The 57,671-nt window shown below is 39.3% G+C and carries 48 protein-coding genes and 2 pseudogenes (1 of these 50 running past the window's edge); 29 read left to right on the plus strand and 21 right to left on the minus strand.

The features are described 5' to 3' along the window. Nucleotides 1–48 precede the first annotated feature (48 nt). Nucleotides 49–1,281 (minus strand): amidohydrolase family protein, encoded by a 1,233-nt coding sequence (locus CIK86_RS15265; RefSeq protein ID WP_254910758.1) that lies wholly within the window; start codon nucleotides 1,279–1,281, stop codon nucleotides 49–51. Between the two features lie 186 nt (nucleotides 1,282–1,467). Between CIK86_RS15265 and CIK86_RS15270 the strand changes: the two genes are divergently transcribed. Continuing rightward, nucleotides 1,468–2,547: a ketoacyl-ACP synthase III gene (locus CIK86_RS15270; protein ID WP_011329933.1), complete on the plus strand. Its 1,080-nt coding sequence runs from the start codon at nucleotides 1,468–1,470 to the stop codon at nucleotides 2,545–2,547. An 87-nt stretch (nucleotides 2,548–2,634) separates the two neighbouring features. Continuing rightward, nucleotides 2,635–3,021 carry a VOC family protein gene (locus tag CIK86_RS15275; protein WP_086998013.1) on the plus strand — a complete coding sequence of 129 codons (387 nt, stop codon included), beginning with the start codon at nucleotides 2,635–2,637 and terminating at the stop codon, nucleotides 3,019–3,021. Between the two features lie 24 nt (nucleotides 3,022–3,045). On the opposite strand, the gene CIK86_RS15280 is transcribed toward CIK86_RS15275, so the two are convergent. Together CIK86_RS15280 and CIK86_RS15285 are read right to left on the minus strand one after the other, a co-directional pair. Further along, a complete protein-coding gene (locus CIK86_RS15280; protein ID WP_086998017.1) occupies nucleotides 3,046–4,407 on the minus strand; it encodes a leucyl aminopeptidase family protein in 1,362 nt (453 codons plus the stop codon). Nucleotides 4,408–4,490: 83 nt separating this feature from the next. Continuing rightward, a complete protein-coding gene (locus tag CIK86_RS15285; RefSeq protein ID WP_041454912.1) occupies nucleotides 4,491–4,913 on the minus strand; it encodes a hypothetical protein in 423 nt (140 codons plus the stop codon). 103 nt (nucleotides 4,914–5,016) lie between these two features. On the opposite strand from CIK86_RS15285, the gene CIK86_RS15290 reads away from it, so the two are divergent. From CIK86_RS15290 to CIK86_RS15305, 3 genes and pseudogenes are all read left to right on the plus strand, one after another. Beyond that, on the plus strand, nucleotides 5,017–5,178 hold the full coding sequence (locus CIK86_RS15290) for an oxidoreductase-like domain-containing protein (RefSeq protein ID WP_086998010.1): 162 nt from the start codon (nucleotides 5,017–5,019) through the stop codon (nucleotides 5,176–5,178). Between the two features lie 701 nt (nucleotides 5,179–5,879). After that, nucleotides 5,880–7,121, plus strand: a complete 1,242-nt coding sequence (locus tag CIK86_RS15300) for an RNA-guided endonuclease TnpB family protein (protein WP_096317107.1) — start codon at nucleotides 5,880–5,882, stop codon at nucleotides 7,119–7,121. A 172-nt stretch (nucleotides 7,122–7,293) separates the two neighbouring features. Next, nucleotides 7,294–9,502, plus strand: a pseudogene (locus tag CIK86_RS15305) (TonB-dependent receptor). Here the strand turns inward: CIK86_RS15305 and CIK86_RS15310 are convergent. Beyond that, complete coding sequence (locus CIK86_RS15310; RefSeq protein WP_096317079.1) at nucleotides 9,457–10,425, minus strand: IS30 family transposase; 969 nt, start codon at nucleotides 10,423–10,425, stop codon at nucleotides 9,457–9,459. The pseudogene CIK86_RS15305 and the gene CIK86_RS15310 sit on opposite strands and share 46 nt — an antisense overlap. 216 nt (nucleotides 10,426–10,641) lie before the next feature. Between CIK86_RS15310 and CIK86_RS15315 the strand changes: the two genes are divergently transcribed. Next, nucleotides 10,642–12,084 (plus strand): sulfotransferase, encoded by a 1,443-nt coding sequence (locus CIK86_RS15315; protein WP_086994523.1) that lies wholly within the window; start codon nucleotides 10,642–10,644, stop codon nucleotides 12,082–12,084. On the opposite strand, the gene CIK86_RS15320 is transcribed toward CIK86_RS15315, so the two are convergent. After that, nucleotides 12,053–12,961 (minus strand): alpha/beta fold hydrolase, encoded by a 909-nt coding sequence (locus CIK86_RS15320; RefSeq protein ID WP_011329927.1) that lies wholly within the window; start codon nucleotides 12,959–12,961, stop codon nucleotides 12,053–12,055. The genes CIK86_RS15315 and CIK86_RS15320 overlap by 32 nt on opposite strands. A gap of 130 nt (nucleotides 12,962–13,091) precedes the next feature. Here CIK86_RS15320 and rlmF point away from each other — a divergent pair, with 130 nt between their 5' ends. After that, nucleotides 13,092–14,024 (plus strand): 23S rRNA (adenine(1618)-N(6))-methyltransferase RlmF, encoded by a 933-nt coding sequence (rlmF, locus tag CIK86_RS15325; protein WP_041454980.1) that lies wholly within the window; start codon nucleotides 13,092–13,094, stop codon nucleotides 14,022–14,024. A 22-nt stretch (nucleotides 14,025–14,046) separates the two neighbouring features. Further along, on the plus strand, nucleotides 14,047–15,051 hold the full coding sequence (ltaE, locus tag CIK86_RS15330) for a low-specificity L-threonine aldolase (protein WP_086994525.1): 1,005 nt from the start codon (nucleotides 14,047–14,049) through the stop codon (nucleotides 15,049–15,051). On the opposite strand, the gene CIK86_RS15335 is transcribed toward ltaE, so the two are convergent. From CIK86_RS15335 to CIK86_RS15355, 5 genes and pseudogenes are all read right to left on the minus strand, one after another. Further along, on the minus strand, nucleotides 15,034–15,618 hold the full coding sequence (locus tag CIK86_RS15335) for a thymidine kinase (protein WP_011329924.1): 585 nt from the start codon (nucleotides 15,616–15,618) through the stop codon (nucleotides 15,034–15,036). The genes ltaE and CIK86_RS15335 overlap by 18 nt on opposite strands. Nucleotides 15,619–15,709: 91 nt before the next feature. Next, nucleotides 15,710–16,177 carry a methylated-DNA--[protein]-cysteine S-methyltransferase gene (locus tag CIK86_RS15340; RefSeq protein ID WP_086994528.1) on the minus strand — a complete coding sequence of 156 codons (468 nt, stop codon included), beginning with the start codon at nucleotides 16,175–16,177 and terminating at the stop codon, nucleotides 15,710–15,712. After that, nucleotides 16,177–17,541: an AlkA N-terminal domain-containing protein gene (locus CIK86_RS15345; protein ID WP_086994531.1), complete on the minus strand. Its 1,365-nt coding sequence runs from the start codon at nucleotides 17,539–17,541 to the stop codon at nucleotides 16,177–16,179. The genes CIK86_RS15340 and CIK86_RS15345 overlap by 1 nt, the downstream gene beginning before the upstream one ends. A gap of 151 nt (nucleotides 17,542–17,692) precedes the next feature. Beyond that, nucleotides 17,693–18,175: a GNAT family N-acetyltransferase gene (locus tag CIK86_RS15350; RefSeq protein ID WP_011329920.1), complete on the minus strand. Its 483-nt coding sequence runs from the start codon at nucleotides 18,173–18,175 to the stop codon at nucleotides 17,693–17,695. A 12-nt stretch (nucleotides 18,176–18,187) separates the two neighbouring features. Further along, nucleotides 18,188–22,943, minus strand: a pseudogene (locus CIK86_RS15355) (PAS domain-containing protein). Between the two features lie 254 nt (nucleotides 22,944–23,197). Between CIK86_RS15355 and CIK86_RS15360 the strand changes: the two are divergent. The 5 genes from CIK86_RS15360 (at nucleotide 23,198) to bfr (CIK86_RS15380) (ending at nucleotide 28,647) form a co-directional block, all read left to right on the plus strand. Continuing rightward, nucleotides 23,198–24,061 carry a cation diffusion facilitator family transporter gene (locus CIK86_RS15360; protein WP_086994534.1) on the plus strand — a complete coding sequence of 288 codons (864 nt, stop codon included), beginning with the start codon at nucleotides 23,198–23,200 and terminating at the stop codon, nucleotides 24,059–24,061. 92 nt (nucleotides 24,062–24,153) lie between these two features. Continuing rightward, on the plus strand, nucleotides 24,154–25,224 hold the full coding sequence (locus tag CIK86_RS15365) for a PepSY-associated TM helix domain-containing protein (RefSeq protein ID WP_086994679.1): 1,071 nt from the start codon (nucleotides 24,154–24,156) through the stop codon (nucleotides 25,222–25,224). Nucleotides 25,225–25,308: 84 nt separating this feature from the next. After that, on the plus strand, nucleotides 25,309–27,444 hold the full coding sequence (locus CIK86_RS15370; protein ID WP_086994537.1) for a TonB-dependent receptor: 2,136 nt from the start codon (nucleotides 25,309–25,311) through the stop codon (nucleotides 27,442–27,444). 253 nt (nucleotides 27,445–27,697) lie between these two features. After that, on the plus strand, nucleotides 27,698–28,168 hold the full coding sequence (gene bfr, locus CIK86_RS15375; RefSeq protein ID WP_011329914.1) for a bacterioferritin: 471 nt from the start codon (nucleotides 27,698–27,700) through the stop codon (nucleotides 28,166–28,168). A gap of 14 nt (nucleotides 28,169–28,182) precedes the next feature. Continuing rightward, nucleotides 28,183–28,647 carry a bacterioferritin gene (gene bfr, locus CIK86_RS15380; protein WP_011329913.1) on the plus strand — a complete coding sequence of 155 codons (465 nt, stop codon included), beginning with the start codon at nucleotides 28,183–28,185 and terminating at the stop codon, nucleotides 28,645–28,647. Between the two features lie 80 nt (nucleotides 28,648–28,727). Here the strand turns inward: bfr (CIK86_RS15380) and CIK86_RS15385 are convergent, their stop codons facing one another. Then, the gene (locus CIK86_RS15385; protein ID WP_011329912.1) at nucleotides 28,728–28,922 is read right to left on the minus strand and encodes a (2Fe-2S)-binding protein; all 195 of its coding nucleotides are present in this window, start codon (nucleotides 28,920–28,922) and stop codon (nucleotides 28,728–28,730) included. A gap of 571 nt (nucleotides 28,923–29,493) precedes the next feature. On the opposite strand from CIK86_RS15385, the gene CIK86_RS15395 reads away from it, so the two are divergent. Then, complete coding sequence (locus CIK86_RS15395; RefSeq protein WP_086994541.1) at nucleotides 29,494–30,051, plus strand: TMEM165/GDT1 family protein; 558 nt, start codon at nucleotides 29,494–29,496, stop codon at nucleotides 30,049–30,051. Nucleotides 30,052–30,129: 78 nt separating this feature from the next. On the opposite strand, the gene CIK86_RS15400 is transcribed toward CIK86_RS15395, so the two are convergent. The 6 genes from CIK86_RS15400 to CIK86_RS15425 form a co-directional block, all read right to left on the minus strand. Continuing rightward, a complete protein-coding gene (locus tag CIK86_RS15400; protein WP_086994544.1) occupies nucleotides 30,130–32,307 on the minus strand; it encodes a TonB-dependent siderophore receptor in 2,178 nt (725 codons plus the stop codon). Between the two features lie 90 nt (nucleotides 32,308–32,397). Further along, nucleotides 32,398–32,919 carry a DUF6436 domain-containing protein gene (locus CIK86_RS15405; protein ID WP_011329908.1) on the minus strand — a complete coding sequence of 174 codons (522 nt, stop codon included), beginning with the start codon at nucleotides 32,917–32,919 and terminating at the stop codon, nucleotides 32,398–32,400. Continuing rightward, a complete protein-coding gene (locus CIK86_RS15410; RefSeq protein ID WP_086994547.1) occupies nucleotides 32,903–34,369 on the minus strand; it encodes a methyl-accepting chemotaxis protein in 1,467 nt (488 codons plus the stop codon). The genes CIK86_RS15405 and CIK86_RS15410 overlap by 17 nt, the downstream gene beginning before the upstream one ends. Before the next feature lie 208 nt (nucleotides 34,370–34,577). Next, complete coding sequence (locus CIK86_RS15415) at nucleotides 34,578–35,132, minus strand: isochorismatase family protein (protein ID WP_011329906.1); 555 nt, start codon at nucleotides 35,130–35,132, stop codon at nucleotides 34,578–34,580. A gap of 97 nt (nucleotides 35,133–35,229) precedes the next feature. Beyond that, on the minus strand, nucleotides 35,230–38,013 hold the full coding sequence (locus CIK86_RS15420) for a response regulator (protein WP_086994550.1): 2,784 nt from the start codon (nucleotides 38,011–38,013) through the stop codon (nucleotides 35,230–35,232). A gap of 99 nt (nucleotides 38,014–38,112) precedes the next feature. Continuing rightward, nucleotides 38,113–39,003, minus strand: coding sequence for a cation diffusion facilitator family transporter (locus CIK86_RS15425; RefSeq protein WP_011329904.1), 891 nt, complete (start codon nucleotides 39,001–39,003; stop codon nucleotides 38,113–38,115). Between the two features lie 219 nt (nucleotides 39,004–39,222). Here CIK86_RS15425 and CIK86_RS19505 point away from each other — a divergent pair, with 219 nt between their 5' ends. The 8 genes from CIK86_RS19505 (at nucleotide 39,223) to CIK86_RS15460 (ending at nucleotide 44,982) form a co-directional block, all read left to right on the plus strand. After that, the gene (locus CIK86_RS19505) at nucleotides 39,223–40,104 is read left to right on the plus strand and encodes a GAF domain-containing protein (protein ID WP_343252011.1); all 882 of its coding nucleotides are present in this window, start codon (nucleotides 39,223–39,225) and stop codon (nucleotides 40,102–40,104) included. Nucleotides 40,105–40,172: 68 nt separating this feature from the next. Beyond that, nucleotides 40,173–40,661 carry a diguanylate cyclase gene (locus CIK86_RS19510; RefSeq protein WP_343252017.1) on the plus strand — a complete coding sequence of 163 codons (489 nt, stop codon included), beginning with the start codon at nucleotides 40,173–40,175 and terminating at the stop codon, nucleotides 40,659–40,661. 390 nt (nucleotides 40,662–41,051) lie between these two features. Next, the gene (locus tag CIK86_RS15435; RefSeq protein ID WP_011329902.1) at nucleotides 41,052–42,005 is read left to right on the plus strand and encodes a slipin family protein; all 954 of its coding nucleotides are present in this window, start codon (nucleotides 41,052–41,054) and stop codon (nucleotides 42,003–42,005) included. A 21-nt stretch (nucleotides 42,006–42,026) separates the two neighbouring features. Beyond that, the gene (locus tag CIK86_RS15440; RefSeq protein ID WP_011329901.1) at nucleotides 42,027–42,479 is read left to right on the plus strand and encodes a hypothetical protein; all 453 of its coding nucleotides are present in this window, start codon (nucleotides 42,027–42,029) and stop codon (nucleotides 42,477–42,479) included. Between the two features lie 171 nt (nucleotides 42,480–42,650). Further along, nucleotides 42,651–43,484, plus strand: coding sequence for a patatin family protein (locus tag CIK86_RS15445; protein ID WP_086994554.1), 834 nt, complete (start codon nucleotides 42,651–42,653; stop codon nucleotides 43,482–43,484). A 198-nt stretch (nucleotides 43,485–43,682) separates the two neighbouring features. Further along, nucleotides 43,683–44,453, plus strand: coding sequence for an undecaprenyl-diphosphate phosphatase (locus tag CIK86_RS15450; protein WP_011329899.1), 771 nt, complete (start codon nucleotides 43,683–43,685; stop codon nucleotides 44,451–44,453). A 22-nt stretch (nucleotides 44,454–44,475) separates the two neighbouring features. Next, nucleotides 44,476–44,697 carry a hypothetical protein gene (locus CIK86_RS15455; protein ID WP_011329898.1) on the plus strand — a complete coding sequence of 74 codons (222 nt, stop codon included), beginning with the start codon at nucleotides 44,476–44,478 and terminating at the stop codon, nucleotides 44,695–44,697. A gap of 93 nt (nucleotides 44,698–44,790) precedes the next feature. After that, entirely contained in the window at nucleotides 44,791–44,982 is a 192-nt protein-coding gene (locus CIK86_RS15460; protein ID WP_086994557.1) for a DUF3185 family protein, read from the plus strand. 184 nt (nucleotides 44,983–45,166) lie between these two features. Here CIK86_RS15460 and ahpF read toward each other — a convergent pair whose 3' ends face one another. Then, nucleotides 45,167–46,738, minus strand: coding sequence for an alkyl hydroperoxide reductase subunit F (gene ahpF, locus CIK86_RS15465; RefSeq protein WP_086994560.1), 1,572 nt, complete (start codon nucleotides 46,736–46,738; stop codon nucleotides 45,167–45,169). A gap of 150 nt (nucleotides 46,739–46,888) precedes the next feature. After that, nucleotides 46,889–47,458 carry an alkyl hydroperoxide reductase subunit C gene (gene ahpC / locus CIK86_RS15470; protein ID WP_086994563.1) on the minus strand — a complete coding sequence of 190 codons (570 nt, stop codon included), beginning with the start codon at nucleotides 47,456–47,458 and terminating at the stop codon, nucleotides 46,889–46,891. 256 nt (nucleotides 47,459–47,714) lie between these two features. Between ahpC and CIK86_RS15475 the strand changes: the two genes are divergently transcribed. The 3 genes from CIK86_RS15475 to CIK86_RS15485 all read left to right on the plus strand — a co-directional run bounded on the left by CIK86_RS15475 (nucleotide 47,715) and on the right by CIK86_RS15485 (nucleotide 49,554). Next, entirely contained in the window at nucleotides 47,715–48,134 is a 420-nt protein-coding gene (locus tag CIK86_RS15475; protein WP_011329894.1) for a DUF3429 domain-containing protein, read from the plus strand. Between the two features lie 28 nt (nucleotides 48,135–48,162). Next, nucleotides 48,163–48,567, plus strand: coding sequence for a hypothetical protein (locus tag CIK86_RS15480; protein ID WP_011329893.1), 405 nt, complete (start codon nucleotides 48,163–48,165; stop codon nucleotides 48,565–48,567). Between the two features lie 183 nt (nucleotides 48,568–48,750). Next, nucleotides 48,751–49,554: a class I SAM-dependent methyltransferase gene (locus tag CIK86_RS15485; protein WP_086994567.1), complete on the plus strand. Its 804-nt coding sequence runs from the start codon at nucleotides 48,751–48,753 to the stop codon at nucleotides 49,552–49,554. Between the two features lie 8 nt (nucleotides 49,555–49,562). Here the strand turns inward: CIK86_RS15485 and CIK86_RS15490 are convergent, their stop codons facing one another. Then, nucleotides 49,563–51,164, minus strand: a complete 1,602-nt coding sequence (locus CIK86_RS15490) for a GMC family oxidoreductase N-terminal domain-containing protein (RefSeq protein WP_086994570.1) — start codon at nucleotides 51,162–51,164, stop codon at nucleotides 49,563–49,565. A gap of 104 nt (nucleotides 51,165–51,268) precedes the next feature. Between CIK86_RS15490 and CIK86_RS15495 the strand changes: the two genes are divergently transcribed. From CIK86_RS15495 to CIK86_RS15505, 3 genes are all read left to right on the plus strand, one after another. Further along, nucleotides 51,269–52,270, plus strand: coding sequence for an AraC family transcriptional regulator (locus tag CIK86_RS15495; protein WP_086994573.1), 1,002 nt, complete (start codon nucleotides 51,269–51,271; stop codon nucleotides 52,268–52,270). Between the two features lie 37 nt (nucleotides 52,271–52,307). Next, nucleotides 52,308–53,312, plus strand: coding sequence for a Gfo/Idh/MocA family oxidoreductase (locus CIK86_RS15500; protein ID WP_086994682.1), 1,005 nt, complete (start codon nucleotides 52,308–52,310; stop codon nucleotides 53,310–53,312). Between the two features lie 244 nt (nucleotides 53,313–53,556). Further along, nucleotides 53,557–54,426: a DMT family transporter gene (locus tag CIK86_RS15505; protein WP_086994576.1), complete on the plus strand. Its 870-nt coding sequence runs from the start codon at nucleotides 53,557–53,559 to the stop codon at nucleotides 54,424–54,426. A gap of 76 nt (nucleotides 54,427–54,502) precedes the next feature. Here the strand turns inward: CIK86_RS15505 and CIK86_RS15510 are convergent, their stop codons facing one another. Next, on the minus strand, nucleotides 54,503–55,597 hold the full coding sequence (locus CIK86_RS15510; RefSeq protein ID WP_086994578.1) for an NADH:flavin oxidoreductase/NADH oxidase: 1,095 nt from the start codon (nucleotides 55,595–55,597) through the stop codon (nucleotides 54,503–54,505). A 373-nt stretch (nucleotides 55,598–55,970) separates the two neighbouring features. On the opposite strand from CIK86_RS15510, the gene CIK86_RS15515 reads away from it, so the two are divergent. Next, nucleotides 55,971–57,671, plus strand: the 5' portion of a protein-coding gene (locus tag CIK86_RS15515) for a TonB-dependent receptor (protein WP_086994581.1). The gene runs 717 nt beyond the window's last position; 1,701 of the gene's 2,418 nt are visible here — the first part of the coding sequence; it begins with the start codon at nucleotides 55,971–55,973; its stop codon lies beyond the right edge, outside the window.

Here is a 57,671-nt window from a genome sequence, read left to right on the forward strand (position 1 = left end):
TATGATGTGGCTACCAATGTGGGCTGATTGATATATGTACTACAAAGATCAACAGCCCCTAATAATATCGGCTTGTTTACCCACACTCAAATCGCCTAATTGGGTATCTTGGCCAAGCAGTTTAGCTGCACTCACGGTTGCCGATTTAATTGCCTGTGCTTCACTCATACCATTACTTACCAGTAAGCTAAACTCGTTAGCATTAAGGCCATGGCGCGATACGCCTGAGTCAGTGCCAAAGGCAATATTTACCTCATTTTTTAGCGCTAATTTAAACGATGCCTGCATTTTAGGTGTTACTTCGCGCACTTTATCTGCAATAGCTATTGGCATGTTTGGATTACTAATTGCTTCTTCGCTCACTGTGGCACCAGCCAGCAAAGTAGGTACTAAGTAAGCTCCGGTTTTTTTAAACAGTGCTATAGCCTCTTTATCTAAATACGAGCCATGCTCTATTGAGTTTACACCCGCTTTAAGCGCGGCTTTTATGCCTTGCGTGCCATGTGCATGAGCGGCTACTTTACGCCCTAAATGATGCGCGGTATCTACAATTGCACTAAGCTCTGCGTCGCTTAATTGTTGATTAACGCCTGCGGCGGTATTACTTAATACGCCACCGGTGGCGGTAATTTTTATAACATCGGCACCACTTTTAATCACTTCGCGCGTGGCTCTGCGGCAATCGTCTGCGCCGTTACAAATACCTAATGATGCACCAACACCGTCACTTATATCTTTACGATAGCCATGTAAATCGGCGTGCCCACCAGTGGGCGATACTGTATTGCCTGCGGCAAAAATGCGCGGACCATTAATATCATTACGCTCAATGGCGCGCTTTAGCGGAAAAATAACCTGATAGTTACTGCCTAAGTCTCGCACTGAGGTAAAGCCTGCATTTAAAGTACGCTGTAAATATTTAATTGAACGCAGCGCGTTATCTGCTTCGTATTCGGTAGTCCAGCGATGCCTGCTAACATTGGCATCGCGCTCAAAAGTAACATGCACGTGCATGTCTATTAGCCCAGGCATTACAAAGTGATTTTTAAGGTCTATTACTTGCGCGCCGGGCAAACTCAGTGCATCTTTACTTACATAGCCGCTTTTAATTGCTGAAATTTTATCATCGGCTATTACCAGTGTTTGCTCAGTTTTAACCGTTTGCTCTGTACCTAGCATCACACTGCCCGCATAAATAATTTTATATTGTTGTGCTAATGCCATATTTGTTGTTAACGCTAAAGTGATTGCAGTAAATGTAGTTATTAGTGTAGTTTTCATACTTGCTCCTTTTAAGCTCTACCTTTAACCCAATTAACTATAAATTGCTACATTTACGCTACAAAAACCCTTTTAATAAGCTATCATTTTTTATCTCCTTGGGTATTTACTAGTGTTAAAAGCCATTTTTTGGTATAACTTATTCATTAGTAATACATGTCAGACCACTTTTTAAGAGAACACACTATGCCTTACGCACACATCACTGGTTGGGGTAAATGCATTCCACCAGCAAGCATTAGTAACGACGAAATTAGCAAAATAGTGGATACCACAGACGAGTGGATAACATCACGAACAGGTATTAAATCTCGCAGAGTTAGCCATGTAAGTACTGCAGAGCTTGCTACTGTTGCGGCTAAGCATGCGATTGCTTGTGCCGGTATTGACGCTAAAGATATTGATTTAGTTATTTTAGCCACCTGTACGCCATCAACTATGGTGGCAAATACTGCGTCGTTAGTGCAAAAGAATATTGGCGCTGTGGGCGCTGCCGCTATGGACACTAACGCAGCTTGTTCAGGGTTTTTATATGCTCTACAAGCAGCAACAGCGCAAATACAAGCCGGTATGATTAAAAAGGCTGTGGTTATTGCTGCAGAGCGCATGACTTGGTATGTAAACTGGTCGCGCCGTGACAGTGCGGTATTATTTGGCGATGGCGCGGGTGCCGTAGTACTCGAAGCTGCCGATACACCTGCAGGTTTACTTGCGACTAAAACCGGTTGTGACAGTACAGATCGTGATATTTTACATATCGAAAACTTTGGTAGTGACTTAAATAAATATGAGCCGATTGGCCCATCTAATTTACTATTCGAAGGCCGTGAAATATTTAAGCGCGCTGTAAAAGGCATGAGTGAAGCATGCGACGACGTACTAGCCCAAGCAAATTTAAGCCTAGACGATATAAACGTATTAGTGCCGCATCAAGCTAACTTACGTATTATTCAGGCCATTCAGCACCGTTTAAAAGTGCCCGATGAAAAAGTAATGGTTAATATTGGCCAGTACGGTAATACATCGGCAGCGACAATTGCCATTGCACTTTGCGAGGCGGTGGAGCAAGGTTTAATTAAACCACACTCAAATATTATGTCGGCAGCCTTTGGCGCTGGCCTTACGTGGGCTGCTAGTTATATTAAATGGGGCGAGCGTGTAACACCTATTAGTGTAAGTGATGCACAACTTCCTCCTTGCGATAAAACCGGCTTAGAGTTAGTTGCTCCAGCGGTAAAAGCATGTAAAGAAGCAGAGCCAACCTAAATAGGCAGCTACTTATTGAAACGCACTTAATTGTGCGTTTTTTGTTTTTAGTGTTTGTATTTAATTACACAATTTAGAGAGCGCGTTATGAAACTACTTGGCATTCATCATGCCGCTATTATTTGCAGCGACTACCCTCGCGCTAAGCATTTTTATAACAAAATATTAAAGCTTAAAATTATTAATGAGCACTTTAGGGAAGCACGAAATTCTTATAAGTTAGATTTAGCTTTACCTGATGGCAGTCAAATTGAGTTATTTTCGTTTGCTGGCGCACCAGAGCGCCCAAGTTACCCTGAAGCACAAGGGTTAAGGCATTTGGCATTTAAAGTAAGTGATGTGCACGTGGCTAAAGTGTATTTAGAGTCGCAAGGGGTTAGTGTAGAGGACATAAGAGAAGATGAAATAACCGGCAAAAAGTTTACTTTTTTTGCCGATCCAGATAATTTACCGCTTGAGTTGTATGAGGTTTAACACCTCATACTAAATACTCGATTATTAGTTAAAACGGTTTTGCAGGTAATTAAATACAGCACGAATACCTAACGCTTCTCCGCCTACTGGGCGACCTGGTAGAGCACGTAAGTTCCATGCCATTACATCAAAATGTACCCAAGGCGTAGTTGGCTCAATAAATTCTTTTAAATACAGTGCAGCGGTAATTGCACCGCCAAATGGGGTGCTTGCACAGTTTGCCATATCGGCAACATCACTGTTTAAAAATGACTTATATTGATCAAATAACGGCAGTTGCCATACCGGATCGCTTACACTCAACCCTGCGTCCATAATACTATTAGCAATAGTACGCTCAGTACAGAAAAACCCTGGTAGTTCAGTGCCCAAAGCAACTCGACACGCACCTGTTAAGGTAGCAAAGTCAATGATAAGCTCAGGCTCGTCGTTTTGGGCTTCGCTAAGCGCGTCACATAATACTAAACGTCCTTCGGCATCGGTATTGTCAATTTCAACCATAATGCCTTTACGGGTTTTTACTACATCGCCAGGGCGAAATGCGTTACGCGAAACCGCGTTTTCAACCGCAGGTACTAACACGCGTAATCTAATTGGTAAATTAGCAGCCATTATAAGCTGAGCAAGCGCAATAACATGCGCTGCGCCGCCCATGTCTTTTTTCATGTTACGCATACCGGCACTCGGTTTTAAGTCAAGCCCGCCTGAGTCAAAACATACACCTTTACCAACCAAAGTAATTAATGGTGCGTCTTTTGCGCCCCATTTTAAGTCGAGTAAACGCGGCTTATTTTCACTCGCACGACCAACCATATGAATTGTTGGGTAGTTTTGCTCTAACAGCTCATCTCCAATCCACTGAGTAAAGCCTCCATCAAAGGTGTCGGCTAAATCACTCATGACTTGTGCTAAATGTTGCGGCATCATATCGGCAGCCGGGGTATTAACTAAATCGCGGGCTAAACCAATTGCGTCGGCTTGTTGTTTTATTTGCTCGTAAAGTGTTTTGTCAGCAATACCTAACTGCGCTTTTGCGGTAACTTTTTCTTTGTACTCACTAAATTCATAACCACCCAATACAAAACCTAAAGCAAGCTGCTCTATTAGGTGTTTTTCACCTTGAATTTGATAACAACCTACCGGTAACTTGGTGGCTAAGTCGCCTGCAGCCCAAAAGTCATCACTGCTGCGTATTATGCAATAAACATGGTTAAGCTCACCCGTTTCAGGGTTTGGTACTAATGCTAGCCCATGCTTTTCAAAACCACTATTTGCTAACCAGTTTTGTACAAATGTAGGTTGCTGCGTAAGCCAATCGGTTAATTCGTTTTTAAGGATAAAAGATAAAGGAATTCCAGAAGAAGTATGACGAAGTAATGCACTCATTAAATGACTCACAAAATATAAATGGTCACTAAGCATAACAATAAGGAGACGCAAAAGGTATCGCTAATTTTGCCAATTATAGATTACTTTTTTAATGAGTTTTGTGGGTCTTGTTTTTGATTTTCTTGAGCTATTTCACGATCAAGCTCTTTAACTGAACGATTCATATTGAAGGAGCTAGGCAAAACATCAACGCCAACTAAGCGGCCCAGTTTAACCACTAAGGGAATAGTTAAAGGCGCAAACGGTAATATGGCAAATACCCCTAAACCCAAACCCTTTAAAATATCTACAAATTGCTCGTTTGCACGCTTTAATTCGGCTTTATTTGTTTGCCCTTGTGTGTAGCGTTTATAAATTGAAAGCATTTCTTTTGTTTCTTGTCTTTCTTGCGCAAGCGCAATTTTAAGCGCAACCATAGCACGACGAAAACGCAATTGCTGGCGCTTGGAACTAATTTTAACAACCCGCCATGGTGCGCGGTGTATGACTTTATATAATCGCATTGGCGTATTCTCACACAGGGATTCAAGTTCACAAAGAATAATTTACATGCCAAGGTCAATACTTTATTATTTACAGCCTTTTTAGTATTTAAAAAATCTTAATATGCAATTAAATATACTACCTGCAGTCGCAAAACCAGAAAAACCTAAGCCGGACGAGTGCTGTGGTGGTGGAAGTTGTTGCCCATGCGTATGGGATGAATATAAAAAGCAGCTCGCTATTTGGAAGCGTGAAAATGAGCAACACGCAATAACAATAAAGTAACAAAAACACTTAAACCCTCATTCAAACTCCCCTTAATTTAACCGTTTCCTTAATCAAACTGCGCATTACAAGCAGCACACACTGTATTATTGCAATTTCATACAAAACACCCTCATTGTTAAATAATAGTTAATTATTAATTTCTCTACTTGTTTTTTCTCTATAGTCTATAAGCTGGACTCACAGGAAGTGGGCTTAATTTATCGAATCCTTCCGAGAAAACCCATTGATCGACGCGAAGCGGCGTCGATGGGATGAATCGGAATAACTAGCCCTGATTTTGAATGTATTTTCGAATTGTATCAGCAGAAGCATTTCCAACTGAGCAAACAAAATACCCGTCAGACCAAAAGATTTTCTCAATCCAGAATTGCTTTTTCAACCACTTAAATCTCGACCATAGGCTTTGTGTCGTTGATTGTTTAATTCTACGAACATAACTCGCAACACAAATGGTCGGGGAAATCGTAAGCAATATGTGTATATGATCTTTGTCTACCTCGATCTCTTCAATATTAAATTCTGAGCGCTCTGCAATTTCAGAAATTTTTGTTTTACAAATTCACCTAAGTTACCTTGTAGCAATTGCCTTCTATATTTCACAACTAAGATTAAATGTAACGCTATTAGATATTTGCAGTGTGATTTAGTTTCATATTCTATCTTGACAACCCTTTCATACACAGTAGTCTATACAGTGTATGAAAAAGACGCTTAGATACAATTACAGACTGAATCCTACACCAGAACAAGAAGCTAAACTCATAGAGTTTGGCGCGACTGCGCGTGGTATTTGGAACTTATTACTGTCTGAAAATATGCGTCGATATGAGTTCGATAAAACATTCTTGTTCTACAATGATATGGCCTCGCTTCTTAAGGAAATAAAGCCTTTTGAAGAGTTTACGTGGATTAAGTCTTTTGACTCGGCAGCAGCTCAGCAAGTTGCTCGCGACTTAGAAACAGCGTTAAAGAACGCAATCTCGAAAGGCCGTTTGCAGCGCTTTCCAAAGCATAAAATCTCATACAAAAAGAAAAAACTTCACAACGATTCATTTCGAGCGGTAAACAATTCTAATTGCATCCGTATTGAAGATGGCACTATCAGTATTCCAAAAGTTGGTAAAGTGCCTATCATTTTACATCGCGAACTGGCTAGCAAAATCAAAACGGTAACTGTTCAGTTTCGCCACGGTAAATGGGAATGCAGTATTACTCAAGAAGTGGAGTGCAAAACAGCTAAACAAGTTTTAAAAACAATCACAGGTTTTGACATTAACTCAAAGCAAACGGTAGTTGGCTCGAACGGCTACGTGGCCGACAATCCAAAGTTTTTAAAGCAATCAAAAGCCAAATTAAATCAATTGCAACGTCAGCTTGCCCGCCGAAATAAAGGCTCAAATCGCTGGCACAAAACAAGACAACGCATCAATAAATTACACGGTAAGATCTCAAGGCAAAGGCTCGACTTTGCACACCAAATCTCACGACAGATAACCAATGAAAATGACATTTTAGTGTTTGAAGATTTAAACGTAAAAGCGATGCAAAAATTCAATGGCAGTATGGTAGCTGACAATGTGATGGCTCTGATAACTCAGCTTTCAAAATACAAGGCTGAGCTTGAAGGCAAGCTCTATCATGAAATTGGTCGATTTGAAAAATCGACTGGGATTTGCGCAGAATGCGGCCAGCACCATGTTTTAACATTGAACGATAGACATTTCATTTGTGTGGCTTGCGGAGTGCATCAAAATCGGGACCTTTCAGCGGCTAAAAGCATAGCGAACACAGGTGAGTTAGACTTAATAGCGGCTGGAATCGTCGCAAGGGTTAATCCCACTTCTCAGCGGAAAGCAGCTAATAAAATGAAAGTCTTCGAGCTATCGAAGTTTGCTGTTGGATCTGAGAAAAAAAGAAGCAGCCTAGCATTCATAAGCTAGACTGTAGAAGCCCATTGATCGACACGGAGTGGCGTCGGTGGGTAGTTCACTAAGCTTTAAGGAGTCAGCAAGTATTACCTTACTCCCCATGAAATGTGACTAGTCCGCTACAAAAATAACTCGTGTTACACAAACATGATTAACAAAACTATTCTAACTGGGGATATTTAGAATGAAATTAAAAAGCAATGTGCTAAACTAGGCAGTTAAATTTGCCTTAGCCACCACTACAGCCGGATTATTTATATCTGGCTCTGCTATTGCAGCCGACGCGCAAACAACAACCAAAGTTAATAAACTTTGTATTAAAAGATGCCTCTGAAGGTGGCTCTCTTGAAGTGCGTAAGGGCGAGTATTACGAAGGTGATGGCGACACCACTCAAGTTTCGGGCAATATTGGTCTTCCATTTACCGACAATGGCTTTGCAAATTTAAGCTTTCAATATAAAACCGCAGATGCAACCAGCCGCTCAGTACAACGCTTTGATGCTAAAGCACTTAATGATGCCGGCGTGCCCGACATAGCACCTATTACTCAAGTATGGGGCGCACCTGAGGTTAACGACGACATTTCAATTTTTGGTAATGTAGGTTTAGAGCTAACCAATAACTCAGAGTTTTACATGTTTGGTAACTACTCTGAGCGCGATGTAAGAGGTGGTTTTTATTACCGTAACCCTCACACTCGCCCGGGTGCTTATTCAAACGATGGCGGCGATACTTTACTCGTTGGCGATTTAACCGGTGATATGAGTGGCAACTGCCCAACTATTGCCATTGATGATAACGTGCTTGATAATCCAGATTATATTAATGGGGTGGCAAATAACCCAGATTGTTTTGCATTTAATGAAATGCTGCCGGGTGGTTTTACACCAAACTTTGGCGGTAATATTACCGATGCGTCACTCACTATTGGTACTAAAGGTCAGTTTACTGATGGCTTTTTAAAGGATGTATATTACGACTTAAGCGGCACGGTTGGTTATAATGAATCTCGCTACTTTATTTACGACACGATCAATGCGTCTTTAGGCCCAGAAAGCCCACGTGACTTTAGCCCAGGTAAATACGAACAATTAGAGAAAAACTTTAACTTTGATCTATCCAAAGGTTTTGATTTTGGCCTAGCATACGATGTAAACATAGCATCAGGCCTAGAATGGCATGAAGAAACCTTTACTGTGATCTCTGGCGATGAAGCCTCGTTTATTGCAGGGCCACTTACCGATCAAGGCTTTGGTATTGGTTCAAATGGCTTCCCGGGGTTTAAACCCTCTGATGCCGGTGAATATAGCCGTCGTAACTACGCCGCTTATGTTGATATAGAAGCGCCCTTTACTGAAGAGTTTTTAATGGGTCTAGCCGTTCGTTTTGAAGATTACGATACCTTTGGCACGACAACTAACTACAAATTAATGGCTCAGTATCACTTAACTGAAGATTTAAATATTCGTGGTTCAATCAGCACAGGTTTTAGAGCGCCAACGGTTGGCCAAGCTAATGTGAGTAACGTACAAACAAACCTTAGCAGCGGTGTATTAGTAGATTCAGCATTATTACCACCTACTAACCCAATTGCGATACAACTTGGCGGGCAAGAATTAGAGCCTGAAGAATCACAAAGCTATACTTTTGGCGCTGTGTACACGCTAGGCGATTTATTTTTAACGGTAGATTATTACAATATTAAAGTTGATGAGCGCATTAGTCAATCTGATAAAATTGAACTTAGCCAAGCAGACAAAGACAAACTTACTGCCTCGGGCATTCCTAACGTACAAAACCTAGCACAGGTAAGCTTTTTTACTAATGACTTTGACACCACTACACAAGGTGTTGATTTAGTGGCTAACTACTCAACTGAGTTACTTAATGGCAGCTCAACATTTAGCTTAGCGTACAACTGGAATGAAACCGAAGTTACCCGCTCAACCATTATTACAGGGCCGTTTAAAGTAAGCCGTCTTGAGAATGACTTACCTAATCATCGTGCAACTCTAAGCTGGGCACAACAATGGGAAAGCTTCTCTGCGTTTACCCGCGTAAACTACTTTGGTGAATACCAAGGTGTGCATGTAGATTATGACGAAACAGCTAAAATGGCAGATGCTGCGGTTACCTTAGATGCTGAAATTACTTCTTTTTTAAACGAATCAATGAGCTTTTCTGTAGGTGCACAAAACTTACTTGACCAAGAAGCTGAAAAACTTGATTTTAGTGGCGCTAGCGACTTTATCCCTAATAATAATTGGGGTGGTCAATACTACGAAACATCACCATTTGGTATTAACGGTGGTTATTATTACTCGAATTCAAGTATTAAGTGCAATCATTATGCAGCCACCAGTATTTCTGATTGCCCCGTAAATAATTCATGAGGGGTTTTATACCCTCTTGTTTTTCTTGGCCGATGGTTGAGCTTATCAACTGCCGCCTGTATCTCTGCTTCACTTAGCGCCATAAAGTCAGTTCCCTTGGGGAAGAAGCGTCTAAGTAAGCCGTTGGTATTCTCATTTATGCCCCGCTCCCATGATGAATAGGGATGAGCGAAATACACATCAGCTTCTAATGCTTGTGCAACATGCTCATGGTGAGCAAACTCTTTTCCATTATCTAACGTCACGGTAATAACCCTATCTTTATATGGTGTCATACACTTGATCAGCGCATCGGCTGTTATTTTCGCATGCTTGCTTTCAATTCTGTGAACGACTGTATATAACGTTTTACGTTCAACCATTGTGACAAGCGCATTTTTACGCCCTTTACCTATCACTGTATCGCCCTCCCAATCACCAATCCTAGACTTTGAATCCACAATACTTGGGCGTTCATCAATGCTGACTCGATTAACTATCTGTCCACGTTTATCATAGCTTCCATAGCGTTTTTTATACTTTTTACATGCACGAGTGAGTGTCTTATGTAGCTTGCCACCACGAGCCTTGTCTCTGTAAATATATTGATAAATTGTTTCATGATGTAAAACGACCTGTTTCTCTAAAGCTAAGCGGCCTGCCACTTGCTCAGGGGAAAGTCCGTCATGCAACAATTTATTAATCCAGTGAGTGACGTCCTCTGTTAACTTACTTGCTTTGAAAGATGACTTACGTCTTTGTTCAGCAAAGTTATTGGCTTGGTTAGGCCGATAGCCTTTAAGTCCTTTATTGCGTTTTAGCTCTCTAGAAATAGATGACGGTGAACGAGTTAGTTCTTCAGCTATCTGCTTTTGGTTATTTCCTGCTTTTATTAACGCGTAAATCTGGTATCTTTCTTCTTGTGTCAGCTGTTTATATTTCATTAAAGCAATTTCCTTTGGCGAGAAAATGGCCGAATTATAACAGCTGGCCATCTAATCTGAGAAATTGCACTTATTATCCGAATTTAGGTTACGTTAAAGCAACTTATACTTTTTAATCCTTATTGGTCATAAGGTAAAGGCGAAATGTGAAAGACATTTCGCCTTTTTCGCTGTATAGATAGTCAAGACAGAATCAACAGGAATGTTAAAGTTACAATGCTACTTAAAAAAGCGAATCAGTTACTGGCAGAAAACAAACTTAAAGATGCTGAGTTTTACTACAAAACAATACTTAAAGCCGATGCTGATAACGGCGAAGCCCTGTTTGGTTTAGGCCGAATTGCACTGCGCTTAGAGCGTAATGATGATGCTGTATATTTATTACAAAAAGCCTGTGAACGCCTGCCTTATATGCTTGAACCTCTACACGCACTGGCTGATGCATTTAATAATGTAAATTCACCAAATGATGCGCTAAAAGTGCTTGAGTACGCAAAAAACTTAGCCAGTAATAACCCCGACCCACATTACTATTTAGCCCAGCACTATTTAACGTCTGGTGAGCTAGATAAAGCCCATACTACTTTTTCGCATGCACTGAGCTTAGGCGTTTACCCCGTTACAGCGTATATTTTATTAGAATTGGTACAATTGGGGCGTTTTGACAAAGAACATAACTACCTCAGTAACTTGCATCACTTGCTAACGCAAACTAATAATTTACGCCTTAAAATGGTGTGCTATTACGCTTTGGCAAAAAGTTACGACAAACTAGAGGATACAGAGCAGGCATTTAACTACTTTGTGTTAGCTAACAAATTACAACGAAAACTAAGCGAATTTGATACCCAAGATCTTACTACTTTTTACGACGACATAATAAAGTACAATACAGCTGCTCTTTTAAGTTCAGCAAATAAAAGTGTGAAAGGTGGCATTACTCCTCTATTCATCATTGGCATGCCACGCAGCGGCTCAACTCTACTTGAACAGATGCTGGTAAACCATAGCCAATGTTCAAGCATGGGTGAAAGTATGAGTATAAGTAGTGATGTGATGGTGTTTTTAGAACAAAAAACCGGTTTTGGTTACCCACTGTGTTTAAATCATTTAACACATGAGTTAATTAATAAAGCCCGCGACCTTTATATAACAAAATTAAAAACAGCAAGCCCCTCTCGCCCCTTTGTTATTAATAAACTGCCGAGTAACTATCAGGCTATTGGGCTTATTTATATGCTATTTCCATATGCAAAATTTATTAATTTAACACGCGATTTTAATGCCACTGCATTTTCGGTATTTAGTAATTATTTTGCCGAAAACGAGCCTTACTTTTGCTCGTTAACCGAGTTTAAGCAATATCATAGCTTGTACGAAAAATTAATGGCGCATTGGCAAACATTTCCGGCACTGCAAATATATAACCTAAGTTATGAGCAATTAGTAACGGACCCCAAAGGCCAACTCACTGCACTACTTAGGTTTATAGGTTGCTCGTTTGAAGAAAATTGCTTGGCATTTTATAAACAAAAAATCGCGGTTACCACACTCAGCAAACACGCTATACGTGAACCGGTTAATCTGCACAATGTTGATAAGTGGCAACGCTACAAAACGCCATTACTTAAGCTTTTGGCGCAGTCGCAAACCAATTAAGTACATCTTTAAACTGCTCATTACGCGCATGCGGATGGGTTAACATATTAATATGGTCGTAATCTATTTTATGGCCATAACGACGTCCATAAATTTGCATTTTTTGTACCCCAGGACCCGACTCTTCCATAAACTTTTGAATATCTATTGGTTGTGCGAGGGCTTTATCTTTTGCGCCTGCAATATGCAGCGTTGGCGGCAAGGTTAATTGTGCAACGGCTTTAGCGTAATCAAAGTTATCGTCACTGTCTATCCAAGGTGTTTTTTTAGCCCACTGCATACTTTGCCAATGCGACTTTTGTGTTTCATCGTCACTGCCCCACTTTAAGCGTTTAGCCGGTAAGTACCCATGCTTTTTAGCCATTAACGGCGCCATAAAATACCAAATGAAATTAGCTTGAAGTAACTTTTTAGGGTGATTATTAAATAACGAGCGCTTAGTGCCAAAGTAAGCACAGGCTTTTACGTCGTTAATATAATTTGGGAATCGTGCAAATGCGCTATTCATTAACACTCCACCCCAAGAGTGAGCCAGCCAATAATCTGGTTTTTTCCCCTCTAACTGCTCTATTTTATCTATAAATGCAGGAATATCTTCTAAAATAGCTTCGGTTTGACCATAACGAGCATGCTTGTCTATAACCGGTTTACTTTCACCACGACCACGTAAATCAGCCACATAACACACAAACCCTTGCTCGGCTAAAAAAGGCGCTAAGCCTTTGTTGCTATGGGTATAAAATATTTTACCGTTTTCTACCGCGCCATGCATAAAAAACGCCACTGCGCCATTTGGCTTATCGCTACTAATACGACGTAAATGCAGTGTTTGCTGATCGGCTAATGTTATAAATACTGATTGCTGAGTGATTGCCACAGTGAGTCCTTTTTAATTGCTAACAGCTCATCCTACCAGTAACAACCTCGTAGCCATAGGGAAAATTATCACGTTTTTATCTCGGTATTTGTTACAATTAACTTTTATTCCTGTTGTAAAAATAATCATCATGAAAGCAAGCACCTCACGCGCAAAACTACACCCTCGTAATCAACATTTAAATGGCTACGATCTTGACCTATTAACTGAGCAGCATCCTGCACTTTCTGCTTTTATTATTACAACACCTGCAGGTACAAAAAGTATTGATTTTAGCGATAACAAAGCGGTAAAAACCCTTAATCAAGCCCTTTTAAAAGCCCATTACAATGTAGATTTTTGGGATATTCCACAGCATAACTTATGCCCACCTATTCCGGGACGAGTAGACTATATTCATTATTTGGCCGACTTATTAGCTGACGATAACCAAACGCAAATTCCCACTGGCCGTCAAGTTAAAGTATTAGATATTGGCACCGGCGCTAATTTAGTTTACCCGCTCACAGGTGGGCATGAATATAACTGGCATTTTACTGGCACCGATATTGACCCTGCAGCCATTAAAGTAGCAAAACAAATTGCGCAATTTAATAATTTAAAAATAACCTTAAAACAGCAAAAAAATGCCGCAAATATATTCAAAGGAGTTATAAACAGTAAAGATCTGTACCACTTAACGCTGTGTAACCCGCCGTTTCATGCCAGCAGCGAAGACGCTGTTAAAGGTAGTGAACGTAAATGGAAAAACCTTGGCAAAGCACCTAGCAGCACACTTAACTTTGGTGGTCAAAATAACGAGCTATGGTGCGAAGGCGGTGAAGTGCAATTTATCTCTAATATGATTAAAGAAAGTGCAGCCGTTGCAGAGCAAGTAATGTGGTTTACCTCTTTGGTGTCGAAAAAAGATAATATTGCGGCTTTAGAGCAAGAATTAAAACAACACCCTATAGCCCAATATAAAATAGTTGATATGGCACAAGGGCAAAAAGTTAGTCGTTTTATTGCTTGGAGTTATTTTGATAAAGCCACGCGTGAGCAAATTTGCGAAGAACTCGAATAATAATATAGTAAGGATTAACCCTATGATAGATTTTCGCTCAGATACGGTAACTAAACCCTCTAAAGCTATGCGCGATATAATGTATAACGCCCCTGTAGGCGATGACGTATATGGCGATGATGAAAGTGTTAACCAACTAGAAGCATATGCATGTGAGCGCTTTGAATTTGCGGAGGCACTTTTTTGTAGCTCAGGTACTCAAGCTAACTTATTGGCGTTAATGGCACATTGTGAGCGCGGAGACGAATACATTTGCGGTCAAAGCGCCCATAACTATAAATTTGAAGGCGGCGGCGCAGCCGTTTTAGGCTCAATACAACCCCAGCCAATTGAAAACGAAGCAGACGGTACACTTTGCTTTAATAAAATAGCGGCGGCAATAAAGCCTGATGATAATCATTTTGCCAACACTCGCTTATTAAGCCTTGAAAACACCATAGGCGGTAAAGTACTTGCACTTGACTATCTTGCTGCAGCGCGCAAGTTTGTAAACCAACACAGCTTATCGCTACACCTAGATGGTGCTCGCGCGTTTAATGCAGCAGCCGATCTTAATGTGGATATAACTGCTATTACTCAGCACTTTGATTCTGTTTCGATTTGTTTATCTAAAGGGTTAGGTGCGCCGGTTGGCTCGTTATTGCTCGGTTCAAAAGCGCTGATTAGCAAAGCAAGACGCTGGCGAAAAGTACTTGGCGGCGGTATGCGCCAAGCAGGAATGTTAGCAGCAGCAGGGCAATACGCACTTGAGCATAATGTAAAACGCTTAAGCGATGATCATGCTAATGCGCGCTACCTAGCGCAGCAATTAAGTACACTTAATGGCTTTAACGTTAACATGAAAAACACCACCAACATGGTTTATGCCAGCTGCGAGCCTAATATAAATATACAGCAGCTAGCAGCTAATTTAAAAGCGCAAGGAATACTGTTTAGTCCAAGTAAGCAACTTAGGTTAGTAACTCACTTAGACATAACTAAAGCAGATATAGACACCTTTATAAAGGCATTAGCGGCCCATATTTAACGCGGCTTTATAATGTTTGCGGCACACCGATTCATACCGGTTGTTGCCGCCTATTTCTACTTGGTTACCATCGGCTATTGCATCGCCATTTTCATCGGTACGCAATACGTGGTTGGCTTTGCGGCCACAATGACACACAGTTTTAAGCTCTACTAGCTTATCAGCCCAAGCAAGTAAATACTGCGACCCGGTAAATAGCTCACCTCTAAAGTCGTTACGTAGGCCATAACATAGTACCGGAATACCCAGTTCATCAACCACATCAGTTAACTGCATCACTTGCTCTTTAGATAAAAACTGGCATTCGTCAACTAGTACACAATGGCGTTTTTTATCTTGATTTAATGACTGTATAAGCGCAAACACATCTTTGTTTTCATCAAAAATATGCGCATCGGCTTGCAGCCCAATTCGCGAAGATACCTTGCCTACTCCCGCTCTATCATCAATTGCAGCTGTGAGGATCACCGGCTCCATACCACGCTCTTGGTAATTAAATGCAGATTGTAATAAAGTGGTTGATTTACCCGCATTCATTGCAGAATAATAAAAGTATAATTGCGCCATTGCTGTGCCTTCAGATAAAAAGTGCGCTTATGCTACCTCAAACGAGCGTTAATACCAATTTGGTTTATGCATTTTATGCATTAAGAACTGATCATCCGGTTTCGTGCTGCAATAACCATTGTTTTCTTGCAAGTCCACCCGCATAACCTGTTAATTTTGCGTTTGCGCCAATAATACGGTGGCACGGTACAATAATACTTATTGGGTTTTTGCCATTAGCAGCGCCAACAGCGCGCACCGCTTTGGGGTTGTTTAATACCTTAGCAATATCGCCATACGTTTTAAGCTCCCCATAGGGAACGTTAAGTAATGCCTGCCATACACTTTGTTGAAACACGGTTCCTTGGGTATCTAAAGGTACTGTAAAGGTAGTGCGCTGCTTAGCAAAATACTCATTAAGCTGCGCTGCGGCGCATAAAATAGCGGCATTAGTCACTTCGCTAAGCGCTGTAATGGGGTAATTTTTAGGAGGATAAAAACCCACATAGCTCACGCCGTTTTCGCTGCCTTGAATAATAATATCGTCGATAGGACTCGGTAGTAAGGTTTGAATTATCATTATAATTGCTGCCATAGTTGAAAAGTTAAATATGATCGAAATGGCGCGCAGTTATCGCTGTTAAACACGGCCACAGCGGCTTGCGCTTTTTTAACACCTAAATCACCATCGAGTAAAATATCGGGCTGACTTTGGCCACGTAACTTTGCATAGTTTACCGTCCACGGGCCTATGCCCTTTAAATTTAGCCATAAATCTAAATCGTCACATTGTGGGTTTAACGTGCAAAACTGCGCCAAATTATACAATGCATTTTTACGCGCTTGAGGCATTTTAAAAAACGCAAAATCACTGTTTACCAATTGCTGTGGGGTTGGAAAATAAACAGCCCCGTTGCACTGCTCCCCCAACTCACTAACGAGTTTAGTTACTAAATTATGCGCAGCAGTAACACTTACTTGCTGCCCAAGTACCGCGCGAATGCCCGCTTCAAAACTCGACCAAATTCCTGGTAGGCGCAACCCTTCGCTTACCGTAAATGCATTATTAATATTATCTTGTATATGCATTGTGATTAAATTTATATCGGCGTCTAAATCAAGTACTCGGCGAATATTGGTAATAACTTGCTGTAAGCAATGCGTATTATTAATCGTTATTGCCACTTTAAAGTGATTTTTTTGAGCTATAAACTCGGCATTAAAACTGCCTTTGCAGTGCTCGTCTGAAAATGTACGCCCATAACTTGTCGCTGTTATCCACTCCATAGGCGCAATTAAGCGTTTTGCTAAAAACTGCTGCATAGCAGGCCAATTATATGGCGGCCTAAAGGGAAGAGTTAAATTGAGAGTTGAGTTTACAATAGAGCTAGGTGCTTTATCGCTGCTGCGTAATTTTGAAGGGGTAATATTTAGTTGCTGTAAAAATGCGTCGTTAAAACGTCTAATGCTATTAAATCCCGCTGCAAAAGCAATGTGCGTTAGCGGTAGAGTGGTTTCTTGGATCAGTTTTTTAGCAAAATGACACTGATTGAAAAGACGGTATTGCGTGATCGAAATACCAAAGTGCTGAGTAAATAAACGCCTTAAATAACGGCTACTTATCCCTAACCTTGCCGCGAGTTTTTCGCAATCATAATAAGCACCTTGATCAATTAACTGTTTTGCTCGCAGTGCCGTGGTTTTAACTCCTTGCCAAGCAAAGCTCCCCGGTGCACTATCGGGCCTACACCGCATGCAGGGTCTAAACTCCGCTTTAGCCGCATTATGTGCGTACTGATAATAGGTAACGTTTATTTCATTAGCCGTGGGGGCTGGGCATATTGGCCGACAATATATACCGGTACTTTTAACCGCCACATAAAAAAGCCCATCAAAACGAGGATCGCGACTCTGCCGTGCTTTTTGCCAGTGTTTATCATTCATAAACGCACACACTAATTACTAATAAGAAGCTTAAAGTATACGCCACACTTTACTAGCCAATTTCGGACCTTAACCATATAAGTTAACCAAAGGCAGGAGTTATATGGTTAAGTTACTGTTTATTATGTAACGTGTTAAAAGGCACTCTGCCTTATTTGGCAAAGTCGATTAACTCTTGCCCTGTTAAGCGATAAATAATCCATTCATTTTGCGGCTTAGCGCCCATACTATCGTAAAAGTCTATTGCGGGTTTATTCCAATCTAATACCACCCATTCAAAACGCCCACAATTTTTATTCAGCGCTTGATTTGCTAAGTGCTTCATTATTGCTTTACCTGCCCCTTTACCGCGGCTATCAGGGCTTACATATAAATCCTCTAGGTAGAGGCCGTTTTTACCAAGCCAGGTAGAGTAATTATAAAAATAAACAGCAAAGCCAATCGGCTCGTCGCCATCAAAGCATATAATGCTATGCGCTGTTGCGCCTTCACTAAAAAGGGTATCTAAAATGGCTTGTTCATTAGTTTTAACTGCTTGTGGCTCTTTTTCATAAATAGCGAGCTCATTAATAAAGTGCAAAATGGTTTTTGCATCACTTGCTTGCGCATCACGAATGTCGATTGTGTTTGTCATACTGCTTTAACCTTAAAAATATTGCTCTAATTTATCTTTTAAAATATCAAGTTCAATTGGCTTGCTTAAATAATCATTCATGCCAGCTGCAATACACCGCTCTTTGTCTGAATCCATGGCATTGGCTGTTAATGCTATAATTTTAATTGCTTTATGCTGCTCGCCAGCCTCACCTTTACGTATTGCAATAGTGGCATCATAACCATCCATAACCGGCATTTGGCAATCCATTAGTACAACTTGAAAGTAACCTGCTTCATGTTTTGCAAGTTCCTCTAAAGCACGTTGACCATTTTCGGCTAAGACTGTTTCGCAATTGAGCTTTTTAAGCATTAAAGTAGATACTTGCTGGTTTATTGGATTATCTTCAACTAATAATATCTTAGCAGGCTCAATGGTTTTGGCTTTGCGCAACGATGAAATATACCCAGATGTTACCAATGGCAGTGCTTCGTGCTGCTCGCTATTAGTAATAACCGAAAGCGCAGAAATTAAATCGGCGGTTGTTACCGGCTTTGGAAAATAAGCCTGAAAGCCTGCATCAAAATAGCGCTGAGCCCCCTCTAAGCCTGCAATACTGGTCATCATTACTAATGGCATATGTTTGTAGTCTGCATGCGCTTTTAATACTTTACATAACTCTATGCCATCCATGCCGGGCATTTGCATATCTAATACAGCTATGTCATACATGCCCTGATTGTTTTTAACTCTATTTTCACAAATTAGCAGCGCATGTTCGGCATTATTTGCCAGCTCAACATTAGCCCCCCAGTGCTTGAGCTGCTCTGAAATAACCAAACGATTTGTTTCGTTATCATCAACCACCAATATACTTAACCCATTAATATTAGCCTTTGGCATATAGCGCTCTTGTTGATCGCCCTTTAGCACCTCCATGGTGACGATAAACTCACTCCCTTGGCCAGCATTACTTTTAATTGCAATAGCGCCTCCCATTAGTTCACATAACTGCTTACTAATAGCAAGACCAAGGCCAGTGCCTCCATATTCTCGAGTAGTAGACGCATCTACTTGCATAAAGGGCGCAAATAACTGTTGTTGTTTTTCTTTGCTAATACCAATACCAGAATCTTTTACGCTAACTTGCAGTATTAGCTGGGCTTCAATACGCTCAATAGATGCGCTAACCACCACTTCGCCTTCGTTTGTAAACTTAACGGCATTACTTAATAAATTAGTTAATACTTGGCGTATTCGCCCTGGATCGCCACTTAACTGCGATGGCTCTAAGGCAACCAAATCTAAAATTATTTCTATGCCTTTATTTTGAGCTGTTAATGCTTGCGCTGCGGTTACTTCACCAATTAAATCGCGGGCATTAAAGTTAATACTCTCTAGCTCAATTTTACCTGCTTCTGCTTTTGAAAAATCTAAAATATCGTTTATTACACCCAGTAATGAATGCGCACTGGTTTTAGCAATTGCTACTTTAGTTTCAATTGGCTTGGGCAGTTGCTCTAACTGAATAAGCTCAAGCATGCCTAAAACACCATTCATTGGCGTACGTATTTCATGGCTCATAGTTGCTAAAAACTGACTTTTTGCTACACCGGCTTCTTTTGCCAAAACCAAAGCTATTTTTAATTCCTCAGCGGTTTGTTTACGGCGTTGTGACACTAAGGTACTGCCTACTAAAGTTGCTAAAGAGCGTAAGTAGGTTTCTTCGCTTTGCGTCCATTGGCGAAACTCCCCAACGGTTTCTGCGCATAAAATACCTAAATTTCCGTCACCGGTTGTAATAACTGCATCTAGCATAGATTTTATATTATTAGGTTTTGCATAGTGCTCAATAAAATCAACGGTAGCGGGATGACTATAAACATCGTCAATGGCTATTAAGTTTTGTTTATAAATAGCTTCGTAGTAGGCAGGGTAATCCTCTGCACTGAGCTGTGCATTACAGCAATCAACACCTTGCCCTTGTATATTTAAACTATGGCAAATCATTAAATCGCGTTGTTCGTTAAAAATCCAAATAGAAGCGCGCTGTACATCAAGCACTTCACACATAGACTTAACGGCTAATTTTTTCACCTCTGCCACATCACTGCTTTGCACTTCAGGTGCAACAGTAAGCATGGCTAAGCTTTTGTTGTAACGATTGGCTTTTTCGCTTTCAAGTTCAAGTCGCTTATGTGCATCAATACTTTGAAAAGAGCCAAAAACACGAATACACTGGCCGTTTTCAAACTCACTTTGCCCGATTGACTTAACCCAACGTTCTTGGCCAGTGTAAGTAACAATAATAAGCTCAATATTCCAGCTTTTCCCACTACTTATTGCACTTTCAAAAAGGGCATTAATTTTATCTCTGTGATAGCCTTCTTTATAATGATTTATTGCGGTGGCTATATCTGGAGAGTAACTCTGTGGCACTTCGTGAATTGCGCGTACTTCGTCTGACCAATAAAGCGTTTGCGTTTTTAAGTCTATTTCCCACGCACCTATTTGCCCCTGTTTACTCATAGATTCAAGCAGGCTTTGCTGACGTGTTATTTTTAATTGCGCCTGATAACGCTCTGTTATATCGAGTATAAAACCATCTAAATATAATACGTTTCCGTCAGTGTCATAAATGGCTTGGCCTTTTTCATTTACCCAACGTACTTCATTACCTTGCGTTATGATCCGGTATTCAACAGACCAAGGCGTGTGCTCGTCAATGCACTTAATAATCGTTTTTTCAATATCGTCACGATCGTCCGAATAAATTATTTCTAAATAACTTAACTGCTTATTCTCTAATATTGCCTCAGCGTCATAACCCGTAAGCTCTTTAGTTTGCTTACTCATATAAAGCATAGTCCACACTTTATCGTACTTACAGCGGTAAATAATGCCTGGAATATTGCCTACTAACGAGGCAAATTGGTCACGACTATTTTGTAATTCTAGCTCTGTTGCTTTTTGTTCTGTAATATCCAAATGGGTACCTATCATCCGCTTTGGTGAGCCATCATCATTCCATTCAACCACTTTTGCAGTGTCTAGTATCCATACCCAATGACCTTGTTTATGTTTCATACGTGCTTCATTGACGTAATAGTTTGTTTCACCAGAAAAATGAGCGTTTAATTTTTGCTCCGAAACGATTAAATCGTCTGGGTGGGCATACTTATACCAAGTGCCTATTACTGCTGGGCCTAACTCATCTAAGGTATAGCCAATTATTTCAGCCCAACGGTGATTAAAAGTGACTTTACCTGTGTCAATGTACCAATCCCAAATTCCCACAGCGGTAGTGTCTATTACCAACTGTAGTTGTGCTTTATGCTCTTCTAGCTCTATTTCTTGTAACTTTAATGCGGTTAAATCTGTTCGAATGGCTATATAGCTCTGTGGCTTAGCATTTTCATCTAAAAATGGCGCTATGGTGGTATCTACCCAATATAAATTACCTTGCTTGGCTTTATTACATATTTTCCCATGCCATACTTTTCCCTGTTTTAGGGTTTGGTACATTTCTTTAAAAAACTGTTTTGGGTGAGTGCCCGAATTAAGAATACGGTGATTTTTACCTATTAACTCGTGTTCGTCATAACCACTTATTTCACAAAACTTTTTATTAACAAAAGTGATAGTGCCTTTTAAATCTGTTGCAGCCACAATCGCGTGCTCATCAAGTGCACTTTTTTGCTCTGCTAAGTGCCTTAGCACAACCTGTAGTTCAGCCCCTTGTTTATAAAACTCTGTTAGTTGTTGCTGTTTATTTTCGGCCAATTTACACAGCTTACTCGATAACAAATTAAACTCTTGGCTGTCGGGTAAAATAGGTACTTGGGTGCTTTTCCCCTTGGTAATTTTATCAACAAGGGCTGTTAAGCGCCTTAATGGATGAAATAATACTCGACCAAACCACCAAGAGCACGCTAAAACAGCCAACAACATAAGCAGTGTTGCCAAAGCAAAATACTTAATAGAATAAGTATTTGTTAGCTCCTGAACATTCGGCTTAGACACTAATAGCTGCCAGCTTTGATCACCCAAAAAATTCAGCTGACTAACAAAGCCATACATTACATCATTATTTTCGTTGTTATAGGTAAATGTTTTTTGCATTAATTGTGTTTTATTTAATAATGTTTGCTCTGTTGATGGCTGTTGGTTTAATAAAGGCAAACTATTACTTGGCAATAAACTAAAACTAAGCTCGCTGTTTTTAGCATACATTACATTTAATTTATTCATTAGCCACTGGGGGTTTATATCGGCTAAAAGAATACGGCTTAATTGTTGCTCCGTATTATATATACCAAGCGCAATAATAAAATGTGGTTGTTTTTCAATTAAAAATGATTGAAATGAAGGCGTTGCATGCTCACTCAAGCTAGTATGGATATTAATTAACGATTGAGGAGCTATTTTGCTAATAAAAGAAGATGTAGGTGCAGCAAGCAAAGCTGCGCTATCTATTAGCTCTACATTATTTACAAATTCGTATACGTTAACAAACTCAGTTATTGCACTTTGTTGTTGCACAGAGTTAGTCGTTAACTGGTTTTTAAGTAACTTAAAATCTTTAATATAATCAGCCAGCCAAAAGCGACTAAACTGCTGAGCAATATTTGTTACCTGTTGTAATTCAGTTTGGGCGTGTTGTTCTAATGTATTATTTATTCGCAAAGCTCAGCCAAGAAAACAAACACAAAGGTATTAATGCAATAACTACAAAGGCTATAGTTAGCTTACTTTGTACAGACTGTCCTTTACCTGCTAGCTTTGTGAAGCTCAAACCTTTATTCATACCTGAATTACCTAGTAATTTTACCCATTTTAATACTATGTATTAATGCATTAAAAAGCCTAAGACGCAAGTTTTGCGCTAATAAGCCCATGAATTTTTTATGTGTTTTACAAACAGTACTGCTACCTGGCTTTTAACTAGATATACGCCTAAGTAGACACAATGAGTTAGCTAAGTTTCATCAAGCCCCGTGTAGCTGTTTTAAGCTGCTCGTGATATAACAATCTTAATATAAGTAGTTACTTGGGGATATTATGGGTCATGACCATGCACACAGCCATGTAGACGAAAGCCAAAGTAACAAGCAACTCGCGCTAGCTGTTGCCATTAATGTTCTGCTTACTGTTGCACAAGTTATTGGCGGAATATTTTCTGGCAGTTTGTCACTCATGGCAGATGCACTGCATAACCTTAGTGATGCAGCCGCTATATTTATTGCCCTTGTTGCGCGTAAAATTGGTAACAAACCTGCCGATAACACACATCACTTTGGCTACAAGCGCGCCGAAATTTTAGCTACTTTGTTCAATAGCAGTACATTAATACTGATAGGTGTGTATTTAATTTTTGAAGCTATGAGCAGTTATTTAAACCCGCAGCCAATTGATGGTTGGATCATAGTGTGGGTGGCTGCATTTGCCCTGCTAATAGATTTAATCACTGCACTTTTAACTTACCGAGCTGGCGCAAATAGCAGTATGAATATAAGAGCAGCTTTTATTCATAATGTATCTGATGCGATGGCGTCTGTTGTGGTTATTGTTGCAGGTACTTTAATTATTTTATACCAGTGGTATATAGTTGATTTAATTGCGACAATTTTAATTTCTATTTATGTTATTTACCATGGCGTGTTACTGCTTAAACAAAGCTGTCGCATTTTAATGCAAGCTGCGCCTAATAACTTTGATACCCAAGCTGTTACATGCGCTCTCACCAAAAACTTTAATATAGAGCAGGTAATAGCTATAAAAGTATGGCAATTAGATGATAAAACCAGCCATTGCGAACTGCTGATTAACGCTCATAACTCACTTGATTTAGCAGCCGTTAAACACTTTTTACAGCATAATTTTAATATTGAAAACTGCATAATAGAAAAGCACAATAATTTATAATAAAAATAGCTTTATAAACAAACTTTCAATTGAAAACTGCTCTCATTATCATTTACAATTAGGGTTCTTAGCTCACAATTGAGATGCCGTTTTTGAAACTTTGGTTACGTAAAATTCATTTAACACTTGCCCTACTCAGCGGGTTGTTTTTATTAATAGTGAGCCTCAGCGGAGCGGTGTTAATTTACGCAAAAGATCTACAACACCTTACCCAGCCCGAAAAATGGCTAGTAACGCCTGCAGAAAAACCGCTAAATTTCGACACTTTAATAAATAGTGTGCAAACTCAAACCCAACAAAAAACTGTTTTTTTAATGCCTGAACAAAACCCTACTATGGCATGGCAGTTTAGATTAGCTAATAATCACTACGCGAGCGTAAACCCCTACACCAGCAATGTTATTTATACTTACCAAAGTACAGATACAATTTATGGTTTTACGCTTGCTTTGCATCGCTGGTTATTATTTGAGAGCAGTGACGGTAATAAACCATTTAAAAATTGGATGTCGGTATGTGCATTACTGCTGTTAATAAACGTATTAATAGGCTTTTATTTATGGGTAAAACCTAAAAACCGGATAAAACGTTTAGCTATAAAACCTAAAGCAAAACTAAGAGTGCTGATGTATCAGCTGCATACTGTGTTGGGAGTTTACTTTTTTGTGCCATTAATACTGATTGCCTTTACGGGTATGGCGTTTAATTGGAAAACGCAAACGCAGTCTGTTTTAGAATTGGTAACACAAAATAAAGTAACAAACAGACCTGCGCCTCCCAAAATACCTGTACTTAAAAAAACCGAATTACAATACAATTTAGCAATTAATAATGCTCAAGCCATATTTCCTAAAGGTGAGCCATATAGGGTATACCTACCTAAAAAAGCGGATGACGCGATTGCTTTAAGAATACAAAACCCAGGAGAAAGCCATGCCTATAGCTGGGTATGGGTCAATCCTTATACTGCAAAAGTAGTCAACTCGTTCGATGCAAATAGCACCAATTTCACCACGCAAGCATGGAACTTTAAATATGCCTTTCATATTGGTAATTTTGCTGGGCCAGTTGTACAGTTTTTATGGCTACTAATAACCCTATCACTGAGCTTTTTTATTGTAACGGGTGTTTACTTTTGGTTAAAAAGACGCAATCGAAAATAATTATCATTATCATTATCATTAACACCTGTGTCCGCTATTGTTAATAGTTATCATTACCAAAATTAATTATTTATCTGAGTTACCATGTTAAAAACCTCACTTTGCTTACTTAGCGTCGCTGTTAGTGCTTGCGCAATTGCCGATGAAAATAGTAAAAACAAATATTCTGCTGATCAGTTAGAACACGTTATTGTGTCGGGTAGTCGTATATTTGAAAGTATTGATGAAGTTCCTGCTTCAATTACTGTTATAAATCAGCAGCAAATTCAACAACACTTAAAAGTAAACCCAGAACTAAGCAGCTTACTCGCACAAATGGTACCAGGATTGGCTCCTAGCACCGGCAGCTCCAGTAACTCAGGCCAAACACTGCGTGGTCGCGCACCTTTAGTTATGATTGACGGCGTACCACAATCAACTCCACTGCGTAACGGTTCATTAGGCATAAAAACGCTAGATGCCAGTGCCATTGCACGCATAGAGGTTATTAAAGGAGCAACCTCGATTTATGGTAATGGCGCTGCTGGCGGCATAATTAACTACATAACAAAAAAAGCGAAAAGTGACGGCCAGCCTGAGGGCGAAATTAGTATTTCTAGCCGCTTTAGTGCTGTTAAGCTTGATGAAAGTGCCGGTGCAAGAATATCGGCAGCTATAAATGGTGGCTTAGATAAGTTTAGCTATTTAATAAGCGCCAGTTACGAGCAAAACGGTGTACAACGTGATTCAGAGGGTGATATTTTAGGCTTGCAATATGGTTTGTCAGACTCAGAAACACAAAACTACTTTACTAAACTAAGCTACGATTTTGATGATGATAAGCAACTAGAGTTTAGTTATAACTTTTATAGCTCACAGCAAAAAACTGATTTAGGGGATGTTACTGGCGACGGTAACATAGGTGAAAAAACCTATGCGATTCACGTACCCAAAGAGCTGCAAAAACCAGGTAAACCGCAAGGCCCCGAAGGCAATGTAAATATTACTCTTAAATACCTAGATTACGCCTTATTCGATAACACCCAAATGACCTTAGATCTGTACAAGCAAAATATAGAAAATGTATTTTTCTTTTCAACTAATTTAGCCAATCTTGATGATGGTTATAGCGGTGGTCAATCTGTTATAAAGTCAGATAAACTAGGCGCAAGAGCCACATTTAATAGCCAATTTGACTTTGATAATCTAACAACCACCTTAATATATGGTATTGATGCCCTAAACGATAAAACTTCACAACCTTTAGTTGATGGCCGTATATGGGTTCCTGAAATGGACATGGATAGTGTTGCTGGTTTTTTACAAACAAAGTGGGTAATTAACGACGATATTATTTTAAAAGCCGGTGTAAGAAAAGAAAGCATAGATTTAACGGTAGCCGACTATCAAACATTAAAGCTATGCAGAACCGCTACGCAATGTTCAGTACCACTAAGTGTTCGCGGCGATACCATAAATTACGATGCAACAACTTACAATGCTGGCATTAAATATAATTTAAGCCCTGCCTTTAGCCCATTTTTTAGTTACTCGCAGGGCTCTGATATATCAGACATAGGCATACTATTGCGCGCAGCTACTGTAAACGATATAGCGCTTATTCAAACACAAGCATCAATTATAGATAACTACGAAGTAGGTTTCACCTCACAATTTGATGACCTGCGCTTTGAACTAGCAGCATATAAAAGCACGTCTGAGCTAGGAACCAGCAATAAATTTAACGATGTAACAGGCGTTTATGAGCCAATACGCGCGCCGCAAAAAATATGGGGCTTTGAAGGCTTAGTAAATTATGCCATTACCCCACAACTTAAATTAGTTGCCACATATAGCTACGTTGAAGGTAAAGATACCCAAGCCGATGAATACTTAGGTGCTAAACAAATTAGCCCACCAAAAGCGACAGCCAATTTAGCGTGGCAGGCCAGCGACGACATAGCTCTTACATTTAGCTATTTATACGTTGGCGATAGAAAGCGCTTTGATAAAAACGAACAAGGCCAATACGTTGGCGATCAAGGTCCTGTAAGTAGTTACGATATAGTTAATTTGAGTGGTCAATATCAAATTACTCCACAATGGAGCAGCTATTTTGGGGTCGAAAATTTATTTAACAGCGACTACTACCCTGCTCGTGCGCAATCATATACTTATGGTGGCTACAATATTAAAGGGCTAGGCACTACGGCAACTCTCGGTGCTAAATATCAATTCTAACTGATTTAAGTAACTTTAAAGGCATGTTAAGCATGCCTTTTTAAATTATATTAAAATATGTGTATTAACCCTCATCTCGCTCAATTAATAATACCTACTATAAAAATTAAAAACTGCTTACAAACCAAGTAATAACGCAAACTTAAATAAGAATCAAAACCAATAGTAACATAATGATTTTTATAGAGAAAACTTGCAATAGCTGCAGTTTGCACTACACTGGTCGCAATTGAACTTGTTAAGGTGATCTATCATGAAAGGTAATCAAAAAGTAATCGACGCATTTAATACATTGTTAGCCAACGAATTAGCAGCAATTGACCAGTATTTTATTCATTCGCGCATGTACGATGACTGGGGATTAGCTAAACTTTATGAGCGCCTTAACCACGAAATGGAAGAAGAGAAAGATCATTGTGACTGGTTAATAAAACGCATTCTATTTTTAGAAGGTGTGCCTAACATGACTAAACGTCGTGATTTATTAATTGGCACCGATGTTAAAAGCATGATGCAAAACGACTTAACACTTGAGCTTGAAGTAGTAGCTAGCGTAAAAGACGTAATCGCAATATGCGAAGAACAACAAGACTATCAATCTCGTGCCATTTTAGAAAAACTATTATTTGATACCGAAGAAGATCATGTTTACTGGTTAGAACAGCAACTTGGTTTAATTGATAAGATTGGAACGCAAAATTATCATCAAGCACAAATGGCTTAGTAGGAGTATATAGTATGAAAGGCGATAAAGACGTTATTGCAGCACTAAATAAAGTACTCGCTAACGAGCTTGTTGGTATTAACCAATACTTTTTACACGCACGTATGTTTAAAGATTTTGGCTTTAGTAAATTAGATAAAGCAGACTACAAAGTATCAATTCAAAAAATGAAAAACGCCGATCGTTTAATTGAGCGTATTTTGTTTTTAGAAGGCTTACCAAATTTACAAGATTTAGGCCGTTTACGTATTGGTGAAAACAGCGAAGAAATGATTGCTGCCAATATGAGCTTTGAACTTGATACAATTGATGAGTTACGTAGCGCAGTTAAACTGGCTGAAAGTAAAAAAGATTATATTACTCGTGAAGCCCTTGATCACATTTTAAATGAACAAGAAGAGCAAATTGATTGGTTAGAAACTCAGCAATTACTGATTGAAAATACCGGCTTAGAAAACTACCTACAGTCGCAGCTGTAATAGTAATTAACACGCATAAAAAAAGCAGCTTAAAGCTGCTTTTTTTATATCTAAATTTTGTAATGTAATTTTTAACTAAATTAAGCCACTTGATCCGTTATATCGGCAATTTGAATAAGCTTACGATTAAGGATCTTTTTAGTACAACCACAACACTTACCGCATTGGCTACCCACTTTAAGCTCTTTAGTTAACTCACGCATGGTTGTTGCACCATCGTCAATTGTTTGTTCAATTTTTTTATCGGTCACACCGTGACATAGACAAATATACATGAATACAAACCACTCTCAATTACATTTAGTAGGTGCATACTAATCTAAATGGTAATGGTTATCAAACACTTTTTGCAGTTAATTATGTTATTTTTTGATCTTATTTTAAGCAGTGCTACACAGGTTAAAATAATCAGCGACTGTTTAAAAAAGTATATGTTCCAAAATTGTATGTCCGTTGAGGCCCTGTATTCAATTTTTAAAACAACCACTGAGCACCTGTACGCTTAAGCTATTCGTTTTAATTACTTATAGCGCTTAATCTATGGTTCAAGATTTACTATCTAAAAGGTTTGTGGGATAATGCGCGTCTCTTAGGGGAGTAGCCCGCTTAGTAATATCAATCGTGTTGGAAAAGTGAGTAATTATAGCCTTGTATATCGCTACAATAACCACGCTTTAATATTATTGGTGTCACAAGTAAACTTATCAACATAATTGCACCTCACGTGCGTGGTAAGTTTGTAATGTTGTAGCAAGCATTATCGGCGAGACCTAGGTAGATAACTATCCTCAAGGCGGGAGATAGCTATTTGCCTTGGTTTAGTGCTCCCGCCTGTAAGTAGTTGTAATGGAAATATTTTTAACCTCAACCGTCACTGTTGCCCTTGCGGAAATAGGCGATAAAACTCAGCTTTTATCGTTACTGCTCGCTGCTCGTTTTCATAATAAAATTGCACTCATTTTAGGTGTATTAGTCGCAACTATTATTAATCATGGCTTATCTGCTTGGTTTGGAGATTGGCTTAGTGGTAATTTTGCTATTGAGTACCTACCTTGGGTTGTGAATATTAGTTTTATTGTGGTTGGCCTTTGGCTGCTGATCCCTGATAAAGATGAAGCCGTGAGCCATAAATACGATCGCTATGGCGCATTTTTAGTCGCTTTTGTATTGTTTTTTATTGCTGAAATTGGCGATAAAACACAAATAGCCACTGTGCTACTTGGCGCACAATATCAATCAGTATTGTGGGTTACTATTGGTACAACTGTGGGCATGTTAATTGCCAACGTACCGGTTATTTATGCAGGTAATGCGCTACTAAAACGCATTCCTTTAAATAAAGTACGAATTATTGCAGCCAGTGTTTTTGTGCTGTTAGGGCTATATGGCATAGCAACTATTTAGGCTCAATACTTTTATTATTAAAAGCCCTCTGCTCATTATCCATAAACGAGGGCTTTTAATTTCACATCAGCTTAAGTATTAAAACTGATATTTAGCCGATAAGTAAACACGTCTTGGCTCACCCGGAAAATGCCCAGTGCGATTTATAAAGCCGCTTGATGCGTACTCTTTATCAAACACATTTTTAATTGATACTTGCCACGTCCAGTTTTCTAACTGAGTTTTCCAGGCCATATTGTAAATAGTATAGGGCTTTACATGGGTGCCATCTAAACTTACTTGCTGATCAACATAATCAAGGCCAGCAGCAATAGATGAGTTAATGCTGGGTAGGTCATAGCGAGTCCATACTCCGGCAGTATTTTGGGGGGCATTGGCAAACTTATCAGAACCAGCAGCTTGCGCTGAAAAGCCTTCGCTTTGCTCGTTTATACGGGTATCGTTATACGCGTAACTGGCCGTTACTACCCAGCTATCGGTTATGTCGCCAACCACCTCTAGCTCAAAGCCATCGCTTTGCACTTCACCTAGCGATTCTAGCTGGTCAATACCCGAATCATTTTGTAGTAAGCTTGTTTGCAAAATATTTTTACGCACAATTTGATAGGTCGCGATATTAATCGCCAAGGAGTCATCAAATAATTTAGTGCGCAAGCCTAACTCTGTAATATAGCTATTTTCTGGGGAGAATGGCCCACCTACTAACTCAGATTGGCTTGCCGCATCTTGCGGCAAAAAGCCTGTACCATAAAGCGCATATGGAAAAAACGTATCGTTAATATTATAACTGGTGCCAATACGCACCGTAACATCACTATCTGAAAACTCAGTATTGCTGATCTGATCAGTATCTTCAAAGTGATCGTAGCGTAGCCCCGCTGTTATATTCCACTTTTCGGTAATATCTAGTTGATCTTGCACATAAACCCCGAGCCTTTTAGATTCAGTACTAACAAATCGTGGGGTTATACTTTGTAAGTCGTAATCGGCGCCCGATGTTAAACCATATTGCGGATTTATTAACGATAGTCCAGGTACTGGTCCGCCTTTACTTGCTTGTTTGGCGGTGCGGTATATAGCATCAAATTTAGCAGCATAATAATCTGCGCCTACTAAAAACACATGCTCCATATTCGCAATCGTTGTTTGTGCTATTAAATTAGCAGTTAAACTCAAACCTTGGTTTTCGCGCGCTTGATCTCTAAATTCACGTTCACTCCAATCAACTACACCGTCATTATCGGTATCTAACAAGCCCCGCGGTTCGTGATAGTTTTGCTGTTCGGTATTAGTAAAGTAACGCGCTGTTACATCTGTACTAAATATATCATTTAACTCATTTTTATAGGTTGCCTGATACACATCAGCTGACACTTTTTGATAATCGCTTGCTTCGTTATGGTTCCACTCACGATTAGCAATAAAGTCGCCGTTATCATCTACAGGTACGCCACGTAAACGGGCTCCTGCTAAGTCTTGATCTATATTAGTGTATTGCAGCACTAAATTTGACGCATTATCAAAGTCAAAGCGATAACCTAAATCGATAATGGTGTTGTCTTCGCCGGTGTTATACCTAAACGGATTTTGGCTTTCTTTATACACGCCCACTCTGTAGGCTTGTGTTTGCTCGTTGTTTACACTGCCTGTAGATTCAAAAGCACCACTAAAAAAGTCATCATTGCCAAGCTCTAGTTCTACTGTAGTTTTAGCAATATATTGTGGTTTTTTAGTCATGTAGTTAATAATGCCACCTGGATTACCACTACCATAAACCGCGCCACTTGGGCCTTTAAGCACTGCTACTTGCTCAATATTAAATAACTGCGGTACGGCAAAACCATTAAAAGGGTCACCTTTTACACCATCGTATAAAATTTCGTCTTGACGAAAGCCTCTAAATGTTACGCCCGAATAGCTAAAGCCATTAACGCCTGCAATGTTACTATATAAATCAGTAATTTGACGTGCTGCTTGGTCACTAATTAACGCTTGCGGTAATATTTGAATCGATTGAGGTATTTTTTCTAAGGGGGTATCTGTACGGGTACCAAATGCTGACTCGGTTGGCCTATATAACGAAAAAGCACGGCCTACTACTTCTATTTTTTCAATATTATTCTGAGCCGTTGCGCTATTGAGCGGTATTGTTGAGGGCGGTGCTGTTGTTGATTGTTCAGCTTCTTCGGCGGCAAATACACTGGCAGAATTAAATATAATTGATGAGATTGCGATAGATAAAAGAGTAAATTTCATGAGAGATAACTAACAATAATACAGTGAACGCATGTTAATGCTAACCACTCTCATTTGCAATTGATTATTCTATATAAATAAAAGCTTTGCCTATGTACTCGTAACGCAATAGCAGCCTTTAGTGTCAGCAATTAATAACTGTGAATTAAACCCAGCTGTTAAGTTACTAATAACAGTTTCTACAAAACCGCTTCCTTGCGAGCACGCTAGTCCTTCGGATAGCGGCCCGGCATAAACAAAGTCCCCATTTTTATCAATAATTACAGCAGCAGGGGTTGCTGGAATGGCTTGCTTAAGTTGTTGTGTAAGTTGCAACTCTTGCACGGCAAGTCCTTTACTTTTTGCAAATGCTTGCAACGTCGTAATGTGCGCTTGTGCTTGCTTAGTACAACCGCAATTTTGCTCTGTAATAATAACAAGCGATGCCACGGTATTACTAACCACTAACTGTTGTTTAAATTGCTCAAACCAATTTTGTTGCTTTAGCATTTGCGATTCATCAAACGGCTTTAGTTGCCCAAGCTGAAAGTACACCAGCCCAGTCACAACCAGTATAAACCACGCGGCAACAACCCCTACAATAAAGTAATTCGACTTACTTAAATTTTGCAATACTTTGCTCTAATACATCAATACTTACGTCAATTAACTGTACTTTAGCTGTTAACTGCTTAACTATTTTTGTGTCTTGATATTGGTTTTGGCGCATTTTGTCTGTGCTTAGTGCTATTTGCGCCGTATTACCCGCTTGCTCGGCAACTACTTGAGCCACTGAGCTAGTACTGCTTGATACCGCTTTAATTTGTTCACTCATAGATGAAATGTTTTCTTTCATCGTGGTGCTTATTTTTGTTAAGTCGACTACAAAATCAACACATTGGCTCATAGACTGAGTAGATGTGCGGCTATTGCTAACCAAGTCTTTTAAGGTAGCGGCTATTTTAGCCGTAGTTGCTTGGCTATTAGTAGCAAGTGAGCGCACTTCTGATGCGACAACAGCAAAGCCACGACCATGCTCTCCGGCTCTAGCGGCTTCAATTGCGGCATTTAAAGCCAGTAAGTTAGTTTGATCTGCGATTCCCGATATTTCATTAAGTAAACCCGATATTACATCGCCTGCACCAACAAGATGATTTATTTGCTCTTCAGTATGATTAAGTAGTGTTAATAGCTCTCTACTTTTACTGTCTGTTTGTGACACTTCTTGCAAGGCATTGGTTGCTGCTTGAGTAATATTATCTACTTGGTGCTTTAATACTTCACTTTCTTGCTCAACAAGTTTAAAACCATGAGCAACTTGCGCACCAGAGCTTGCAATATCGTCGGTTTGTTGGATGCGCTGATCTGCACCTTCGGTTAACTCATCGTGCACTTGGATCAGCTCTTGTGAGCTTACCTTTAATGACTCTGATTGAGTTTTTACTTGTTTAATTACATCTGACAAATACTCTAATAAGGTATTAAAGCCGGCTACCGCTTGGCTTTTTTGATCATCAGCACGTAAAGAAAGTTTAATATGATTAGGGTCTTGCATTATTTGCTCTGTCGCTGAGCTTAACGATAGCCCAGCACTACGTTCGCGCTGCAATGTTTTAGCAATATAGCCTGCAACAAACACTTCAACAATGGCATAACCTGCGTGTATTAGCACTGTTGTAAAGGCAAGCCTATCTGGATCAAACACGTAAAAACCTGTGTTTTGAGTTTGTAGGTAATAAAACGATAAGTGATGTACAGCAACAAACACAATAGCAGTTATAAAAACACGCCATTGTACAAACATAATTAACATCGCCATTAAAATAAATATTTCAAAATGCACTTCAATCAAACCATAGGTTTGTTGAATATGTAAAAAAGAAAACATCATAATGGCTGCAGCGACAACGTGGGGCGTTAAAGCACTATTAGGTTGGGTTTTTAATAACCAAATAGGTAATAAACAAAGTGGTAAGCCAACAATAAAGGCCTCGCTCAATGTGCCAAAATATAAACCAACACCTATTGATTCTATAAATAAAAGGCTAAAAATAACCGTAAATAAACGCGCAACACTAGACATAGTAGCCTTAAATTAAGTTTTTTAATAAAATTAAGCGAGGTAATACGTATTAAAGTTTAAAAAAGTTCATCAGTTACCCCTAACAAGCAAAAAAATGCTGAAATATTATACTTAACAAAGCAAACAAGTTAATTACTTTGTTTAAATATATTTACCTAGTTAATTGTTATTTACTCAAGCTAATAAGTTTAAGCTCAAACAAAGCCGGCTATTTAATAATAGGTAATATTTTTTTAAAGTTAGGTGTTGCTGCTTGCTTGGTCCATTGAAAAATAATGCTCTCGGTACTGGAAATGATCGCACCTGCTTGGCGTAGTTGCTCAGTAGCAATTATTTTGTGATTGTCGTTACGTGAACCTATCGCATCAACTGCAATGATCACCTCATAGCCGTACTGCAATAAATCTAAGCATGTTTGCAACACACAAACATGCGCTTCGGTACCAATAACCACGACTTGCGGGCGAGTATACTTAGCGAGTTGCGCTAAAAACCCGGGCTCTGCACAGGCACTAAAGTGGGTTTTATGAAAATAATCTGCTTGTGGCAAAGCATCCTGTAAGGTTTGATTGGTTGCGCCCAAACCTTTTTTATATTGCTCTGTAATAAGGGTCGGTATTTTGTGCACTAAGCTGGCTTGCGATAACTGTAATGAGCACTTCAAAATAGCGCTAAAGTCAGCTATGGCTGGCTCAAGTTTCGTTTGTATATCAATAATTAATAACACACTGCGTAAAGCATCCACATTACTCATTTTGCTCATACTTCCTCCACTGTCCTGTTTAGTGTTAACTGCTTGTAACTAGCTCACTCTAATACGAACACCAAAACAAAGCTACTCTGCTCGCTGTTAGTATTGTTCAACTAGGCTTAAATAAGTTATTAATACACTGATACAACTCATTTTTATTGATGGGTTTGGCTATAAAGTCATTCATACCGGCGTTTAAGCATTTTTCTTTATCTTCGGCAAACGCATTGGCAGTAATAGCTAAAATTAATACGTTTTTACAATCATTTGGCATTTTGCGTATTTTTTGTGTGCATTGATAGCCATCCATATTGGGCATTTGGCAATCCATTAAAATCAAATCTGCGGGGTAGCTTTCTAAGCAATGTAACGCTTCAAGGCCATCGTTTGCCGTTTTTATCTCGCATCCCGTTGCAATCATCATTTTGGTGATTACTATTTGATTAATTGGATTATCCTCTACGATTAAAATACGTTTTGCTGCTAAATCAGGAACAGAACTGTCGGCTATCTCCTTAACTGGAGCCTGGCTTAGAATGAGTGGGATTTTTATTTTAAAACAGCTTCCTACCCCTTCTTCACTGCGCAGGGTAAGCGAGCCGCCCATCAGCTCAATTAATCGTTTACTAATTGTTAGCCCAAGTCCAGTGCCGCCATATTTTCGGGTAGTGGAAACATCAGCTTGTGTAAATTCTATAAATAAATTTTGTTGTTGCAGCGCAGAAATACCAATACCAGTATCGGTAATTTTAATGAACAAACAATTATCCTCTACAAAGCAATCCATAGTAATTAAACCAGTGTCAGTAAATTTACCCGCATTACTGAGTATATTGTTGATAACTTGAGAAAAGCGTAGTGAGTCTAACGCTATAAATGGCGGTAATTCTGGAGCAATAGTTAGCTTAAATGTAACGTTAGCGCTTAATCCCGAGTTATCAAAAACAGTGGCTAATTGGCGTATTAGTTTTTTAATTTCAGTTGGTTGCACATCTAACTTTAACGCATTAGCTTCTATTTTAGAAAAGTCGAGTATCTCATTTAAAATAAGCAGTAAGTTATGGGCACTTTGTTGGATCATTTGCAGCTCATTTTGTTCATCGGCAGCAATTTTAGAATTTTTTATTAGCAACTGAGTCATGCCCAAAATACCATTAAGCGGAGTGCGAATTTCGTGACTCATATTGGCCAAAAATAATGACTTAGTTTTATTTGCTTTATTAGCAACCCCTACAGCTTTAATTAGCTCTTCTGTTTTATCTTTAACTTGTTGCTCAAGCTTTAAATTAAAGTTTTTAAGCTGATTATTCAACGCTTCATTTTTACTGTTTGCGGTGCGTAACTTATTAAAGTTATTAGTCATCTTAAGGGCTAAACTTGCAAACTGTTGTTGTAACTTTTCAACCTCGTACCAGGTATTAGTATGCGAAACTAACCCTACTGTTTGTTCATCGGTTTCGAAGTTATCTATTTGCTCGGTTAACTTTATTATCGGCGTTACTAACCACTTACTTAGCTGCGTAATAAAAACACTGGTTAGTACAATTATAAATAAGATCAACACCAGAGATTGCCCCCACGCTTGGGCTGCAACATTATTGGCATACTTTTTATTCATTAATGTGAAAATACGCCAATGATTTAATGCCGATGTAGTGTCTTTTGAATAATATTGCTGCGCGTTTGTTGCTGTAAATGCGCTTGTTTGTTTAAGGCTTTGCAGCGCAACTACATCTTGTTTGCTAAGGGTTTGCATCTGCTTAAAGTCATTTAAGGTTGAAAATACTACCTGATTGCTTTTATCTAATATAATTAAGTCGGCTTGGCGCTTAAATAAGGTAGGTTGTAAATCACTAAAGTTTTCAAATAACAATGAGCCCTCTACTACCCCCTTAAATTGCTGGTTATTATAAACAGGGGCCGATATTGCCACTATTGATTGCTGTCCAAACCCTCTTCCTTTAAAAACACCAGAAATAAATCCATTTTGAGAATCAATTGCTTGGTAAAAATAATCGCGATCAGCAACATTAGCAACAGCCTTACCTTTTAACTGCTGTGTTTTTGACGTTGTGGGATAAAAGTAATTTACGTTAGCAAGTTCATCGGTACTTATAGCAGTTATAAACCCAGGATATAACTTCCCTAAAAGCTCAATAGCACTTTGTGGGCTATGCCCTACGCTAATATTTTGTGCGGTCAGTATTACTGCTTTGCGATGGTTTTCTAAATATAAATCTAGGCTTTGCGCTATTTGTTGGGACTTTTCGTTTAGTTGTGCGTTTATTTCGTATTCAACCCTAGAGTAATGGTTATTAATAAGCACAATTGAGGTAAGCACTACCACTAAAATAACGAGCAAAGTTACAATATAATTAAGGATTTTATACAAAGAACCATAATGGCGAGACCAAGAATGGCGATTAAAAAAGAAACTAAATAAATCAATTACGCATAAATAAATGGCGGCATTTAAACAATATTTAGCAAACGCAGTAACCAAAGGTAAAAAGCTAATATTAAGAAAGTAATGCCCAAACCCCCACAGTAATGGCATTGCTACTACAAGCCAAAACAGCATTCCTCTAAAAAATAAAGGCCTAGAATAGCGCAGACAAAAAAAGTACACCCATAGTATTTCTAAACCAAAAACGATTGAAGGCCAAGCATGCCCCCAACGATAAAATATGCCTAGGGTGCTTAAAGTAAACACAACTAACGAATAGCGCCAGCCAAATAATAATAAGCTTAAAAGAACAAAAAATTGCCCTAATAAAAACTCAGAACTATTAATAAATAAGATTGGTAGGGTATTTACAAAAGCAGCGGTAATACCAAATAAACACGACACAATAAAGTTAAAGTAGCGATGCTTACTTGCTAGTAAAGGCATAATTAGATTCCAATAAATTGCTGTTGATTCAATTTGTTCCTACAACAGCTATTATTTACATATAGCTTAAACTAAGCCATATGCTGCAATTTGCCAAGTTTAATTAACACTACTGCAACTACTTTCAATTTGTAACACACTATTTGTTACATTAAATTTTGAACGCAACAGGTTTTCGACCTTTAAGCGACATGCTTTATCGTGTTTTTCAATGGTGCAGTGTTTTTTTAGCACTATATGCGCACCCACTATTACCGTTTTATCTTTTCGTACTACAGTTACATTATGCACATTTTTTACATGCTGAATTGTGGTAATTGCTTGCTCAACTTTAGCTACTTTAGGGAGTTTATCTTTATTTATGTACAGCCCTTTAACGCAACTTATAATAACCTTAATACCGGTGAATAAAACGAATGAAGCAATTAACATGCTCGATAAAATATCGATAATATCCCAACCAGTCAGGTAAATTAACACTCCGGCTATAAAAGTAGAAATAGTAGATATAATGTCAAAAAACGAGTGTAAAAACACCGCATATACATTAATACTCGCTTTACGGCCTTTATATAACACCCAAGCAGCGGCACCATGAAACAAAAAACCAAGCGCGGCAATGGCCGACATTAAAAAGCTATTTATTTCAAGTTCGTTGCCTTCATGATGGTGCATAAAACGCTCGCCACCTTCATACAATATAACCAAGCTAATTGCTAAATATAAAAAGCCATTTATAAGGCCTCCTACTAACTCAGCACGCTGATAGCCATCGTTATAGGTTTTAGCAAAGTGAATCGCCAAGCTCGAGGCAATTAAAGCAATAAATAAAGAGCTGTTATGAACAAACAAGTGCCCTGCATCGGCTAATACTGCTAGTGAGTTGGCGTAATATGCGCCTATTAATTGAATAACCATAAAAGAGCAGGTGATCGCCAAAGCAATTAATAAACGGCGACGGGAAGCTTTATGTGTCGTTATTTCGGTCATGAAATACTTAAGTACCTATACTTAAAACAAAGTAAGCTTCGAAAAAGCTCAACGGGGAATACGTAATGATATACAGTATCAATTATAATACGTAAACCTAATAAACGCACTAAAAAATTGGGAAAATAGAAACTTCTGTACTAAAAGTATTTAAAAAGGTATAAAAATAACAATATATTATAAAAATAATAACGTTTAATGTTTAGCTTGGAGAAACAAGTGAGTGATGACTCAATACTAAAATTGTGGCAGGTTTTAAATAAACTCAGTTTAGCTATTTTATTATACGACAATAAAAATAATACTTATTGTGTTAATACTGCGGCGCAAACTTTATTTGATTTAAAGCATTGCGACAATTTAGATAGCACTGCATTTAATGCTGTCACCCTCCTGAGCGTGCATAATAATAAACATATTGCTATTGAGTCATTATTCGATTCAAAAACTAGCGCTAATATACAGCTAAAAAAACAACAACAAAGCATGCCGTTAAATATCGCCCTTACCCAATTATCTGATTCTGTTTCTATGTTGTGTTTAGAGCCTTTAAAAAGAGATGTAATTGAGCTCTATAATTTTGATCGGGTTATTTCTGAAATATCAACAGACTTAATCGACATACAAAATGATGATATAGATTTGCATATTAATTTTGCGTTAAAAGCCATTGGCACTGCATTTGCTGCCGATCGCAGTTATTTATTTGAATTTAATACCGACAACGAAACCATTACTAACACCCACGAATGGGTGAATGAAGGCATTGAACCTTTCAAACAAAGATTACAAAATGTGCCAAAAACCGAGCTACCCTACTTTTTTGAAGTAATGAACGCTACGCATTTGTTTCAGGTAAACGATGTTTTAAAATTACCTCAAGCAGCAAACGCTGAAAAAGTTGAGTTTCAGATACAAAAAATACAATCTGTTTTATGCATAGGGCTCCTTTTTGATAAAGAGCTTATTGGTTTTATAGGCTGTGACTGTGTTAATTTTAAGCGCGCATGGACACACATTGATCTGATCAGAATAAAATTAGTGGGCGAAATAATTGCCAACGCATTAAAAAATATAGATTACAAAAAAAGCTGCAACTAGCCCAGCAACAACTTATTACTGCTAATCAAAAATTAAGTTTATTAGTTAATACTGATGGTTTAACTAATATAGCCAATCGCCGCTGTTTTGATGAAACACTTAAAAGTGAAATACGACGTTGTGCTCGTAATAAGCAATCACTTAGCTTGATTATTTGCGATATAGACTTTTTTAAACGCTATAACGACAATTATGGCCACCAAAAAGGCGATGACGCACTTAAGCTAGTTGCTAAAACACTAAATCAACTTTGCAGGCGCGAGGGCGATTTAGCTGCGCGTTATGGCGGGGAAGAATTTGCAATTATTTTGCCTTTGCTTAAGTCTGCAGAGTGTCATCGATTTGCATTATTATTACAACAAAAAATAGCGCTGCTAAACATAGTACATAGCGACTCTAGTGTTGCAAAAACAATCACACTTAGCGTGGGCTTTTATAGCGCATATCCAACTAAAAACACCCGCCCCGAAACAATTATTAATAATGCTGATGCAGCCTTATATGAAGCTAAAGAAACGGGCCGTAATAAAATTTGTCAGTTTTTTGAAAGTAATTGAATATCACCTTACAAGGATCTGTTGACCCTTGCGGATTAAAATTTGTTCAAACTAGGGGCGATTTAATCACGGCGCGAGGTTTGTAACCTAGTGGGCTAAGTAAAAACCGAGCAACAAAGAGTCAATCGCCCCTAGGCAGAACCCTTCGGGCAGCGCATGTTTGGCATTGATGCTACGTTATCGCCTATTTATGGGGAATAACCACACCACATAGGCTCTGCCTTGCCTAAATACCAAACACACTGCTGCAAATTTAACCTTGAAAGATCAACAGACCCTGACTATTTTATAGTGAAATCATACCAGCAATGTTACTCTAGCAAGGTTGAAATTATAAACAACACTAACAATTCAACTTGTTAACTCTTTATTATTAGAAGGAATATTTACATGGACCCGATTGCACAAGTGCTCAATACAATATTTACCGTTGAAGCATTTTTACTCATTTTTGTTTTAGTACTGCTAAAAAGTAGTGTCAAATTTGTACCACAAAACCGCGCTTGGTTAATAGAACGCTTTGGTAAGTATCAATCAACTAAAGAAGCAGGTTTAAACTTTATCATCCCATTTATTGATCGTATTGCTGCAGATCGCAGTTTAAAAGAACAAGCACAAGACGTGCCTTCACAGTCGGCAATCACTAAAGATAATATTTCGCTTACTGTAGATGGTGTTTTGTATTTCCGTGTGCTTGACCCATATAAAGCAACCTACGGCGTTGATGATTACATATTTGCTGTAACTCAGCTTTCGCAAACAACCATGCGTTCTGAGCTTGGTAAAATGGAATTAGATAAAACTTTTGAAGAGCGTGACGTACTGAACACTAATATTGTAACTTCTATCAACCAAGCGGCAGAGCCTTGGGGCATTCAAGTATTACGTTACGAAATAAAAGATATTGTGCCACCACAATCTGTAATGGAAGCGATGGAAGCACAAATGAAAGCAGAGCGAGTTAAACGCGCACAAATACTTGAATCTGAAGGTGACCGTCAAGCCAATATCAATGTGGCCGAAGGGCGTAAACAAGCACAGGTATTAGGTGCTGAAGGTGAAAAGGCAGAACAAATTTTACGCGCAGAAGGTGAAGCTAAAGCAATTATTGCAGTTGCCGAAGCACAAGCCGAAGCACTGCGTAAAGTGGGTGAAGCTGCCGATACAGAGCAAGGTCAAAAAGCAATCCAACTTGATTTAGCAACTAAAGCAATAGCTGCAAAAGAAGCCATTGCCAGAGAGTCATCAATTGTATTGCTTCCTGATAATGCCACCGATGCAAGCTCAATGGTTGCACAAGGTATGGCCATTATTAATAGCTTAAATAAAAAGCATCAAGGCTAATAACTAAATAAAGGAGTCGGTATGGAATTTATTACCCAAAATTTACCACAAACCTTAATGGTACTTGGGGTTCTTGCGCTGATCATAGAAGTAGCCGTATTGGGGCTCTCTACCTTTATATTGTTATTTTTTGGCTTATCGTTATTTATAACCGGGCTGCTCATGAGTATGGGAATATTAGCCGACTCTATGACTACTGCGCTTTGGAGTAATACTCTAATAACAGCTGCAATTTCTATATTGCTTTGGAAGCCCCTAAAGCGGATGCAAAATAATGTTGAGCGTAAACCAGTTAATAGCGACTTTGCAGAGCTGACTTTTGTACTTAACCAAGATGTGACTATTGAAGGGTTAAGTACTCATCAGTATTCTGGCATTAGCTGGCAACTTAAAAGCAAACAGCCCATTAGCGCCGGTACGCAAGTTAAAGTAACTAAAAAAGAAGTTGGTGTAATGTGGGTTCAAAGCATTTAAAAACCTACAGCAATTATATTTTTCTAAACAGTTAAAATAACAATAAACGGGCAATTAAACACTGCCCGTTTATTTTGTTGAGTATTTATAATAAATAATCGCCTACCTCCTCCCTCGCACTTTGCTAACTAAGTTGATAGCATTAAAAAATGATGTAAGGAATATATCGTTATGACAAATCAACATAAACACACTTTGGTTGTTGAAGGGGGTGCAATGCGCGGTATTTTTGCAGCCGGTGTACTCGATGAGTTTTTAAAACAAAACTATCAACCATTTGCACGTTATTTTGGCGTATCTGCAGGGGCTACAAATGTAGCCGCCTATTTATGCAAGCAACCAATGCGCAATTACAAAGTGATCACCGACTATTCATGTCGTCCTGAGTTTATTAATCTTGCGCGCTTTATAAAGGGTGGCCATTTATTTGATTTAGACTGGCTATGGCAAGAAACCATTCGTGAAATACGGCTAAACACCGAAGTGTTTGCGCAAAACCCGGCAGACTTTTATATTGTTACTACGGCTATCGAATCGGGTAAAGCCCATTACTTAAAAGCCACCAGCAGCGATATGGTCGAGCAATTAAAAGCGTCTTGTGCTATTCCTATTGCGTATCGCGACTATCCAATAATTAATAATATAGCCATGACCGATGGCGGCGTAGCCGACTCTATTCCCGTTATAAAAGCGTATGAAATGGGTGCACGTGAAATAACCGTTATTTTATCTCAGCCTTTGGGTTATCGTAAAAGGCCAAGTAAAGCACCATGGTTAACTAAAAAAATATATAAAAACTACCCGGCACTTATTAACACAACCCTCACCAGAGCCGATGTTTATAACCAAAGTATTGATTTTATTAATAACCCACCCGCTGATTGCCGGGTAAATATTATAGCGCCACCAGTTAATTTTAAAGTGGGCCGTACCACTAAAAAGCTTGCAACCCTTAACACTGGCTACCAAATGGGTGTAGACGCCGCAAAAGCATTTTTAGCTTAATTCAAAACTAACTTTGTATTATTTAAAATTACTGCCCTTTATTTTAAATAAACATTAAAACACTTTAGATATTGTTAATAAGCTCTTATCCTATGGCGGAATTTTGATAAGTGAGCTATGTATTGTTTCTCATGAAATATTATGAGCATTAGCAACTCCCATTGTATTTTTTATTAAGTATTTAGGAACACATTGAACGTGGACATTTTTAACGCAATTATTTTAGGTATTATTGAAGGTATTACTGAGTTTTTACCTATTTCGTCAACCGGGCATATTATTGTAGCAGCGCAATGGTTGGGTATAGAAGCAACGGCTACTAATCAAGCATTCGGCGTAATTATTCAATTAGCCGCCATTTTAGCGGTACTAGCCAACTATAAAGATAAGTTCACTCCAAAACATCTTAACTTATGGATAAAAGTAGCCATCGCATTTATTCCGTTAGGCATTATTGCTTTCATTTTTAGTGACGTAATAAAAGCACTATTTAACGTACCTGTTGTGGGAGTAATGTTTATTGTTGGTGGGGTGATTTTTTTACTGCTAGAGCGCAATTATAAAGAACAAAACTGCACCACTACCGATGTTACTCAAGTGACTTATAAGCAAGCAATATGGATTGGTATAGCCCAAGTATTTGCACTTATTCCTGGTACTAGCCGTGCGGGTAGCTCTATTGTAGGTGCTATGTTGTGTGGCTTAAACCGCAAAGCCAGTGCAGAGTTTTCATTTTTACTTGGCTTACCTGTACTTGCTGCAGCGTCTGGGTATGATTTGCTAAAGCATTATGACTTATTTACTTTTGACGATTTAACCGCCCTTGCTGTAGGCTTTGTTACCTCTTTTATAGTGGCCTATTTTACAATTAAATTATTTATCCGCTTTTTAGAAAACTTTACTTTTGTAAGTTTTGGTATTTACCGCATTGTATTTGGTGTTATTTTATTAACCATAGCTTACGTTTAAAACATTTTTAAGAGAGAAAATAATGAACGAAAAAATAAATCAAGAAGCCCTCCACGCACTTAAAATAGCATTTACCTACATGCCTAAAGCAATCGAGGTGACTAAATACGAGTACGGCGAGCGTTATCAAACCGTACTTGATCATATTGAAGCCGTGCGCGAAACACTCCTCATAAACGATGTAGATCCTGAGGAAGTAGGCGGCGATATAAATCCAGAGTACACACCAAATTCAACCTATTAAATAATCATAAATTGCGTTAGCTTATTTACTATTATTTAACTAGTATATTTACTAAGTATTTTTAACTAACACTCTAAAAAGTAAGGATCTATTATGAATAACAAAGTGATTGGTATTGTGCTTATTATTATTGGCGTTGCGTTGGCTATTTGGGGGTATGATGTTTATGAAGCAGCTGGCTCACAAGTTAGCCGCGCGCTAAGTGGCGACACGCCAATGGAAGCATGGGCCGGTATGATCGGTGGAGCTGTGTGTATAATAGTCGGCATTACCAGGGTTAAGTAACATACAGCTTATAAACGCTGCATGTTAAAAAACAAAAATAATCAGTGTTTATTTAACCCCTAAATTAAATATAAAAAAAGCCGCCTTTGGAGAAGGGCGGCTTGGGTGAACAAACAGCTATGGGTGTATTTTTGCTGTTATATCAAGAGACGTTTTTTAACTAACCTGATGCAGATTAACTAAATTAAGCTTGCTCTGTTTCATCGCTGTGGCGAATTAAGTAATCAAACGCACCTAAACTGGCTGTTGCACCACTGCCCATAGCAATTATTATTTGCTTAAATGGCGTATTGGTTGCATCCCCCGCACCATAAACGCCTGGGAGTGATGTTGCGCCTTTGGCATCAATTAAAATCTCACCAAATTTGCTCAGTTCAAGCTCGCTGTCTTTTAGCCATTCTGTATTTGGTATTAAACCAATTTGTACAAATATGCCCGCAAGAGTGAGCTGCTTACTGTCGCCACTTACGCGGTCGGTGTAAGTTAAACCGGTTACTTTTTTGCCATCGCCGAGTACTTCGGTTGTTTGTGCACTTTTAATAATAGTAATATTAGCCATACTGCTAGCTTTGCGAATAAGTACTTCGTCGGCACGTAATGTATCGGCAAATTCAAGTACCGTTACATGCTCTACAATATTGGCTAAATCAATCGCGGCTTCTATACCTGAATTACCGCCACCAATTACCGCAACCGGTTTGCCTTTAAATAAGGGCCCATCGCAATGTGGGCAATATGCCACACCGTGGCCACGATATTGTTGCTCGCCAGTCACGTTCATTTCGCGCCAGCGTGCGCCTGTTGCCAGTACCAGCGACTTAGCACTCAGTACCGCGCCGTTTTCTAGAGTAATTTCGTAACCACTATTATTGCGACTAAGCTTAGCTGCGCGTTGATTATGCATTACATCTACATCGTATTCTTTAACGTGCTCTTCTAGTTGTGCTACCAGTTTTGGCCCTTCGGTGGCTTTAATCGAAATAAAGTTTTCGATTGCTAAAGTATCGGCTACTTGTCCGCCAAATCTATCTGCAACAATACCGGTGTTTAACCCTTTTCGTGCTGAGTAAATAGCAGCCGATGCACCCGCAGGCCCACCACCAATAACTAACACGTCAAACTTTTCTTTTTTACTTAACGACTCAGCTTGGCGCTGTGCACCTTTGCTATCTACTTTATTGAGTATGTCGGTTAGGCTTAGTGCACCTTGGCTAAATGGTTCCCCATTTAAATAAACAGCCGGTACAGCTAAAATGTTGCGCTCTTCTACTTCGCCTTGAAATAACGCGCCATCTATCATGGTGGCTTTAATTTTATTATTAGTTGCTGCCATTGTATTTAAAGCCTGCACTACTTGTGGGCAGGTTTGACAACTTAAGCTTATATACACTTCAAAATTAAGCGCTTGGTCGAGCGACTTTATTTGTTCAATGTCCTCGGCTTTTGCTTTACTGGCATGCCCGCCAGTGTGCAATAGCGCTAACACTAAACTAGTGAATTCGTGGCCCATAGGTACACCCGCAAACGTAATGTGGGTGTTTTTAATAGGTGAATGTACAACCATTGACGGACGACGCGCGCTTGTGTCTGGGTTGTTTATTACCGTAAATTTATCGCTTAGTGAGGCTAAATCGTTTGCTAAGCTTGCTACTTCTGTTGATTTTTTGCTGTCGTCCAAGGCGATAAGCAGCTCAACAGGTTGAGTAAGCGATTCAAAATGGCTTTTTAATTGATTTTTTATGTTGTTATCTAACATGGCTTAACCCTTTTAGAAAATTTAAACAGCAAGCCTCCCATGCCAAATAATGCATGTGCTTAAACAAGTATATTGAAATAGGAGGCACCAACAAACGGATGTTTATTGATTTAAGGGCAGTTACCTGCCCTTACTAGGTAAATCGAGTACTTAGATTTTACCAACTAGGTCTAGTGAAGGTGCAAGTGTGTCTTCACCTGGCTGCCAAGATGCAGGGCAAACTTCACCGTCGTGCGTTGCAATGTATTGTGCAGCTTGTACTTTACGAACAAGTTCTTTAGCGCTACGGCCAATCCCTAAATCGTGAGTTTCGATAATTTTAATTTCGCCTTCTGGGTTCATTACAAATGTTCCGCGAAGTGCTAAGCCTTCTTCTTCGATCATTACGCCAAAGCTACGTGTAATACGCCCTGTTGGGTCGCCAATCATAGGGTAAGTAATTTTACCTATTGTGTCTGACGTGTCGTGCCATGCTTTGTGAGTAAAATGAGTATCGGTAGATACTGAATAAACTTCTACGCCCATTTCTTGTAATTGTGCGTAATAATCTGCCATGTCGCCAAGTTCAGTTGGACATACAAAAGTGAAATCAGCTGGGTAAAAGAAGAAAATAGACCATTTACCAAGTACGTCTTTTTCAGATAATTCTACAAAGTCGCCGTTGTGGTAAGCGGTTGCATTGAATGGTTGTAATTTTGTGTTGATTAATGAAATGCTCATGGTATTTCCTCATTTATGTTTAATGTATTTAAAAAGTAATCAACGCTATCGTTTTAAACGACCTTCTGCGTTGGCTTGATTAATACTATAAGACTAATGAAGATTTAAATAAAATTGATTGTTTAGATTGATTCAATCAGTTTTTAAGATGGTGGTTTGGCAAATTACTTTTATACGCAATTTTTTAAGGTAGCTATTAGTAATACTGTTACAATAGCCGCGCTAAATACTCACCATATAAACGAGGCGCGCTGTTATGGAAAAATTTATTAACCACATACAACTAGGCTACTTGGGCTTGCTCCCATTTTTAGGCTGTGTTGGTTGGCCACTAATGTTTGGCAGTAACAGTGTAAACTTAGAGTTTTTTACTTTTTACAGCATTGCTATTTTAGCCTTTATGGCGGGTAACTTATGGCGCGCTGGTGAGCAAAGTTACAGTAATGCTATAAAAGCAGTTATTGTAGTTATACCTGTACCGTTTTTATCATTTTTACCAGTTGAATGGGCGCTTGCGTGGTTAGCGGTAAGCTTTTGGTTGGTGCTTATTTTTGAAAAAGCCTCACCGCAATGGCAAAGTTACCATAAAGATTATCAAAAAATGCGTTTTGTACTTACCTCTGTCGTGTTTGTATGCCATATATTTACTATTGGTATGAGCATTTACCCTAACTAATTTAAACTATTGCGCTTAAGGGCACACCATGATTGACCAATTGCGCCAGCAACTTAATACGCTTGGCGAAAACTACGTAGAAAAAAAAGCGGTATTTAAAATTAAAGTTATTCCATTTTTTTGTGCCATTAGTATAAAAAAAGATCATAAAAGTGAAGGCCGTCTGAGCTTTTATTCTAATCAACTCATTGAAATACTTATGGTGGTATTATTTGTTTTGTTTGGCTTATCTATTTACGACATAGACGCTGGCTTTACCCATGGCCCTATTCATATTATGTTCGCAATTTTAATTACCTTTAACCTTATACTTAAGCAAGTGGCTATTGAAGGGTTAAAAACACGTTTAGCCATGCTGCGTTTATATGAGCAACAAGCGCTAAATAATAACGCCGACGTTATCATTGCAAATAGCGATAAAAATACTAAATAACCTGATCTCAAGCAGCTATTTTCAGCGCTAACTGCGTTGAATTTACTTGCAATAGGCCAGCTATTGACGCGTAAATTCGCCTTGTTTTCACTGAAAACCTCTGGCTAGAGAAAATAAAATTAAATATAAATATGATTCAATACGTTAGTAAATCTCTTAACCAGAGTCCAGGTTAAATAACTTATGTACCTAAATCCCAAATGGAAAATACTCACTGTGGGCGATGGCGATTTATCGTTTTCTAACGCGCTGCATCAGCACCTAAAGCCGAGCTTATTGGTTGCCTCTACGTTTGATGACACAGCCACTATTGAGTATAAATACCAAGACAATGCACTAAGCACATTAAAAGCCAATAAGGTAACCGTACTTAATAGCTTTGATGTTACAAAACCCCAGTGCTGGCAAAACCTAAACGTTAACTTACATAGCTTTGATGTGGTTATTTTTCAATTTCCGCTTGTTCCTGCCTTTGTGGGCCGCGAAGCGTTTGAAAACAATACTCAACAAACCAGTATGAACGTATTTAATCGTGCTTTACTGCACCAATTTATAAAATACGCTAACGAGTATGCACTTAACCCCAATGGCCCAATGCTGTGCTATATCACTTCAAAAGACGTAAAGCCTTATCGGGAGTGGAATATAGAAGGCAGTTTAAATGCACATTTAAACGCTGAGTATTTAGGGCAAATGCCGTTTGATATTAGCCGCTTTGCTGGTTATAAAATTCGCAATGTTGACCGTGATAAACACGTAAAAGACACCAGCGGTATTACCTATGTATTTAGCCCAAAACAGCATAGCGAGTTAAGCTGCCATCTTACTTTGCCGCATTATTTAACCCCAAATCACTGCCCACTTTGTCGTGTTGGCCCTTATATGGCAACCGAGGACGAAAACAAACACTTAAATGCCAAAAAGCATCAGCAAATGCTGCGCCTAGAACACGACTGGCAACAATGGCTTAATGCCTTTTATGCTTAACGCTTAATTTAAGGATTAGCCTGCTTAATTAAATCGGCCGCTTTTTCAGCAATAGCAATAACCGCAGCATTGGTGTTACCGGTTATTATGCTGGGCATAATTGAGGCGTCTACTACACGTAGCCCTTGTATAGCGTAAACTCGCAGCTCATTGTCAACCACTGCAAGTGGATCATTACCCATTTTACAGGTGCCTACCGGATGGTATTCGGTATCAGCCGTTTGACGAATAAATTCAATCAATTGCTCATCGTTATTTATATCAAGCGGGTAAACCATGTCACCACGAATGGCATCAAATGCACTGCTTTGCATTATTTGTAGTGTTTTTTTAAGGCCCTGTAACATCACTTTTATATCGTCGGGATGGCTTAAATAATTAGGATCGATTAACGGCGCGCTGCGCGGATCACTATCGGCTAACTTAACAGCACCGCGGCTTTTAGGGCGCATAATACTACTATGAATACTGTAACCATGGCCGGTGTGTAATTTTCGGCTGTGATCATCCACTAAACCCAGCACAAACTCTAGCTGTACGTCTGGCGCGGGGGAGTCATCAAATAACTTAATAAATGCATGCGATTCTGCAAAGTTAGTAGTTAAGCACCCTTGGCGCTTACTAAACCAATCTATACAACCTTTTAACACCCTAGCAGCCCCTGGGATACTCAAGCCAAACGTGCCTTTACTGGTTTTTGCTCTATACAAAGGCACCACTGTAAGGTGGTCGTGTAAGTTAGCCCCCACCCCTTCTAATGGTACTATCACCTTAATATTATGTGCGAGTAAATGGTTGCTGGGGCCAACTCCTGAAAGCATTAATAGTTGCGGCGAATTAATTGCCCCGGCACTGAGGATCACTTCGTTATTGGCGTATAAATTAACCACCTGTTTATTACGTTCAATTTGTACACCTTGCGCCATATTATTGTTTATTATTACTTTATTTACATGGCTATTGGTTAATACGGTTAAGTTTGCACGTTTTAAATGAGGAGTTAAGTACGCTTTAGCTGCGCTGCAACGCTCTCCATTATGTTGCGTAACCTGTGAAAGCCTAGCACCTTGCTGCTCGGTTGCATTTATATCGTTATTTAAACTCACCCCTTGCTCAACGCAGGCATTTAAAAAACATTGATTTACTGGGCTTGGCTCATTCAATTCTTGTACGTGAAGTGGCCCTTGTGTGCCATGTAACTCACTATTGGTAAATGTTTTATTGTTTTCGGCTTTTATAAAGTAGGGTAATAAACTGTCATAATCCCAGCCACTATTGCCATTGGCCGCCCACTGATCGTAATCGTATTTATTGCCTCTAATATACACCATGGCATTAATAGAGCTTGAGCCACCCAATACCTTACCTCGTGGCATAAAACCACAGCGATTATTCAGCTCTTTTTGCGCTACTGTATTGTAATGCCAGCTATTAATACCATAAGGCACACTTGCAGCAACCCCTGCAGGCATTTGTACAAAAGCAGTATTATCGCTAGAGCCTGCTTCAATTAAGCACACACTTACATTGGCATTTTCTGATAGCCGCGAGGCAATAACACACCCTGCACTGCCCGCGCCTACTACAATGTAGTCAAATGTTGTATTCATAGCACGCCTTTTATAATTTTCACAAATTGCCCATAACCATAATATTGCATAGATAAAAACATAAAAACTTGATATTTTTAGACACTCAACAGCAAAGGTTAACTATGAGCAGCTTAATAAGAGCCACGTCTTTACAAGGTATTGATACGCTAATTTTAGAATTTGGCGCAAATGTAACTGCTATTATGCAAGCGTGTAATATTAACGTTGATTTTACTCAGCTCGAAAACCAATATGTAAGCTATCGTTGCTATGCAGCATTATTAGAATACTGCGCACAACAATTTAATTGCCCCAGCTTTGGCTTAAAGCTCGCCAGCCGACAAAGTTTTGATATTTTGGGTTATATTTCTATTGCCGCTAAAAGCGGTACCTATTTAAGTGATGCACTCGATTGGGTGGTTAAATACTTACATTTGCACAGCCCTGCTCTTCGGCTTACGGCTCATCCATTAGAGGACGATAAAAGCTTATTTTTATCGTTCGAAATTAACCTCAACCCGCTACCTAACATTAACCAAGTTACCGAACTAACGATTGGCTTAGCAATGGGAGCGATTAAAAAGCTTAGTAATAACCAATGCAAACCTATCACGGTTTTTTTACCACAAAAGCTCACCACCAGTAAGTATGCTTATAACAGCTATTTTGACTGTAAAGTAATAGAGCACCGTAACAGCGCGGGTATTGTGATTGCGAAACAAGACTTAAGCATAGCACTTGAACAAGGGGAGCTGACAAACGTAGAGGCTGCACGAAACTTTTTAGCTAAAAATAGTCAATACAACAGTCCATTACCCATTCAAGTAAGCGCGTTAATGCGCCCCATGCTGCCTATTTATCAGTGCTCTAATCACACGATTGCTGCGGCGCTTAATATGCATCCACGTACTTTGCATCGCAAACTAGCTAAGCATAATACCAGCTTTGTAAAACTCAAAGATGCCACGCGCCGTGCACTTGCACAGCACTACCTAACACAAGGGCAACTTACTATATCAACCATATCAGAATTATTGGGTTATCAAGAACAAGCCACATTAAGCACCAGTGTTAAACGCTGGTTTGGCTGTTCTCCTCGCGCATTTAGAACAAATAATTGTTAAACTGCGTATCACTTTTTATGAATTTATAGAGTTGAGTATGAACTTTGTTATTGTCGGTACTAATTTTATTAGCGATACCTTATTAAAAGCAGCCAACACCTTAATCGATTTTAATTTATATGGTGTGTGCTCGCGCGCAACAACGAGCGGCGAAGCCTTTTTAGCTAAACACCCAAAAAATACTCAAGCAAAAATATTTACCTCAATAGAGCAAGTTTGCCAAGACGAGCACGTAGATGCCGTTTATATTGCCGCACCAAATAGCTTACATCAGTTATATGCAGTGCAATGCTTAGCAGCAGGTAAACATGTACTGGGAGAAAAACCAGCAGCGGCCAATAGTGCCGAACTAGCCGCTATTATAGCAACCGCTAAAAAGCATCAATGCTTATACATGGAAGCCATGATGACCACGCATTTACCCAACTTTGCACTGTTGCAACAGGCCATGCTAAAAATTGGTACGCCGCGTAAGTTTATTGGACAATATAGTCAATATTCGTCGCGCTACGATAAATATAAAAATGGCGAGCGCCCAAATACCTTTTTACCTCAATTTGCTAATGGTGCTTTGGTTGATTTAGGCATTTATCCACTGTATTTATTAATAGCACTGTGGGGCGCACCAAATAGTGTACACGCAAGTGGTGTACTCCTTGATACAGGTGTAGATGGCGCAGGCGATGTACTCTTAAATTATCACGATAAACAAGCGGTGATCAGCTACTCAAAAATATCGCAAGGCGATAATATTACCGAAATACAAGGCGAACTTGGCCGCATTCGGATTGAAGCAGTGTCGCAACTCAAAAAAGTAGAGTTTATTGCTAACAACGGTGAACGTGAACTACTTTCGCAGCCTTTTGACGAGCATTTTATGAAATATGAAGTTGATCATTTTATGCAAATGGTGACACAAAAAGCGCCGCAATCGGATATTAATACACACCAGCTTAGTGCTGAAGTAATGCATGTACTTGATACCGCTCGCGCGCAATTAGGTGTTGTATACCCAAACGATAAAGCGTTTGAGACAAATTAAACCTTTGCTATAGTGCCTATTAGCCGCTTTATAATATGAGTGTTAGTTTAATAGCTAACGCTCATACGTTTTTAACTACTTTTTAGCTTGTGAAGCAACGAGCTTAACAGTCGCAACAACATATGTTTTCTTTAACAATAACAAAGCGTAAGTTGCTTAATATGTTGTTTATCGAATAAGTTTACCTCGAGTATCAAAAACAGGTAGAATGCGCCAAATTTAATAGTGATATACAAGGAAAATAATGCATTCATCTACGAAAGAACTCTTACTCGCTGTTTTTTGTATATTGCTCGCTATGGTAACTATCCAATCTGGTGCGTCGCTTGCCAAGCAACTCTTCCCTATTGTAGGCCCTGAAGGGACTACTGCACTGCGTTTAGGTTTTTCTGCCACTATTTTATGCCTGATTTTTAAACCGTGGAAACACTTACCTGCCGCAGGCCAACGATTTCCTATTTTAATTTACGGCCTGAGCCTCGGCGGTATGAACATTTTGTTTTATTACGCCATAGAGCGTATTCCACTGGGTATTGGCGTTGCACTTGAATTTACCGGCCCATTAGCAGTTGCATTATTTTCATCGCGCCGTAAGCGTGATCTATTTTGGGTAGGCTGTGCTATTGCGGGCATTTTATTATTACTGCCTGATATGAAAGGCCAAGAAAGCCTAGATCCGGTTGGCGTTATATTGGCGCTTGCCGCTGGTGCATGTTGGGCAGGTTATATTCTTTTTGGTAAAAAAACCGGTAATCAAGGCTCTGGTGGTGCAACTGTGGCTATGGGTATGACTATTTCGGCCATTGTACTTGTGCCCTATGGCGGAATTTTGCAAGCCTCTTCATTCAGTTGGGATATTATTCCATTAGGTATTGCTATTGCAGTACTCTCAAGCGCCCTGCCGTATACCCTAGAAATGATCACTTTGCGTAATATGTCGTCGCAAGGCTTTAGCATTATGATGAGCCTTGAACCCGCTATTGCAGCACTCGCTGGCTTAGTTATTTTAGGTGAACTACTTAGCATTTGGCAGTGGCTTGCTATTTTATTAGTTATTATTGCCTCGGTTGGTAGCTCAACGTCAAACAGTAAAAAGCAGCCAGTTCCTGCTTAATATTTAATTAAATATTAAGCTACTGAGACACACAAAACCCACGCTATTTGCTTGGGTTTTGCAGTTAAGTTATTCACTATTTTATAGAGGATGGCTGGCCATGTGGGCTTGAGCGCAAATATTGCTTTGGTGCTTGTACTTGCGCGCCCAACTCGGCCGCAGCATGCCAAGGCCAATGTGGGTTATATAAAATCCCCCGCGCTAAAGCGACACCATCAGCACGTTCATCACTAATAATACTTTCAGCTTGCTGCGCCTCGGTAATTAAACCCACCGCTATCACTGGCATATTAACAACCTGTTTAATGGCGGTTGCAAACGGCACCTGAAAATTCTTAGCAACAGGTATATCTTGCTCAGGGCTTAAACCCGCAGTGCTTACATGAATAAAGTCACACCCTAACGCGTCAAGTGCTTTTGCCAGTTCAATTGATTGCGGTAAATCCCAACCACCATCAACCCAATCGGTTGCTGAAATACGTACACCCACCGCTTTATTGCTTGGAAATGCCGTTCTTACAGCTTTAAATACGTCGAGTAATAATCGCATTCTATTTTCTAGGCTACCACCGTATTGATCATCACGTTTGTTTGCCAGCGGCGATAAGAACTGGTGTAGCAAATAACCGTGTGCGCCATGTATTTCTATTAAATCAAGGCCCAACTCGTCAGCGCGCTTTGCCGCATTAACAAAGTCACTTATGAGCGAATCTATATCATCTTGGTTCATCGCTTTGGGAGTGGGGCTGTTTTCATCATAGGCAATGGCTGATGGCGCAACCGTTTGCCAACCATTGAGGTGATCGGGCATAAGTACCCCACCGCCATCCCATGGTTTATCGGTTGACGCTTTTCGACCTGCATGGGCTAATTGAATACCAATAGGCATTGGGCTGTATTGTCTTACGGCCGTTAAACTTTTTGCTAATGCAGCTTGGGTAGTATCATCCCATAATCCTAAATCGGCGTAACTAATTCGCCCTTCGGGATTAACGGCCGTCGCTTCTAAAATAAGTAAACCCGCTCCACTTAAACTCAATTGCCCTAAATGAATGGTATGCCAGTCACTTGCAGCGCCATTGTTGGCCGAGTACTGGCACATGGGTGCAATAATAATTCTATTATCTAGGCTTAACTTACCAAGTGACAATGGTGAAAACAGCTTTGACATTATAAATCCTCATATAACTGACTCACAGCCACAACTAAATTGTGCTGTTCGTGTTATCAATAATTAAACGTGTATTTACAAAGGTTATGGGGGGGAATATTCATTTTTATAGTGTTTATAAAAATATAAGTAATAACGTTTTAAACTATTCATTATCCAGTTTTTATCTATATTAGGCACAATTATTATTTTGGTTGATTTTAAAGCAACGCCTTTGTTTATTTAATATACAGCGTGAAACACTCAAACTCACTTTTATATTTTTATTCTAAAAAAGTGAATTAAAATTCATATTTTTATTTCCATCACTAAAACCCCCTGATACTATTAGCGCTCATTTATAAACACATTTTATTGCACTAGGATCACTTTTATGTTTAAACCAAGCCTGTTAACCTTGGCTATTTCAAGCACACTTTCAAGTGTGGTTTTATTCTCTAATACCGCTTCAGCTCAAGAACAAGTGGTTACAAAAAACAAATCACTTGAAGTTATAGAGGTTACGGCAACACGACGCAGCGGCTCTGTACAAGCAGCACCACTTAATATAACCGCGCTTGACGCTGATGTAATGAAAGATCAAAACATTAGTGAACTTGCCGATGTAGCACGCTGGGTTCCTGGTTTAACAATTACTGATCAAGGTGGCCGCGAAGGTTCACCTATTATTGTACGTGGTTTAAATACTAACTCATCGGGTCCAGCGTCAGATGGCGGCACTGTAGCAACTTATATCAACGAAATTCCGGTAAGTGTTGATATGCGCCTCGTTGATATTGAGCGCGTAGAAGTACTTATTGGGCCACAAGGTACATTATATGGCGCAGGTACATTAGGCGGCGCCATTCGTTACATGCTAAAAGCGCCAGAGCTTGATTTTACCTCAGGCGAAGTTTACGGTGATGTTTTCCAAACCCAAGAAAGTGACTCAGTAGGCGGTGAAGGCGGCTTTATTTTCAACTTACCAATTATTGAAGATACGCTTGCCATACGTACTAGCTTAAACCTATATAAAGATCCGGGTTTTGTAGATTACAATTATGTTGTTCGTGAGCCGGGAGTATCGCTTAGCGATCCTGATTGGAGCAATACTGATGCCGTTAACAACAACCTTAAACAAGTAAAAGATGCCAATGGCGAAACAACCACTACAGGGCGTATATCAGTTCGTTATAAAGCGAGTGAGTCTTTTGAAGGTACGCTTAACTATTTTTATCAAAAACAAGACAGCGAAGGTCGTTCAATTGTTCATAGCAACAGCTTAAATGCAAACAATGGCTTAAGCGATATAATTGGTAAGTACGAATCAGCGTATCGTTACGAAGAGCCACGCGTGAAAGAAGATCAATTACTTAGCCTAGAACTCAAAGCAGACTTAGGCTTTGCAGAGTTAGTATCGGCTACCGGTATATCAAGCTTTGAAGCTGAAGGTCAACGCGACCAAACAGATTTACTGATCCGTCTTGATTATGGCTACGAAGAATTTCCAGCATTTTCAACATTTACCCGCGAAATTGATGAAGTAGATACTTTTACCCAAGAGCTGCGTTTAGTATCACAAAGTGATAGCGATTTTAGTTGGATAGTAGGTGGTTTTTATAATAAAAAAAACACAGATGCATCAAGTAGAGAATTTACACCAGGTTTTGATCAGTTTGCGGTTGATAACTTTGGCGCAACTCAACTTAGACCTGATGCACTAGAGTACCTAGAAATAACGAGCAGCAAAGTAACAGAGTCGGCTCTTTTTGGTGAAGTGGGTTATCAAGTAACCGACAAACTAGATATAACGCTTGGTATGCGCTTTTACGAATACGATGTAAAGTCTAAAGCCGCTTTTGACTTTCCGTTAGCAAATACATTATATGATGGTGCTGGCCCTAACGATATCGCTATTAACTTTGAAGAGAATGCAGCAAGTGATAACGGTAATCTGTTAAAGTTTAACGCAAAGTATCAATTTAATGACACCGTAATGGGCTATGTAACGGTAAGTGAAGGCTTTAGAATTGGTGGTTCAAATGGCTTGGTTCCGTGCCCAGATCCACTTCCTGAGGATCAACAAACAGGCTGT

The organism is Pseudoalteromonas sp. JB197 (assembly GCF_002332205.1).
GTDB lineage: Bacteria > Pseudomonadota > Gammaproteobacteria > Enterobacterales > Alteromonadaceae > Pseudoalteromonas > Pseudoalteromonas nigrifaciens.

What these genes read in the sequence shown, in the direction of transcription:
- CIK86_RS15265 (WP_254910758.1), bottom strand. Translation starts at nt 1,281, where the DNA reads ATGAAAACTACACTAATAACTACATTTACTGCAATCACTTTAGCGTTA.
- CIK86_RS15270 (WP_011329933.1), top strand. Translation starts at nt 1,468, where the DNA reads ATGCCTTACGCACACATCACTGGTTGGGGTAAATGCATTCCACCAGCA.
- CIK86_RS15275 (WP_086998013.1), top strand. Translation starts at nt 2,635, where the DNA reads ATGAAACTACTTGGCATTCATCATGCCGCTATTATTTGCAGCGACTAC.
- CIK86_RS15280 (WP_086998017.1), bottom strand. Translation starts at nt 4,407, where the DNA reads ATGAGTGCATTACTTCGTCATACTTCTTCTGGAATTCCTTTATCTTTT.
- CIK86_RS15285 (WP_041454912.1), bottom strand. Translation starts at nt 4,913, where the DNA reads ATGCGATTATATAAAGTCATACACCGCGCACCATGGCGGGTTGTTAAA.
- CIK86_RS15290 (WP_086998010.1), top strand. Translation starts at nt 5,017, where the DNA reads ATGCAATTAAATATACTACCTGCAGTCGCAAAACCAGAAAAACCTAAG.
- CIK86_RS15300 (WP_096317107.1), top strand. Translation starts at nt 5,880, where the DNA reads ATGAAAAAGACGCTTAGATACAATTACAGACTGAATCCTACACCAGAA.
- CIK86_RS15310 (WP_096317079.1), bottom strand. Translation starts at nt 10,425, where the DNA reads ATGAAATATAAACAGCTGACACAAGAAGAAAGATACCAGATTTACGCG.
- CIK86_RS15315 (WP_086994523.1), top strand. Translation starts at nt 10,642, where the DNA reads ATGCTACTTAAAAAAGCGAATCAGTTACTGGCAGAAAACAAACTTAAA.
- rlmF (WP_041454980.1), top strand. Translation starts at nt 13,092, where the DNA reads ATGAAAGCAAGCACCTCACGCGCAAAACTACACCCTCGTAATCAACAT.
- ltaE (WP_086994525.1), top strand. Translation starts at nt 14,047, where the DNA reads ATGATAGATTTTCGCTCAGATACGGTAACTAAACCCTCTAAAGCTATG.
- CIK86_RS15335 (WP_011329924.1), bottom strand. Translation starts at nt 15,618, where the DNA reads ATGGCGCAATTATACTTTTATTATTCTGCAATGAATGCGGGTAAATCA.
- CIK86_RS15340 (WP_086994528.1), bottom strand. Translation starts at nt 16,177, where the DNA reads ATGATAATTCAAACCTTACTACCGAGTCCTATCGACGATATTATTATT.
- CIK86_RS15345 (WP_086994531.1), bottom strand. Translation starts at nt 17,541, where the DNA reads ATGAATGATAAACACTGGCAAAAAGCACGGCAGAGTCGCGATCCTCGT.
- CIK86_RS15350 (WP_011329920.1), bottom strand. Translation starts at nt 18,175, where the DNA reads ATGACAAACACAATCGACATTCGTGATGCGCAAGCAAGTGATGCAAAA.
- CIK86_RS15360 (WP_086994534.1), top strand. Translation starts at nt 23,198, where the DNA reads ATGGGTCATGACCATGCACACAGCCATGTAGACGAAAGCCAAAGTAAC.
- CIK86_RS15370 (WP_086994537.1), top strand. Translation starts at nt 25,309, where the DNA reads ATGTTAAAAACCTCACTTTGCTTACTTAGCGTCGCTGTTAGTGCTTGC.
- bfr (WP_011329914.1), top strand. Translation starts at nt 27,698, where the DNA reads ATGAAAGGTAATCAAAAAGTAATCGACGCATTTAATACATTGTTAGCC.
- bfr (WP_011329913.1), top strand. Translation starts at nt 28,183, where the DNA reads ATGAAAGGCGATAAAGACGTTATTGCAGCACTAAATAAAGTACTCGCT.
- CIK86_RS15385 (WP_011329912.1), bottom strand. Translation starts at nt 28,922, where the DNA reads ATGTATATTTGTCTATGTCACGGTGTGACCGATAAAAAAATTGAACAA.
- CIK86_RS15395 (WP_086994541.1), top strand. Translation starts at nt 29,494, where the DNA reads ATGGAAATATTTTTAACCTCAACCGTCACTGTTGCCCTTGCGGAAATA.
- CIK86_RS15400 (WP_086994544.1), bottom strand. Translation starts at nt 32,307, where the DNA reads ATGAAATTTACTCTTTTATCTATCGCAATCTCATCAATTATATTTAAT.
- CIK86_RS15410 (WP_086994547.1), bottom strand. Translation starts at nt 34,369, where the DNA reads ATGTCTAGTGTTGCGCGTTTATTTACGGTTATTTTTAGCCTTTTATTT.
- CIK86_RS15415 (WP_011329906.1), bottom strand. Translation starts at nt 35,132, where the DNA reads ATGAGCAAAATGAGTAATGTGGATGCTTTACGCAGTGTGTTATTAATT.
- CIK86_RS15420 (WP_086994550.1), bottom strand. Translation starts at nt 38,013, where the DNA reads ATGCCTTTACTAGCAAGTAAGCATCGCTACTTTAACTTTATTGTGTCG.
- CIK86_RS15425 (WP_011329904.1), bottom strand. Translation starts at nt 39,003, where the DNA reads ATGACCGAAATAACGACACATAAAGCTTCCCGTCGCCGTTTATTAATT.
- CIK86_RS15435 (WP_011329902.1), top strand. Translation starts at nt 41,052, where the DNA reads ATGGACCCGATTGCACAAGTGCTCAATACAATATTTACCGTTGAAGCA.
- CIK86_RS15440 (WP_011329901.1), top strand. Translation starts at nt 42,027, where the DNA reads ATGGAATTTATTACCCAAAATTTACCACAAACCTTAATGGTACTTGGG.
- CIK86_RS15445 (WP_086994554.1), top strand. Translation starts at nt 42,651, where the DNA reads ATGACAAATCAACATAAACACACTTTGGTTGTTGAAGGGGGTGCAATG.
- CIK86_RS15455 (WP_011329898.1), top strand. Translation starts at nt 44,476, where the DNA reads ATGAACGAAAAAATAAATCAAGAAGCCCTCCACGCACTTAAAATAGCA.
- CIK86_RS15460 (WP_086994557.1), top strand. Translation starts at nt 44,791, where the DNA reads ATGAATAACAAAGTGATTGGTATTGTGCTTATTATTATTGGCGTTGCG.
- ahpF (WP_086994560.1), bottom strand. Translation starts at nt 46,738, where the DNA reads ATGTTAGATAACAACATAAAAAATCAATTAAAAAGCCATTTTGAATCG.
- ahpC (WP_086994563.1), bottom strand. Translation starts at nt 47,458, where the DNA reads ATGAGCATTTCATTAATCAACACAAAATTACAACCATTCAATGCAACC.
- CIK86_RS15475 (WP_011329894.1), top strand. Translation starts at nt 47,715, where the DNA reads ATGGAAAAATTTATTAACCACATACAACTAGGCTACTTGGGCTTGCTC.
- CIK86_RS15480 (WP_011329893.1), top strand. Translation starts at nt 48,163, where the DNA reads ATGATTGACCAATTGCGCCAGCAACTTAATACGCTTGGCGAAAACTAC.
- CIK86_RS15485 (WP_086994567.1), top strand. Translation starts at nt 48,751, where the DNA reads ATGTACCTAAATCCCAAATGGAAAATACTCACTGTGGGCGATGGCGAT.
- CIK86_RS15490 (WP_086994570.1), bottom strand. Translation starts at nt 51,164, where the DNA reads ATGAATACAACATTTGACTACATTGTAGTAGGCGCGGGCAGTGCAGGG.
- CIK86_RS15495 (WP_086994573.1), top strand. Translation starts at nt 51,269, where the DNA reads ATGAGCAGCTTAATAAGAGCCACGTCTTTACAAGGTATTGATACGCTA.
- CIK86_RS15500 (WP_086994682.1), top strand. Translation starts at nt 52,308, where the DNA reads ATGAACTTTGTTATTGTCGGTACTAATTTTATTAGCGATACCTTATTA.
- CIK86_RS15505 (WP_086994576.1), top strand. Translation starts at nt 53,557, where the DNA reads ATGCATTCATCTACGAAAGAACTCTTACTCGCTGTTTTTTGTATATTG.
- CIK86_RS15510 (WP_086994578.1), bottom strand. Translation starts at nt 55,597, where the DNA reads ATGTCAAAGCTGTTTTCACCATTGTCACTTGGTAAGTTAAGCCTAGAT.